Source organism: Sneathia sanguinegens, assembly GCF_001517935.1.
Taxonomy (GTDB): Bacteria; Fusobacteriota; Fusobacteriia; order Fusobacteriales; family Leptotrichiaceae; genus Sneathia; species Sneathia sanguinegens.
Genome location: NZ_LOQF01000002.1, coordinates 115,344 through 173,014 on the forward strand (window position 1 = coordinate 115,344; position 57,671 = coordinate 173,014).

General features: G+C 26.3%; 53 protein-coding genes (2 of these 53 cut by a window edge). 7 read left to right on the forward strand and 46 right to left on the reverse strand.

The window, feature by feature from the left end; translation table 11 throughout:
* The 6 genes from AWT65_RS01495 to AWT65_RS01520 form a co-directional block, all read right to left on the reverse strand.
* Positions 1–474, reverse strand: the 5' portion of a protein-coding gene (locus AWT65_RS01495) for a hypothetical protein (RefSeq protein WP_066728632.1). The gene continues 258 nt to the left of window position 1, outside the view; the window shows 474 of its 732 coding nt (coding positions 1–474); its start codon is at positions 472–474; its stop codon lies beyond the left edge, outside the window.
* Between the two features lie 7 nt (positions 475–481).
* On the reverse strand, positions 482–1,105 hold the full coding sequence (udk, locus tag AWT65_RS01500) for a uridine kinase (RefSeq protein WP_066728634.1): 624 nt from the start codon (positions 1,103–1,105) through the stop codon (positions 482–484).
* Positions 1,106–1,118: 13 nt separating this feature from the next.
* Positions 1,119–1,577 carry a PTS sugar transporter subunit IIA gene (locus AWT65_RS01505; RefSeq protein ID WP_066728636.1) on the reverse strand — a complete coding sequence of 153 codons (459 nt, stop codon included), beginning with the start codon at positions 1,575–1,577 and terminating at the stop codon, positions 1,119–1,121.
* The gene (gene miaA, locus AWT65_RS01510; protein WP_232292780.1) at positions 1,567–2,427 is read right to left on the reverse strand and encodes a tRNA (adenosine(37)-N6)-dimethylallyltransferase MiaA; all 861 of its coding nucleotides are present in this window, start codon (positions 2,425–2,427) and stop codon (positions 1,567–1,569) included. The genes AWT65_RS01505 and miaA overlap by 11 nt, the downstream gene beginning before the upstream one ends.
* Positions 2,414–3,673, reverse strand: coding sequence for a GTPase ObgE (gene obgE, locus AWT65_RS01515; RefSeq protein WP_066728639.1), 1,260 nt, complete (start codon positions 3,671–3,673; stop codon positions 2,414–2,416). Before obgE ends, miaA begins: the two co-directional genes overlap by 14 nt.
* Positions 3,674–3,788: 115 nt before the next feature.
* Positions 3,789–4,139 (reverse strand): cell division protein SepF, encoded by a 351-nt coding sequence (locus AWT65_RS01520; protein ID WP_083497782.1) that lies wholly within the window; start codon positions 4,137–4,139, stop codon positions 3,789–3,791.
* An 87-nt stretch (positions 4,140–4,226) separates the two neighbouring features.
* Here AWT65_RS01520 and AWT65_RS01525 point away from each other — a divergent pair, with 87 nt between their 5' ends.
* A complete protein-coding gene (locus tag AWT65_RS01525) occupies positions 4,227–5,000 on the forward strand; it encodes an SDR family NAD(P)-dependent oxidoreductase (RefSeq protein ID WP_066728645.1) in 774 nt (257 codons plus the stop codon).
* A 26-nt stretch (positions 5,001–5,026) separates the two neighbouring features.
* Here the strand turns inward: AWT65_RS01525 and AWT65_RS01530 are convergent, their stop codons facing one another.
* The 11 genes from AWT65_RS01530 to mreC all read right to left on the reverse strand — a co-directional run bounded on the left by AWT65_RS01530 (position 5,027) and on the right by mreC (position 11,291).
* Positions 5,027–5,455, reverse strand: a complete 429-nt coding sequence (locus AWT65_RS01530) for a Dps family protein (RefSeq protein ID WP_066728647.1) — start codon at positions 5,453–5,455, stop codon at positions 5,027–5,029.
* A 104-nt stretch (positions 5,456–5,559) separates the two neighbouring features.
* On the reverse strand, positions 5,560–5,865 hold the full coding sequence (gene hpf, locus AWT65_RS01535; protein ID WP_066728655.1) for a ribosome hibernation-promoting factor, HPF/YfiA family: 306 nt from the start codon (positions 5,863–5,865) through the stop codon (positions 5,560–5,562).
* 64 nt (positions 5,866–5,929) lie between these two features.
* The gene (locus AWT65_RS01540; RefSeq protein WP_066728657.1) at positions 5,930–6,601 is read right to left on the reverse strand and encodes an ABC transporter ATP-binding protein; all 672 of its coding nucleotides are present in this window, start codon (positions 6,599–6,601) and stop codon (positions 5,930–5,932) included.
* Positions 6,598–7,743 (reverse strand): ABC transporter permease, encoded by a 1,146-nt coding sequence (locus AWT65_RS01545; RefSeq protein WP_066728659.1) that lies wholly within the window; start codon positions 7,741–7,743, stop codon positions 6,598–6,600. Before AWT65_RS01545 ends, AWT65_RS01540 begins: the two co-directional genes overlap by 4 nt.
* Position 7,744: 1 nt before the next feature.
* Positions 7,745–8,218 (reverse strand): hypothetical protein, encoded by a 474-nt coding sequence (locus AWT65_RS01550; RefSeq protein ID WP_066728661.1) that lies wholly within the window; start codon positions 8,216–8,218, stop codon positions 7,745–7,747.
* On the reverse strand, positions 8,205–8,507 hold the full coding sequence (locus tag AWT65_RS01555) for an FtsB family cell division protein (protein WP_066728664.1): 303 nt from the start codon (positions 8,505–8,507) through the stop codon (positions 8,205–8,207). Before AWT65_RS01555 ends, AWT65_RS01550 begins: the two co-directional genes overlap by 14 nt.
* Position 8,508: 1 nt before the next feature.
* The gene (gene nrdR / locus AWT65_RS01560) at positions 8,509–8,967 is read right to left on the reverse strand and encodes a transcriptional regulator NrdR (RefSeq protein WP_066728666.1); all 459 of its coding nucleotides are present in this window, start codon (positions 8,965–8,967) and stop codon (positions 8,509–8,511) included.
* Positions 8,968–8,970: 3 nt separating this feature from the next.
* The gene (locus tag AWT65_RS01565) at positions 8,971–9,429 is read right to left on the reverse strand and encodes a PTS sugar transporter subunit IIA (protein ID WP_066728668.1); all 459 of its coding nucleotides are present in this window, start codon (positions 9,427–9,429) and stop codon (positions 8,971–8,973) included.
* Positions 9,416–10,015 carry a DNA repair protein RecO gene (gene recO, locus AWT65_RS01570; protein ID WP_066728669.1) on the reverse strand — a complete coding sequence of 200 codons (600 nt, stop codon included), beginning with the start codon at positions 10,013–10,015 and terminating at the stop codon, positions 9,416–9,418. The genes AWT65_RS01565 and recO overlap by 14 nt, the downstream gene beginning before the upstream one ends.
* Positions 10,003–10,473: a hypothetical protein gene (locus AWT65_RS01575; protein WP_066728670.1), complete on the reverse strand. Its 471-nt coding sequence runs from the start codon at positions 10,471–10,473 to the stop codon at positions 10,003–10,005. The genes recO and AWT65_RS01575 overlap by 13 nt, the downstream gene beginning before the upstream one ends.
* Complete coding sequence (gene mreC, locus AWT65_RS01580; RefSeq protein ID WP_066728671.1) at positions 10,473–11,291, reverse strand: rod shape-determining protein MreC; 819 nt, start codon at positions 11,289–11,291, stop codon at positions 10,473–10,475. Before mreC ends, AWT65_RS01575 begins: the two co-directional genes overlap by 1 nt.
* Positions 11,292–11,605: 314 nt before the next feature.
* Between mreC and AWT65_RS01585 the strand changes: the two genes are divergently transcribed.
* The gene (locus AWT65_RS01585; protein WP_066728673.1) at positions 11,606–12,916 is read left to right on the forward strand and encodes an NCS2 family permease; all 1,311 of its coding nucleotides are present in this window, start codon (positions 11,606–11,608) and stop codon (positions 12,914–12,916) included.
* Positions 12,917–12,957: 41 nt separating this feature from the next.
* On the opposite strand, the gene AWT65_RS01590 is transcribed toward AWT65_RS01585, so the two are convergent.
* From AWT65_RS01590 to pnp, 29 genes are all read right to left on the reverse strand, one after another.
* A complete protein-coding gene (locus AWT65_RS01590) occupies positions 12,958–13,866 on the reverse strand; it encodes a transglutaminase domain-containing protein (RefSeq protein ID WP_066728675.1) in 909 nt (302 codons plus the stop codon).
* The gene (locus AWT65_RS01595; protein WP_066728682.1) at positions 13,835–14,827 is read right to left on the reverse strand and encodes an O-antigen ligase family protein; all 993 of its coding nucleotides are present in this window, start codon (positions 14,825–14,827) and stop codon (positions 13,835–13,837) included. The genes AWT65_RS01590 and AWT65_RS01595 overlap by 32 nt, the downstream gene beginning before the upstream one ends.
* Positions 14,808–15,236: a dUTP diphosphatase gene (gene dut / locus AWT65_RS01600; protein ID WP_066728684.1), complete on the reverse strand. Its 429-nt coding sequence runs from the start codon at positions 15,234–15,236 to the stop codon at positions 14,808–14,810. The genes AWT65_RS01595 and dut overlap by 20 nt, the downstream gene beginning before the upstream one ends.
* Positions 15,236–16,273: a rod shape-determining protein gene (gene mreB / locus AWT65_RS01605; RefSeq protein ID WP_066728687.1), complete on the reverse strand. Its 1,038-nt coding sequence runs from the start codon at positions 16,271–16,273 to the stop codon at positions 15,236–15,238. The genes dut and mreB overlap by 1 nt, the downstream gene beginning before the upstream one ends.
* A gap of 10 nt (positions 16,274–16,283) precedes the next feature.
* A complete protein-coding gene (gene frr, locus AWT65_RS01610) occupies positions 16,284–16,841 on the reverse strand; it encodes a ribosome recycling factor (protein ID WP_066728689.1) in 558 nt (185 codons plus the stop codon).
* Between the two features lie 12 nt (positions 16,842–16,853).
* Positions 16,854–17,558 carry a UMP kinase gene (gene pyrH / locus AWT65_RS01615; RefSeq protein WP_066728694.1) on the reverse strand — a complete coding sequence of 235 codons (705 nt, stop codon included), beginning with the start codon at positions 17,556–17,558 and terminating at the stop codon, positions 16,854–16,856.
* Positions 17,559–17,609: 51 nt separating this feature from the next.
* Positions 17,610–18,518, reverse strand: a complete 909-nt coding sequence (gene tsf / locus AWT65_RS01620; protein ID WP_066728695.1) for a translation elongation factor Ts — start codon at positions 18,516–18,518, stop codon at positions 17,610–17,612.
* Entirely contained in the window at positions 18,518–19,291 is a 774-nt protein-coding gene (gene rpsB / locus AWT65_RS01625; protein WP_066728696.1) for a 30S ribosomal protein S2, read from the reverse strand. The genes tsf and rpsB overlap by 1 nt, the downstream gene beginning before the upstream one ends.
* Before the next feature lie 168 nt (positions 19,292–19,459).
* Positions 19,460–20,140 carry a hypothetical protein gene (locus AWT65_RS01630; protein WP_066728697.1) on the reverse strand — a complete coding sequence of 227 codons (681 nt, stop codon included), beginning with the start codon at positions 20,138–20,140 and terminating at the stop codon, positions 19,460–19,462.
* Entirely contained in the window at positions 20,127–21,857 is a 1,731-nt protein-coding gene (locus AWT65_RS01635; protein WP_066728699.1) for a phospho-sugar mutase, read from the reverse strand. The genes AWT65_RS01630 and AWT65_RS01635 overlap by 14 nt, the downstream gene beginning before the upstream one ends.
* 18 nt (positions 21,858–21,875) lie before the next feature.
* Positions 21,876–23,000 (reverse strand): L,D-transpeptidase, encoded by a 1,125-nt coding sequence (locus AWT65_RS01640; RefSeq protein WP_066728701.1) that lies wholly within the window; start codon positions 22,998–23,000, stop codon positions 21,876–21,878.
* A 1-nt stretch (position 23,001) separates the two neighbouring features.
* Positions 23,002–26,442 carry a chromosome segregation protein SMC gene (gene smc / locus AWT65_RS01645; RefSeq protein WP_066728703.1) on the reverse strand — a complete coding sequence of 1,147 codons (3,441 nt, stop codon included), beginning with the start codon at positions 26,440–26,442 and terminating at the stop codon, positions 23,002–23,004.
* A complete protein-coding gene (locus tag AWT65_RS01650) occupies positions 26,433–27,356 on the reverse strand; it encodes an NAD-dependent epimerase/dehydratase family protein (protein ID WP_066728705.1) in 924 nt (307 codons plus the stop codon). Before AWT65_RS01650 ends, smc begins: the two co-directional genes overlap by 10 nt.
* A gap of 100 nt (positions 27,357–27,456) precedes the next feature.
* Complete coding sequence (locus AWT65_RS01655; RefSeq protein WP_157055035.1) at positions 27,457–28,926, reverse strand: coiled-coil domain-containing protein; 1,470 nt, start codon at positions 28,924–28,926, stop codon at positions 27,457–27,459.
* A gap of 13 nt (positions 28,927–28,939) precedes the next feature.
* Entirely contained in the window at positions 28,940–34,369 is a 5,430-nt protein-coding gene (locus tag AWT65_RS01660; RefSeq protein WP_066728709.1) for an autotransporter domain-containing protein, read from the reverse strand.
* Positions 34,370–34,378: 9 nt separating this feature from the next.
* Positions 34,379–36,439 carry a hypothetical protein gene (locus AWT65_RS01665; RefSeq protein WP_066728711.1) on the reverse strand — a complete coding sequence of 687 codons (2,061 nt, stop codon included), beginning with the start codon at positions 36,437–36,439 and terminating at the stop codon, positions 34,379–34,381.
* Between the two features lie 207 nt (positions 36,440–36,646).
* Positions 36,647–37,597: a sugar kinase gene (locus tag AWT65_RS01670; RefSeq protein WP_066728713.1), complete on the reverse strand. Its 951-nt coding sequence runs from the start codon at positions 37,595–37,597 to the stop codon at positions 36,647–36,649.
* A gap of 123 nt (positions 37,598–37,720) precedes the next feature.
* Positions 37,721–38,641 carry an L-lactate dehydrogenase gene (locus tag AWT65_RS01675; protein ID WP_198142932.1) on the reverse strand — a complete coding sequence of 307 codons (921 nt, stop codon included), beginning with the start codon at positions 38,639–38,641 and terminating at the stop codon, positions 37,721–37,723.
* A gap of 53 nt (positions 38,642–38,694) precedes the next feature.
* Positions 38,695–39,999, reverse strand: a complete 1,305-nt coding sequence (locus AWT65_RS01680; RefSeq protein ID WP_066728718.1) for a C1 family peptidase — start codon at positions 39,997–39,999, stop codon at positions 38,695–38,697.
* Positions 39,996–41,156, reverse strand: a complete 1,161-nt coding sequence (gene tgt, locus AWT65_RS01685; RefSeq protein ID WP_066728719.1) for a tRNA guanosine(34) transglycosylase Tgt — start codon at positions 41,154–41,156, stop codon at positions 39,996–39,998. The genes AWT65_RS01680 and tgt overlap by 4 nt, the downstream gene beginning before the upstream one ends.
* 7 nt (positions 41,157–41,163) lie before the next feature.
* Positions 41,164–43,311: a RelA/SpoT family protein gene (locus AWT65_RS01690; RefSeq protein WP_066728720.1), complete on the reverse strand. Its 2,148-nt coding sequence runs from the start codon at positions 43,309–43,311 to the stop codon at positions 41,164–41,166.
* A gap of 4 nt (positions 43,312–43,315) precedes the next feature.
* Positions 43,316–44,062 carry an IclR family transcriptional regulator gene (locus AWT65_RS01695; RefSeq protein ID WP_066728723.1) on the reverse strand — a complete coding sequence of 249 codons (747 nt, stop codon included), beginning with the start codon at positions 44,060–44,062 and terminating at the stop codon, positions 43,316–43,318.
* Positions 44,063–44,164: 102 nt separating this feature from the next.
* Positions 44,165–45,178 carry an alcohol dehydrogenase AdhP gene (gene adhP / locus AWT65_RS01700; protein WP_066728725.1) on the reverse strand — a complete coding sequence of 338 codons (1,014 nt, stop codon included), beginning with the start codon at positions 45,176–45,178 and terminating at the stop codon, positions 44,165–44,167.
* Between the two features lie 114 nt (positions 45,179–45,292).
* Positions 45,293–46,159, reverse strand: a complete 867-nt coding sequence (gene lgt, locus AWT65_RS01705) for a prolipoprotein diacylglyceryl transferase (RefSeq protein WP_066728727.1) — start codon at positions 46,157–46,159, stop codon at positions 45,293–45,295.
* A 17-nt stretch (positions 46,160–46,176) separates the two neighbouring features.
* Entirely contained in the window at positions 46,177–47,121 is a 945-nt protein-coding gene (locus tag AWT65_RS01710) for a tetratricopeptide repeat protein (protein WP_066728729.1), read from the reverse strand.
* Positions 47,118–49,730 (reverse strand): calcium-translocating P-type ATPase, PMCA-type, encoded by a 2,613-nt coding sequence (locus AWT65_RS01715; RefSeq protein WP_198142933.1) that lies wholly within the window; start codon positions 49,728–49,730, stop codon positions 47,118–47,120. The genes AWT65_RS01710 and AWT65_RS01715 overlap by 4 nt, the downstream gene beginning before the upstream one ends.
* Positions 49,731–49,745: 15 nt before the next feature.
* Entirely contained in the window at positions 49,746–50,243 is a 498-nt protein-coding gene (locus AWT65_RS01720) for a hypothetical protein (RefSeq protein WP_066728731.1), read from the reverse strand.
* The gene (pgsA, locus tag AWT65_RS01725; RefSeq protein ID WP_083497785.1) at positions 50,236–50,817 is read right to left on the reverse strand and encodes a CDP-diacylglycerol--glycerol-3-phosphate 3-phosphatidyltransferase; all 582 of its coding nucleotides are present in this window, start codon (positions 50,815–50,817) and stop codon (positions 50,236–50,238) included. Before pgsA ends, AWT65_RS01720 begins: the two co-directional genes overlap by 8 nt.
* The gene (gene pnp / locus AWT65_RS01730; RefSeq protein ID WP_066728735.1) at positions 50,798–52,990 is read right to left on the reverse strand and encodes a polyribonucleotide nucleotidyltransferase; all 2,193 of its coding nucleotides are present in this window, start codon (positions 52,988–52,990) and stop codon (positions 50,798–50,800) included. The genes pgsA and pnp overlap by 20 nt, the downstream gene beginning before the upstream one ends.
* A 161-nt stretch (positions 52,991–53,151) precedes the next feature.
* On the opposite strand from pnp, the gene uppS reads away from it, so the two are divergent.
* The 5 genes in view from uppS to AWT65_RS01755 are tightly spaced (at most 17 nt apart) and all read left to right on the forward strand, a layout consistent with a single transcriptional unit that may run on beyond the window.
* Entirely contained in the window at positions 53,152–53,853 is a 702-nt protein-coding gene (uppS, locus tag AWT65_RS01735) for a polyprenyl diphosphate synthase (RefSeq protein ID WP_374041699.1), read from the forward strand.
* Entirely contained in the window at positions 53,840–54,616 is a 777-nt protein-coding gene (locus AWT65_RS01740; RefSeq protein WP_066728739.1) for a phosphatidate cytidylyltransferase, read from the forward strand. The genes uppS and AWT65_RS01740 overlap by 14 nt, the downstream gene beginning before the upstream one ends.
* Entirely contained in the window at positions 54,606–55,919 is a 1,314-nt protein-coding gene (locus AWT65_RS01745) for a hypothetical protein (RefSeq protein ID WP_066728741.1), read from the forward strand. The genes AWT65_RS01740 and AWT65_RS01745 overlap by 11 nt, the downstream gene beginning before the upstream one ends.
* Positions 55,912–56,979, forward strand: coding sequence for a hypothetical protein (locus AWT65_RS01750; protein WP_066728743.1), 1,068 nt, complete (start codon positions 55,912–55,914; stop codon positions 56,977–56,979). Before AWT65_RS01745 ends, AWT65_RS01750 begins: the two co-directional genes overlap by 8 nt.
* Before the next feature lie 17 nt (positions 56,980–56,996).
* Positions 56,997–57,671 carry the 5' portion of a glycogen/starch/alpha-glucan phosphorylase gene (locus AWT65_RS01755; RefSeq protein ID WP_066728746.1) on the forward strand. Its footprint extends 1,794 nt past the window's final position, so the window shows 675 of its 2,469 coding nt (coding positions 1–675); its start codon is at positions 56,997–56,999; its stop codon lies beyond the right edge, outside the window.

A 57,671-nucleotide genomic window follows, 5' to 3' on the forward strand; every position in this document is an offset into this window, starting at 1 on the left:
AATTAAATCTATAGAGCCACAACTTTGTAAATTTTGATCTAATTCCAAAATATCTTCTGCTATTTTATCAGTTATTTCCATAGTCCCTAATTCTTCAAAAGAATTAACACCTTTTTCGAATAAGACTAAATTGCATTCATCTTGAATTTTAAATTCAGAATTTCTAAGAACTAGATAATATTCTCCCTTGTATTCATATAAATTAGAATAATTAGATACTCCATCTATGTCGCTTAAAAAATCCTTATATCCTTCATCCCAAATATGTTTTAATTTTTCTATTAATTCTTTAGATTTTGTTTTTAAAACTGGCAAAGGATATGATAAAATTTGTACTTCATTTTCTTCTGATTCTATTGTCTTTAATTTTTTTGATAAAAATAAAGGATAAGCTTTATTCTTATCAAATTTTGCTTTTTCAACCATTTCAAATTTACCATAGTCTGTAGTAAATTCATATTTTATCTCATTCATTTTTGCCTCATTTTTTTATTAAATATTTAAGTCTACTTGTAACCATTTTTATACCAACTTTATTTGATTTACCTCTAGGTATTATTATATCTGCATATCTTTTAGCTGGTTCTACAAATTCTAAATGCATAGGTTTAACAGTTTTAATATATTGTTCTTTGATATTATCAAAGCTTCTTCCACGCTCATTCATATCTCTTTCAATTCTTCTTAATAATCTAATATCATCATCTGTATCAACAAAAATCTTAACATCAAATAAATCTCTTATTTTTGCCAAAGTCAATATTAGAATACCTTCAACTATTATTATTGGTTTTGATGTTATATGTTCTTTTTCTTCCATTCTCTTATGTTTTGTAAAATCATATTTTGGCTTATCGATATCTTCACCATTTTTAAGAGCTTTTATATGTTTTATTAAAAGTTCAAAATCTATTGCATCTGGATGGTCATAATTTAATTTTCTTCTTTGTTCATAAGTTAATTCTAAATGATCTTTGTAATACGAGTCTTGTTCAAGTAAAGCAACACTTGAACCAAATTTTTCTAAATCTTCAACTATTAAATTAGCAACACTTGTCTTACCTGAACCTGTACCTCCTGCTATTCCTATTATTATTCTATCCACTTTTTACAACTCCTTATAAACTTTCCAATATTTTAATAACTTCTTTCGCATCATTAGTGTTTATAATATTATTTAATTTTTCTTCTTCAAATGATAATTTTGATATAGTTGTTAATATATCCAAATGTTCTCTTTTTGTTGCTTCAGGTGCTACTACAAGAAAGAATACCTTAGATTTTTCATCATCTAAAGATGCAAAATCTTTTCCTTGCTTATCAATTGCTACTAACATAGCAACTTTTTTTACTACTGTTGATTTAGCATGTGGTATTGCAATTCCATCTTGCATGCCTGTTGATGATAAATTTTCTCTTTCATATAGAGCTTCTAATAAAGTATCAAAATCTTGTTTTTCTATAACAGTATTATCATTTAAAAAATAACTTGCTAATTCTTTTATAATGTCTTCCTTGCTTGTTGCCTTTATACCAAATATTACTCTTTCATCTGATAAATAATTTTTAATTTCCATAGTTCCTCCTAATATCTTCTATTATATCATCTATCTTTTTATTATCCATATTATATCTAATATAGCCTTTGTCTCTAAACCAAGTAAATTGTCTTTTTGCATATCTTCTACTTGCTATTTTTATTTTTTCTATTGCTTCTTCTAAGCTAATTTTTTCCTCGAAGTATTCAAATAATTCCTTGTATCCTATACTTTTTATATTTATATTCCCATATCTATTATATATCTTTTTGGCTTCATCTAAAAGACCCTCTTTAATCATACAATCAACTCTATAATTTATTCTATTGTATAAATTTTTTCTATCTCTTTCCAAAAAAATTTTAAGAAACTTTCTATCATTAGCTTTAACCTTATTTAAATTTAAGCCTCTTAATTCTATTTTCCTTATAACTCTAATTTTATTTTTTATATCAATGCTATTTTTTTCTTCTATCGTTAGCATTTCTTGTAATTCTTCAAGACTTTTTTCTTCTAATTCTTTTCTTTTTTTTCTATCTATTTCAGGAAGCTGTGCTAAGCCTTCTACCAATGCATCTATATATAGACCTGTTCCTCCAACTATCAAAAAAATCTTATCTTTATTTTTATTTAAAATTTCATTTGCTTGTTTATAGAATAGCCCTGCATTATATTCTTCATTTGGTTCAACAATATCAATTAAATGATGTATAACTCCTTGTTTTTCTACTTCCCTTATTTTAGCTGTTCCTATATCAAGTCCTTTATACACTTGTGATGCATCTGAAGATATTATTTGTGCATTTAAAAACTTTGCTAATTTAATTGATAATTCTGTTTTACCAACAGCAGTTGGTCCTGCTATAACTATTGCATTATACATATTCAAATTCATATCCTTCTATGATTATGGTATCTCCTCTTTTTACACCAGCCTCTTCAAGCTTTTCTTCCATACCTATATGTCGCATAATTTGTAAAAATTGTATAATACCATCATCACCTAAGAAAACATATTTATTTAATACATTATCTACAACTTGCCCAGATAATTCATAGGCATTTTCTTCAATTTTCTTTATTATCCAATCTTCTTTATTTGGAATTATTTCTTCTAAAGCCGTTACTTCTTCTATTTCCTCATCTTCTATATCTTTTAATAAGTCATAAGCTTTTCTCATTAATTCTGCTACACCTTCATTAGTTAGCACAGAAATTTTCTCTACCTTATGTCCTATAGCTTTCTCAAAGTCTTGTATCTTCGTTTTGTCATATAGTACATCTATTTTATTTAAAACTACTATCTGTTTTTTTGCAGCTAATTTTTCACTATAATTTTTTAATTCTTCATTTATTTTTTTATAATCATCTATAGCTTTTCTTCCTTCTAATTCTGAAATATCAACTATATGTATTATTAATTTACATCTTTCTATATGTTTTAAGAATTTATCACCTAAACCTATACCCTTATGTGCTCCTTCAATAAGACCTGGTATATCAGCAATAACAAAAGAACTATCTTCGTCAACTTTTACTATTCCCAATTTAGGTTTTAAAGTTGTAAAATGATAACCTGCTACTTTTGAATTAGCATTTGATACTTTATTAATAAGGGAAGATTTTCCTACACTTGGATAACCAACTAAAGCTACATCTGCTAATAATTTCAATTCTAGTTTTATTTTTAATTCTATACCAGACTTTCCACTTTCAGAAATTCTAGGTGCTTTTCTTATTGAATTTTTAAAGTGGACATTACCTCTTCCTCCATCTCCACCTTTAAGAAATACAACACTTTCATTCTTTTTCTTCATATCTAAAAGAAGCTTATTTGTTTCATAATCTCTTATCATAGTTCCAACTGGGACATGTATTATTACATCTTCACCATTTTTACCAGAGCATTTAGCTCCACTTCCTTTACCACCATTTTTTGCTTCTATTCTTTTTATTGTTTTGAAATTTAATAAAGTATTCATATTTGGATCTGCGAAAAAAATAATTGAACCACCTTTTCCACCATCTCCACCATCTGGTCCTCCGAATTGCACGAATTTTTCTCTTCTAAAAGTCGCTGCTCCATCTCCTCCATCACCAGATTTAACTGTTATTACACTTTCATCTATAAACATATATACCTCACTATTTATTTTTTCTAACCTTTTCATTATATCATTATTTTAAAAAAAAAGATACTCAAGTATATAGCAAAAAATGGAGCTTATGCTCCACTTCAATATAATTAATTTAGCTATTTCTTACAGTTACACCTTTTGGTACTGATGCAAATACTTTGTCTGTTATTTCAATAACTGTTCCACCTAAAACAAATGTTGCTCCACTTAAGTAGTCTATTAATCTTTGTCCGTCTTCTCTTGACATATTTTCTAAACTAAACGCAACTAAATTATTGTCCTTTATCATTTCAGCTATTTTTTTTGAATCTTCACTATATGATTTTGGTTTTAAAATACTAACTCCATTATATAAAATATCTTCATTATTGATTTCAGTTGTATTAGTTTGTTCTTCTTCATTATTATTTTTTAAAAAATCCAACATACCCATTTTCTTTTCCTCCAACGCCATTTTTTTCATTATATAATTTTTTCTTATATAATTCAATAGTTTTTTTTATTTTTTACTTTTTTTAAAAAAAATATTATAATTTATATGAGGTGTTTTATGAAAAAATTATGTATTATAACCGGTGCAACAAGTGGAATCGGTTTAGAACTTGCTAAATTATTTTCCTGTGAAAATATACAATTACTTTTAATTTCAAGTAATTTAGATAATTTAAAAAGAACAAAAATGCTACTTGAAAACAAATTAGCTACTATTGATATTTTAGAAATGGACTTAGCTAATAACTTTAATATTGAAAAAATAAAAGAAAAGATACAAGGCAAACAACTATATTGTTTAATTAATAATGCTGGCTTTGGCGATTTAAATTCATTCATACTTTCCGACATAGAAAAAGCAGAAAATATGATTAAACTTAACAATATCGCTCTTACAAAACTATGTCATTTTTTTCTTAATGAAACTAAAGAAAGTACTGACCCTATATACTTATTGAATGTAGCTTCTATAGCCGGCTTTATGCCAGGCCCTTTAATGGCTGTTTATTATGCAACAAAGGCTTATACTTTATCTTTCACAAGGGCATTAAGATATGAAATGAGAAAAAAGAAGAATATACGAATTTGTTGTCTTTGTCCGGGTCCAACAAAGACTAATTTTACAAAAGATTTTATTAAAAAGCCTAAAATATTTTCAAATATTTTTTCTATGCAGGCAAAAGATGTAGCTATTACAGCATATTATGGTTTATTGAAAAATAAAGAACTGATAATACCTGGTGTTCTTAATTATATTGCAATTAAAATTATTCCTTTTATTCCTAATAAATTAATTTCAGCTATTACAAATAAGATTATGAAAATAAAATAGGTCTCAAAATTTGAGACCTATTATTTTTAATATTCTATACTTCTTAACATCCATAATAATTTTTCATATCTTATTATGTATTCATCCATCATAGCTGAAGTTCCAAAGTCATCACTTTCATCTGCTTTTATTTTAACTTGTTTAGCTTCATCTACGATATATTGATAATCTTCTATTAACTTTTTCAAAGCTTCATCAATAGTTATATCCTTATTTTCACCTTCATTTATTTTTGAATTTTCAAGATAACTCTTCATTGTAGATAAAGGTCTACCATTTAATGCTAAAATTCTTTCTGCTACTTCATCTACTACTTCATTTAAATCACTATACATTTTATCTAATTGTTCATGAATTGAAAAAAAGCTTTTTCCTTTTATATTCCAATGAAAATTTTGAACTTTTTTAGCCAAAGTTGCAAGATCTGCAAGAAATAAATTTAATGTCTTTTCCATATAAAAATCTCCTTTTATTTATTTGTAATGATTACAATCTTGTAATCATTCTAACTTAGTATAAAGCTTTTTCTATATTATGTCAAGATGATTTTACATTTTAATTATTTTTTGTCCGCTTTCATATCTTTATATTTTTTTACTTGTCTTATCATTTTATCTAGCATTTCATCAATTGCTGAATAAAGACTCTTGTCTTCAGCTTCAATTCTTATTGTTTTACCTGCTAAATACATTGTTGCACACGCACTGTGAATTGGCCCTTCAGATTTTGTATCATCTACAGCCAAATTAAGTTTAATTTCATTAATACCATCAAAGTATTTTTCAACTTTTCTGCATTTCATAATTGCATATTCTCTTAAAGCATCTGTTAATTTAAGATGTTGTCCACTTACTATTATATTCATAGTAATAACACTCCTTTCATTCACATATAATATATTATAATGCTAATAATATAAAATTACAATACTACTCTGTTTTTAAAATTAAGTCTTTATTATGCAATACGTACTTTTTATCTGCAATATTGGCTAATTCTGTACTATGTGTAACCAATATTATAGTTTGTTTTTCTTCCTTATTTAGTTTTATAAATAAGTTATTTATTTTTTGACTATTTTCATCATCCAAATTACCCGTTGGTTCATCTGCTAATATTATTTTTGGTTGATTAATTAATGCTCTTGCAATAGCTACCCTTTGCTTTTGTCCACCAGATAATTCTGACGGATAAAAATTAAGTCTATCTTTTAAACCTACTACTTCTAATAGTTCTTTCGCTCTTTTTTCTATTTCAACTTTTTCTTTTTCTTTCAATGCCAAGGCAGGTAACATTACATTTTCAAGTGCTGTAAATTCTGGCAATAAATAATGAAATTGAAAAACAAATCCTACATTTTTCGCTCTAATCTTTTCTAAATTTTTTTCATTAATATGATTTATATAGTCTATCTTACCTTCATATTTTGTATCCAATAAACCTATCAAATTAAGTAAGGTTGTTTTACCACTCCCTGATTTTCCTTGTATTGAAACAAGATCTCCCTCAGAAATCTCTAAATTTATATTGCTCAATATTGTTAAATTCTCTACCTTAGTTTTATATCTCTTTGTTACATTTTCTAATTTTAATATCTTCATAAGTTAAATTTTATCGCCTCCGTAACATCTAATTTAGCAGCTTTTTTAGCTGGTATATATGATGCTAATAATATTATTATAAATGCTATAAAATAAACTAAAGTTAATTCTAAAAAGTCCATTTTAATAGGTAATTTTGTAATATAATAGGTCTTTACTAAATAATTTGAAGAAATATATTGAATAATCTTTAAACAAATAGGTGATAAAATTATTGAAATTACTATACCACTTAAACCTAGTATGAGACCTTCAGTAACAAAAATATGTAAAATTTGTTTCTTAGTATATCCACAGGCTTTTAATATTCCTATATCACTTGTTTTTTCCCTTATCAATATATTTAAAATTATTGATACTATGAAACTTGATATTAATACTAGCATACTTAATATTAAAATAAGTATAAATTCTTCAAAATGAACTGCAGCTAATAAATTTTGATTTTCATCAGCCCAAGTTATTGCTTTTATATCCCCATTAATTGAATTTATATTTTCTTTTAATTTATTAAGTTTTTTAATATCTCCTGGATTTTTAACCCTAACATCTAAGCTATTAATATTATCTCCAGTTTCTTCTAATATTTGCCCTGTTTCTAATGGTAATAAAACTAAATTGCTATCATATTCTAAATATCCCGTTCTAAAAAAACCTATTATCTTAACTCTAATTTCACGACCATTTAATGAAATTACATTTATTTCATCGCCCAAATTAAGTTTCATACCATTTGCCATTTCTTGACCTATGTATGCATAATCCTGACCACTATTTGATATTTTTTTTACAATATGCAAATTTAATTTATCTATTTGTGTTGCCCTAATAATAGGAGTATAATTATTCTCATTATATTTAACAAAACCTTGAATATATACATTAGATACGGTTGTTTCTGCTCCTTTTTCTTTTATTTCTTCAATTATCTTTTTATAGTCTCCTTCTTTTTTAGGTGTATATGTAACACTTATATGTGGACTTAAAGACAATAAAGAATTTAGCATATTTTCTTTTAAACCATTTGATATGGTCAATGAAACAACGAAAACTATTAATGCTAATGCTACTGCAATAATTGAAATTATTGTCTGAAATTTTCTTTCTTTTATATGTCTATATGCTATAAATAGTTCAACCATTTTATTTTTCTACTTTCTTTTTTGTAATTTTTGATATTTTTGCTATAAATAAATATTTATTTGAAATATTAAGCCTTATTATATATCTTTCATTTTTATTATCTACTAGTGCTAAGCAATTATCGTATTTTGTACCGCCAACATGAGTTCTCATAAGCTTTACACTTTTAATTTCTTTTAAATTAATTTTCGTTTTACCATAGCTTAAGATATTATTATCAATTACTAATTTGTATTTAAATAATTTATAAATATAAAAAGCTAAATATAATATTACTAATACAATTATTATAATTTGAAGCAAAGGCTTTCTAGAAAATTTATATATTTCTGTAAAAATAACAAAAACTAAAACGACTATTAAAATAAGCGACTTAATATAATAAGATTTTTCTAAACGAAATACACTTTTTTCTTGCTGTTCATCTAATTTTTGTTCTGAAACTTTTTCTAATATATCATCAATTTTCTCCATTTTTATCCTCTTTCTTATCTACAAATTTATAAATTCTTTCATTTTCTTCTGACATATTCAAATTATCTCTTGCTATTTTTTCTATATTTCCAGTATCTTCATTTTCTTTTATGGCTTTTTCCAAATTTAATTTTTTCTTCTTCTGTTCCTCTATTTGCTGTTTTAAAACTTTTGTCTTTTGATTTTCAACTCTTATTAAATATTGTTTCTTAAAAAAAGGAAATAATAAAAATATAGCAAAAAAACACACGAATATATAAAGATACATTTTCCATAATTTACTATTCATTTTATTCTTCCTTTTCCTTTTTTATTTTATTTATTATTTCAATAAAACTATCTAAATTATCAAATTTATTATATACTGATGCAAAACGCACATAGGCAACTTCATCTATTAGCAATAATTTTTTTAAAATTATTTCTCCAATTTTTTTACTATTTATCCCCTTAGAATAACCTTCCCTTATTTCATTTTCTATATCTAAAACTAAATCTTGTATACATTCAGGTTTAATATTTCTTTTTATTAAGGCTCTAGTTATACTATTATATATCTTATTTTTTGAAAATGGTTGTGTACTTCCGTCCTTTTTTATAACAAGTATAGGTTGTTGTTCAACTTCTTCATAAGTATTAAATCTTTTTTTACACTTTTTACATTCTCTTCTTCTTTTAATTTTATTATTATCTATCAACCTTGAATCTACTACACTTGTATCTTCATACTTACAAAAAATACATCTCATATTCTATTCATCCTTTGAATTTAATATTTGAACTATATCTTCTTGTGTTTTAGCATTAAGTAATTGTGTCTTAAAATTATTTTCTCTTATGTATCTTGAAATTTTAGCTAACAATATTAAATATTCTTGTGATAATTCATTTGGTGATAAAAACATGAAAAATATGTTAACTGGTTTTCCATCTACAGCTTCATATTCAATTGGTTCTTTTGAAATACCGACTGTCATAATCAATTCACTAACACCTGTTGATTTTGCATGTGGTATAGCAAAACCTTCACCTATACCTGTACTTCCAAGTTTTTCTCTTTCTAATAAATCTTCATAGCATTTTTCCTTGTTTGTAACTTCTTTACAATTTTCTAATTTTTCAAACAATTCTTTTAAAATAGCTTTTTTATCTTTTGACTTTAAATCTAAGTCTATACTTTGTACCTTTAAATATTCACTAATTTTTTTCATATATACTCCTTTTTATTATTTTATTATAGTCTATTTCTATATCAAAATATGCTGATAAATATCTTTCAAATATCTTAACTTTTTCTCTAGCTACACTAATATTTTTAATTATACTATCATCATATATTCCTAAATCTAAACAAAGTCTTTTTAAAAATCTATATAAGAATTTATCTTGATATTCTTGATTCAAAAAGAATTTATTATCTACTTCATTCAAAAATTTATATATTTTTTTTATATCATCATACAAATCTTTTTCACATTGTGTATATTCAAGAACTTTGTCGAGTACATAAACTATATATATAGATATTTGAACTTTTTCAATACTAGAATAAATTTTTGAAAAATTCTCAAGCAAATAAAAATCTTTTAAAATGCTATTTATCCCCTTCTTATTTATTTCAAAAGAAATATAATTTGTTGGATTAAGAGCATATAACTCTTTTTTTTTGCTTTTTCTTATCCCATAAGCTAAACAGGTTACTTTTCCATATTCTTTTGAAAATATACTAACAAATATATTATCTTCATTATAGAATTTTCTTTTTAAGACTATTGCTTCGTCTTTTAATATGTCCATAAAAATTCCACATGATCTTTTCCACTAACTATTGTTATTTTTCTAGGCTTTTCATTTACATATTCAAAATTTACAGTATAAGTTTTTGTACTTATTTTTTCAATTTTACCATTTTTAACATAATAAGTTTTATTATTCTTTGTGCAACTTTTATTTATTTTTTTCATTTCATTTAACATTTTAAATAAATCATTGTCTGAATTAGATATACTTTGTTCTACTGTTTGTTTTAACTTAGGAAAATATATATATTTTTTACCATTTTTGTATGTATATATTTCACCTTTATTCGTATTAGGAAATTCAACCTTTACTTCTATAAAATTAGGACTATATTTTAAAAGATAAACTTTTTCTCTATTTCCACTTATTTCATGTATTCTTGCATTAAATGATGTACTTAAAAAATTAGAAAAACTTATAATTGAAAAAAATAAAATTAATAAATATTTTTTCATTATTTTTTACCCCCTTTTACTATTAATACTATTTTTATTTTTGAATAATTATAATTTGGTCTAAATATTAACTCCCTTGTTTGTTTAAATAAATCCCTATTTTTAACATAATATGCTCCAATATTTATATCTTTCAAAATGGTATCACTTATTCCTGAAGTTTTAATAGAAAACATATTATTTTTATCTATATCTATTTCTTTATTATAGTTTTTCACAGAAAAAGTACCATTTCCATTTCCTCTTAAAATAACGGGATCTTCATCATTTATTATAGCACTTATCTTTAAATCTCTGTTTGTTAAAAGACTAACTTCAGAATATGTATTTTCCAATTTTGTAATCTTACCTATCATAGTTCCATCATATATTACAACTTGATTTAATGCAAGTCCATCATTTCTACCCTTAGAGATATATATAAGCCCTTCATCTTTATAATCCGCCAATATTACTTCAGCAATTTCAGTATCAAATGGCAAATTTTCTTTTAAATTCAGTGTGTTTCTTAATTGATTATTTTCTTCTTTTAACATTTCCATTTGATTCAAATTCAATTCAGCCCTTTGATAATTTTCTTGAAGTTTTTTATAATCTTCAATATATTTATCAGAATTTGAAACTATGTCAATTTTTTGCTTAAAATTTATAGCATCCTTATACATGCTTCTTTTATATTTTACAAAATTGAAATTAACTTTTTCTACTATAATAGTATATCCATTTACTATTTTTTTTCTTATAAAGAAGAAAATAATAATAACTATTACTAATATTATTATTTTTTTCCTATTTTTCTTTTTATATCTATTTCCCATTATTTCACTCTTTCGTTGTTTTATTAATTATTATACCATATTTTAACTAGATATTAAAGAAATTAAATATTTGACATTTTTCTTAATTTCTGCTATTATCTAAGCACAAAGACAAAAAAAATAACTTAAAAGAGAAAGTGTGTCTAGGGTTCATTAGACCGAGCGACACAGGTGCAAAATATTGCATTACACCTAAAGGATAAAAGCCTAGGAGGTAGGTTTCACTTGGAGCCTACCTTCTAGGCTTTGTATTTTTTGTGAACAAGTTTCCTTTTAAGTTATTTTTTTAAAAATGATCTTGAGGAGGATTATTTATGAGAACATTTTTAGAAAATTTCTTTAAACTTAAAGAAAATTCATCTTCTGTTAAAATTGAAATTTTAGCAGGTATTACAACTTTTATGACAATGGCTTACATTTTAATTGTAAATCCAACTATTTTATCTGAAACTGGTATGGATAAGGGAGCAGTATTTACTGCTACAGCTATTTCAGCATTTATTGCAACTGTAATTATGGCTTTAACTGCAAATTATCCTTTTGCACTTGCACCAGGTATGGGGCTTAATGCATACTTTGCATATACTATAGTTCTTGGTAAAGGTTTAAGTTGGCAATTTGCTTTAACTGCAGTTTTAATTGAAGGTATTATATTTATAATATTAACTTTTTCAAATATTCGTGAAAAAATTGTAAATGCCATTCCTTTATCACTAAAAAATGCTGTTAGTGCTGGTATTGGACTATTCATAGCCTTCATAGGTTTATTCCAATCTGGTTTAGTTACAGTTGGTAAAGGTATACCTTTAACTTTAGGAAATTTAACAAGTGCTGAAGCTTTACTTACTATCTTTGGAATCTTCATTACACTTTTCTTAATGATTAAAAAAATACCAGGTGGTATCTTACTTGGTATGCTTATTACTACACTAATTGCAATTCCTTTACATGTTGCAAAAGTTCCTAGTCACATAATCGGTCTACCTTCTAGTATAGAACCAGTATTTTTCAAATTTGATTTTAAAAATATTTTTACATTTAACATGTTAGTTGCTGTATTTGCATTTTTATTCGTTGATTTATTTGATACAGTTGGAACTTTAGTAGGAGTTGCTTCTAAAGCTGACATGCTAAATGAAAAAGGAGAACTTCCAAGAGCAAGACAAGCATTATTTTCAGACGCTATTGGTACTACTGTAGGTTCTATTCTTGGTACTTCAACAGTTACAACTTTTGTTGAAAGTGCTACAGGAGTTGCTGAAGGTGGTAGAACTGGATTAACTGCTCTTGTTACAGCTATTTTATTCTTAGTATCATTAATATTTGAACCAATTTTTTCTATAATACCTTCTTGTGCAACAGCATCAGCACTTATAGTAGTTGGTTTATTTATGATAAGTAATGTTGTTAAAATTGATTTTAATGACTTTACAGAAGGTTTACCTGCTTTCCTTGCAATTATTATGATGCCTTTATCATATTCTATTGCAAATGGTATTGTATTTGGTATAATCTCATATACTGTTATAAAATTCATAACTGGAAAAGGAAAACAAGTTTCACTTGTAATGTATATATTAGCAATAATATTTGTACTTAGATATATTGTAGAAGCATTTATATAATTAAAAAAGCGATTATGAATAAAAATCATAATCGCTTTTTTTTATTTGATATTTATATAAATCATCTTTCCAAATTTATCATCTACAATATTTACATTATATACTTTATTATCTCCAATAGTTTTTCTTATTACATCAAATATTGTTTCTCCATCTATGACACCATCATAAAATATTTTAAATTCTCTTTGTTTAGAAATTTTTTCTTTTAATGCTTTTTTTAAATCTTCAATATTTTCTATTAAACCTTCGCCATTTGTATATTTAATTTTTGACCTAGGATAATCTTTATATGCTTTTTCAAAATTTTCACTAGGTTTTTTTCTACTTTTAGCAATGAAACTATCACTTCTTAAAAAATATATATAATTAAATTCGGAATTTTCAATAGGATCATCCCAAGTTACATCAACATTATACCAAACTCCGTCTACTTTGACCTTATTCCAAGAATGATCTTTATTACTTAATATTCTCACTTCTAAATTTGCTTTTCTACACATTTCATAAAATAAATTAGAATATGCATCACATACTCCACCTTTACCTATTAGAATACTAAGCCATGTATAAACATTATACTCTTTTGAACTAGTTATGTATTCTGCTTTATTTGCAATATAATCATGTATAAGTTTTACTTTTTCATAATCTGTCATTCCGTCTTTTATATTTTCTTTTATCCAGTCGTTTAATTTTTTCATCCCTCTAATATATTGTTGTTTTGTAACTTCATATTTCATACTTAATTTTACTTCTGTTTTATTTTCATATGATGTAGTAAGCACACTAGATAAATATGCTAAATTTTCCATACAATTTTTAGATAAAATTTCATTAACTTCACTTCTTATTTTTTCATGTGAAAGAGAAGCTTCATCTTCATATTCAATATTTTCTTTAAAATTAAGTATATTTTCATTTAATTTTACTTGAGCAACTTGATACATCTTTTTTTCCCTCACTATTAAATAACATTAAAAATAATAAGGCTGTTTGAGGCCAAAAAATAGTATAATCTGCTAGACCATGTATAAGTACCAACACTAATAATAATAATCTTTTTTTATTTAATCTTATATGTCTTAATACATAAATTACATAAATCAAACCTAAAATACCAAAACTTAGTATAAACTCAATTAAAATATTATGTGTATGCGGATATACATGCTTTGAGTATTCGTAAAAATATGTTGGTCCATGTCCAAAATATATACCAGTCTTTATAGCTTTTATTCCTAATTGATATATCCACAATCGTAAGTCAAGATAGGTACTAATAGTATCAGATCTAACGAAGGGTAGTATTCCCTTATATACCAAATAAAAATATATTAAAGCTATTACAATAGAACTTATTCCTAATGTCCTATTTTTGAAAAATATACTAAGAGTATATGTAATAACCAAAGCAATTACTGCAAATCTAGAACCTGTTAATATTAGTGCTATTATAAATACCACTAAATATTTTCTATCATATTTTTTAAAACTATATGCTAATATTAATAAAGCTAAATAAGCTCCATAATAATTTGGATTAAAAAAACTATAAATTCCTGCTCTATGATTTAATAACAATGAAAAAATTATTTCAATTAAGCCCATTATAGCCGAGTATTTAACTATCACAGAAAAATTTAACAAATTACTAATATCACTTAGATAAAAAAATACTATCAGTGCTATATTAGTTGCAATTCCAAGATAATTTTTGTAACATACACATACTAGTATATTTAAAAGGAATAATATATATATAGATTTAAATTTTAAATTATATCTTTTATATAAAGAATAAGCCACTATTACTAACATTATGGCCATTGAAGCTATATATGAAACACCTAGTAATATTGATAGACAGAATAAAAGCCAAACTAATACTTTATCTTCCTGTACTTCCAAAGCCACCTTCACCTCTTAATGTTTCTGATAATTCCTCAACTTCAATAAATTCTTCTTGAATATATGGCATAAATATTATTTGTGCTATTCTTTCTCCATGTTTTATTTCTTTAATTTCATTTGTTTGATTATATAAAGGAACCATAATTTCTCCCCTATAATCACTATCTATAACTCCAACTTTATTAGCTGGTGCTAAACCTTTTTTTGTAGCTAAACCACTTCTTGCAAAAACCAAACCTACTAAAGTTTCTTTAATTTCCATACAAATTCCTGTATGAATTAATTTTGTTTCAAATGGTTTTATAATAATTGTTTCATCGCAACAAGCATATAAGTCTGCTCCTGCTGAAAACTTAGTACCATAAGTAGGTGTAATTGCCTTTTTATTTATTTTTTTTATTTTCATTAATTTTCCCTCATTAGTAAAGTTTTTAATAATACCTTATTATCAAATGCTAAACCTGCACCAACAACAACTGATTCCAATGGTTTATCTGCTATTTTTACAGGAACTTTTGTTCTTTCTTCTATATATTTATCCAAATTTTTTATTAATGCTCCTCCACCTGTTAATACTATACCATTATCTAATATATCTGCTGCTAATTCAGGTGGGCATTTACTTAGCACTTCTTTAACACTATCTACCATAGATTCAATTGTTCTACCTATAGCTTCTTGCACTTGATTAGCAGTTATTTCAAGCACATATGGTGTATTCGTAGTTAAAGATCTACCCCTTATTGGTAAAACAGCATTTTTATCTTCTGGAACTTTAATAGCTGTTGCCAATTCTTTTTTTATCTTTTCAGCAGTTCTATCACCAATAACCAAGTTTAAATTTGTCTTAACATATCTTATAATATCTTGATCTAAAGTATTACCTGCCATTTTTATTGATTTGCTCACAACTATTTCATTAAGTGATAATATCGCTATATCGGTAGAACCTCCACCTATATCTATAACCATACTTCCCATAGGTAGGGAAATATTGACGCCAGAACCTATTATAGCTGCTCTTCCTTCTTCTATAAGGTATATTCTTTTTGCACCACTTACAGATTCAAATAAAGCTCTTTTATCTACTGTATTAACTTCAATTGGAATACAAATCATTATATCTGGTTTGAATATAGAAACACCATAAACCTTTTTCATAAATTCAGTCAACATATCTCTTGCAGAATTATCATCAGAAATTACACCATCTTTCAATGGCTTAATAACTTTTATTACATCGGGATTTTTACCTAGCATTTCTCTTGCTTCTTTTCCAACTGCAATTATTTTATTAGTCTTTTTATCTCTAACAATTACAGATGGCTCATTTAAGACAATTTTTTTTCTTTGTCTATCATAAATTAAAACATTTGAAGTTCCCAAATCTATTGCTAATTTTTTACTAACTCTAAAAAAATTGAAAAATCTATCTAATATCATAATTTTTCCTCTATATGCTTAATAATTCTTTTTCTTTTTTAGCTAATATTTCATCAATTAAACCAACATATTTATCTGTTAATTTTTGAACTTTAGTTTCCGCATTTTTTAATTCATCTTCTGTTATTTCACTATTTTTTTCAAATTTTTTCAATTGAGTATTTGCATCTTTTCTAATATTTCTAATAGCTACTTTTCCATCTTCTGAATCTTTTTTTACTATTTTTACATATTCTTTTCTTCTATCTTCTGTTAATTCTGGTAAAACTAATCTAATAACTCTTCCATCATTTGAAGGTGTAAATCCTAAATTAGCTTTTAATATTTCTTTTTCTATAATTGGTATTAAAGATTTGTCCCAAGGATCTATCACAATAAGTCTGCTTTCAGGTGTTGAAATTGTTCCAACTTGATTTAAAGGTGTCATTTGTCCAAAATAATCAACTTTAACACCATCTATCATTGAAACATTTGCTCTTCCTGCTCTAACATGTGAAAATTTAACCTTAGTCGCTTCTACAGCTTTTAACATCTTATCTTCAGTTTCTAATAAAAGATTCTCTATCATATTTCCTCCTATTTATTTTACTATAGTACCTATTTTTTCACCCTTAACTAATTTCAACATATTTCCTTCTGATAAGGCATCGAAAACAATTATAGGCATATTATTTTCTTTACACAATGAAAGGGCTGTTGCATCCATAACCTTTAAATTTTTTACAATTGCTTCTTCATAACTAACTTCTTCGTATTTTTTAGCATCGCTATATTTTAAAGGATCTTTATCATATATTCCGTCAACCTTTGTTCCCTTTGCTAAAATATCTGCATGTATTTCAATTGCCCTTATTGCACCACCTGAATCTGTTGTGAAATATGGCATACCTGTACCGGCTGAAAAAATTACAATTCTTCCTTTTTCTAAATGTCTAATTGCTCTTCTTCTTATATATGGTTCTGCAATTTCTGGCATACTAATAGATGTCAATACTCTAGTTGGAACTCCTAAACTTTCTATAAAATTTTGAAGTGCCAAACCATTCATAATTGTTGCTAACATACCCATAGTATCTCCAGTTGCTCTATCAACTCCATATTTTTCTCCTGATAATCCTCTAAAAATATTTCCACCACCTATTACAATGGCAACTTGAACAGAATTATCATGCAATTCCTTAATTTGTTTTGCAAAACTTAGTAATACTTCTTCATCAAAGCCAAAATTTTTTTTACCTGCTAAAGCTTCTCCACTCAATTTTAGCAATATTCTTCTATATTTCATAATTACCTCTTTTAAAAAAAGGAGTTTAAGAAAACTCCTTTATATAACCTGTTATTTTCCTGCAATTTGTGCAGCTACTTCTGCAGCGAAATCTTCTTCTTTCTTTTCTATACCTTCACCAACTTTGTATCTTACATATGCAACAACATCAACTGGTTTTAAAAATTCAGAAACAGTTTTTTTATCATCTCTAACATATTTTTGTTGTTTTAGACAATTTTCTTCATAGTATTTTCCAATTTTTCCAGATATTATTCTTTCAAGCATTTCAGGCTTTACTACCTTACCTTTTGCTTTTGATTCTTCAGCAAATTGAATTCTTAATACTTCTTCTTCTCTTTTCAAGTCTTCTGAACTTACTTGTTCTTTAGATAAGAATTTAGGATCCATTGCAGCAACATGCATTGCAACTCCTCTTACCTTTTCAATATTTTCTTCAGTAGCTTCTCCCTTTGCCTTAACTAAAACACCGATTTTTCCACCCATATGTATATAGTCAACAACAAAAGTATCACAACAACCTTTTAATACTTCAAATCTTCTTAAATTTAAATTTTCACCTATTTTTGCAATTAATTCTGTTAATTGAGCTTCAACAGTCTTTCCACCAAATTCTAATTTTTTAAGTTCTTCTACTGTTGTAATTTCTGTATCTAATGCTCTTTCTGTTAAAATGTTACCAAATTCTTTGAAATCTACATTTTTTGCAACAAAATCAGTTTCTGAATTGAATTCTAATATAACTGCTTTTTTATGATCTTCAGTTACTCTAGCAAATACTAAACCTTCTGCTGCTACTCTTCCTGATTTCTTTGCAGCTTTTGAAATTCCCTTTTCTCTTAACCAATCTATTGCTTTTTCTATATTTCCTTCATTTTCAGTTAAAGCTTTTTTACAATCAAGCATTCCTGCTCCTGTTCTTTCTCTAAGTTCTTTAACTAAACTTGCCTTTATTTCCATTACATTTCCTCCATAACTTCATCTTCTGAAAGAGTTGTAGTTTCTTCTTTTACTTCTTCTGTTTCTTCAAGAGTTTCTGTACCTTCAGCTCCTCCTTGTCCTTCTATAACTGCATTTGCAATTACTGAAGCAAATAAGGCAACTGATCTTATAGCATCATCATTTGCTGGTATTTTGTAAGTTACTAAGTCTGGATCTACATTAGTATCTATTAATGCTATTACTGGTATTCCTAATTTTGCAGCTTCTTGTAATGCTAAGAATTCTTTTTTAATGTCAACTACAAATAAAGCAGCTGGTAATTTTGACATACCCTTTATTCCACCAACATTTTTTTCAAGTTTTGCTAATTCTTTTCTTAATAAGCTTGCTTCTTTCTTAGTATATGCTGTGTCAAGTTCTCCACTTGCATCCATTTCTTCTAATTCATTTAATCTTTTAACTCTTGATTTGATAGTTTGTAGATTAGTTAAAAGTCCACCTAACCATCTTTGATTTACATAGAAACCACCACATCTTAATGCTTCATCTTTTACAGCATCTTGTGCTTGTTTCTTAGTTCCAACAAATAAAACTTTACCACCTTCACTTGCGATTTCTCTTACAAAATCATAAGCCTTTTCTGTCATTGTTAAAGTTTGTTTTAAATCTAAAATGTGTATACCATTTCTTTCTGCGTAGATATATGGTTTCATTTTAGGATTCCATCTCTTTGCTTGATGCCCAAAGTGTGCACCTGCTTCTAATAATTGTGTCATGCTTATTACAGCCATTTTCTTCCTCCTATTTGGTTTTTTTAGTATCTAAACTCAGTGCAAAACTTATAGTCACCAAACACCAATCTATTTAGACACCTTTTTAGATATATTCTAGCATAAGCTTAAGGTTTTTGTCAATTAAAATAAAGCCTAGCTTTCATTAAAATGAAAGCTAAGCTATTATTATTTTAATATCTTTTTTATATATGTTTCATATATCATAGGTAACGAAGCCCCCAATAAGAACATTACTAAACAAATTAATTTTTTATTATATCTACTTTTTATTCTATAATTTGTTATTGTTATAATAGAACTTTGATCTTCTTTTATTTGCTTATAACTTACTAATTTTGAAATTGTTGAATCTGCTAAAGCATCTCTATATTCCATTATATTTGTTTTAGTATTAAGTTCATTATACTGTCTTGTTAAATTATTAACCATTTCTGTAAAATATTTAGTTTTCCAAGATAAAATATATTCATTTGCTAATTTTGCATATTCTTTTGAAAATGCTATAGCATCAATTTTATCCTTTGTTTGAAATGTTAATTTAACTGTTGAATCTTCTCCAGGTTTTTCAACTAAAAGAGCCTTTGTTAAACTATATTCATCTGTTTTATTAAATAGCTTATTTATTAATTTTGAGCTATCTTTTAAATAATCTAAATAATTCAAAGAACTCAATATATATTTTGCGTCCTCATTCATTTCTTTTAAATATTTATCATTAACATACATTGTAGTTTCAACTTTGTATCCACCAATAATTTTTAATACTCCAAAGCTTAGTATAGCAAATACAAACCCTATAAGAGCAGATAAAAATATCTTTTTTATATTCTTATTATTCAATTCCATTTACTACTTCCAATACTACTTTTTCAAAAGTTTCCAATTTATTTTGTGCTACACTTTCTGATTTATCATTTACATATAGATAATATTTAATCTTAGGTTCTGTTCCAGAAGGTCTTAATGTATACCAGCTTCCATCTTCATAAGTTACCTTAAATGCATTTGTTTTTTCACAATTTGTAGGTTCTTCTTTTGAATTTTGTAAGTTTGTAACAATTCCTTCTAAGTAATCAGTAGTTTCTACTGCTTTAACTCCACTTATTTCTTTTGGATATAATTTTCTAAATTCTTTCATCATTCTAGCTATTCTCTTTTGTCCTTCTTCTCCTTCAAGAACTATTGAAATACCTTTTTCTTTATAATATCCAAATTCTTTAAATAAATCTTCTAATACAGTGTATAAAGTTTTACCTTGTTTTTTATAATATGCAGCCATTTCAGCAAACATAACAGCTGATGTAACACCATCTTTATCTCTTACAAAAGTTCCAACATTATATCCAACACTTTCTTCATATCCTAAAACATAAGTCTTTTCTTTTGTAACAGCATATCTATTAGATAATTCACAGATATTCTTAAATCCAGTTAAAACATTTATTAATTCTACACCATATTTTTCACAAATAGGTCTTCCCATTTCTCCTGTTACTATTGATTTAACTATTACAGGATTTTTAGGCATAAGTCCTTTTTCACTCATAGTTGACAATAGATAATTAATCAATAAAACTCCTGCTTGGTTTCCATTTATTGGAATAATTTTACCTTCATGTACAACTTCTATAGCTAATCTATCTGAATCTGGATCTGTTGCTATTATAATATCTCCTTTTACTTTTTCGCATAATTTATTAGCATATTCAAAAACTTCAACAAATTCTGGATTTGGATAAGCTATAGTTGGGAAATGTCCATCAGGATTTTCTTGTTCTTTTACAACAAATACATTTTCATAACCTTTTTCAGCTAGAACTGTTCTAACAGCCTTATATCCTGCACCATTTAAAGGAGTATAAACTATTCTTAGTGATTTATCTATTTCAGAATCTGCCCTCAATGATTGTTCTTTTACTTTTTCATAATATGCTCTATCTACTTTCTCACCTATTATAGTTAATTTACCACTTTTAACTGCTTCATCAAAGCTTAATGTTTTATAATCTTTGAAAAGATCTATATGAGCCATTTTATCTAATACACGATTTGCTATTTTGTCTTTTATTTGAGAACCTTCTGTCCAATATACCTTATAACCATTATATATCTTTGGATTATGTGAAGCTGTAATATTAACTCCTGAAGTACATTTTAAATATCTAACAGCAAATGATAATTCAGGTGTAGGTCTTAAATTTTCAAATAGATATGTTTTAATTCCTGCACTTGCCATTATTAAAGCCGCTTCTCTTGCAAATTCTGGAGACATTATTCTACAGTCATGTGCAAAAACTATTCCTTTTTCCATAGCTTCTTTACCTTCTTCAATTATGACTTCTGCTAAGGCTTTTGTAGCTCTTGCTATAACTAATCTATTCATTCTATTAGTACCAGCTCCTAATTTTCCTCTCAAACCAGCTGTTCCAAATTTCAATTCTTGATAAAATCTATCTTTAATTTCATCTTTATCATTTTTAATTTCTTCTAATTGTTCTTTTAGATCCTTATCAAGATCTTTATAGTTAAGCCACTCCTCATATTTTTTCATAAATTCTTCCATTTTATTTTCCCTCCTATTTTATCTAACTATAACTATTACTGGTTCTTTTGGGGTTCTATGTCCATTTTTGTTTATATAACTTACTCCAACCCATTCATACAACTTTTTCATAACTTCATCATGATTTCTAACACATTTATGCGATAAAGGATAAGTCCCAAGTTTTGTTTGTGTATATGCTATTCTACTACTTCTATTTTCCTTTGGTTCATACAATGAAGGTATTCCATGTATATATGCTCCACCTGAGAAACGAATTGCTCTTTTAGCATCACCTATTATTTTTGTTGTGTCTATATCTGAAGTGTAAGTCATAACTGGTTTACTAATAGCTACCAAAAAGTTACCATAAGGTGTTTCAAAGCCATATTTACTATTTTTCCCAGTGGTTACAAAACCTGCTGATAAAATTATATATTTATTTGTTTTAGGATCTTTTTCAAAAACAAATTGATTTTGATTTTTTCTATCAACATAAATAAATTTTCTAACTTCTCCTAGGCTAATTTTTTTTAAATTAGCTGCATATTTTTTTGATAATAGTAATTTAGGGTACTTATCAACTATAATATTATAGTCTTTTTCATTACTAGAAACAAGTGCTAAAATTGTTCTATCTTGCAAATTAAAAATTTGTTTTTTATCGCTAGTATACGATATTATACTTTGATTTCCAGAATTTCCAAATTTATCTTTTTTAGTATTTTTTTGTAAATTAAGAGGTCTATAACAATCAACAACTCTTAAATTATCTTTAAATTTTTCTAAAAATTTTGTTATTTCTTCTGCCTCATTTATACCATTTTCAAAGCAAAACTTTCTTTGTATGGCACTTTTCTTTAAAATATATCCAATTTTATTTTTATATTTTATTTCATACCATAATTTACCATTATTTTCACACAAGGCTAATAATTCCACCTTAGAATTAACAGGGATTTTAAAAATATTTTTTGCTTTTTCAGAAGCTTTAACCTTGGCATAAACACTTTTTTGGACGACAACATAATTATCTGATTTTGAAGCATATTTAGCATATGCTTCAGAAAAAACTACATTTTCTATATCGCTATTTGCATATTTTTCAACATAATTTGAAAAAGATACAAAGGATATGAAAAATAAAATAAAAATTTTTTTCATTTTATATATCTACAGAAACTAATAGAGATTCTCCAACTTCTTTATTCATTGTTACTCCATATAGTTTATCTGCTCCTTTCATAGTTTCTTTATTATGAGTTATCATAATAAATTGCGAATATGTAAATTTTTTGAGTAATTCTACTAATTTCTTAGTATTGCTTTCATCAAGAGCCGCTTCTACTTCATCAAAAAAAGTAAAAGGTGCAGGTTTAAACATAAAAATTGAAATTATAAAGGCTACTGCCAACATTGATTTTTCCCCACCAGATAAAAGACTAAGTGTTTGTTCTGGTTTATTTTTATATTTAACACTTAACTCAAGTCCAGTTTCAATCAAATTTTCTTCATCTTGTATTTTTAACTTACCCCTTGCTCCATGCAATAATTCCTTACACATATATTCAAAATTTTTGCCTATTTCTTTAACACTTTCAGAAAATTTTTCTATTATATCTATATTTATATCTGATATTAATTTTTCAATTGTTTCTTTTGCTCTCAAAAGATCAAACTTTTCATTTTTCAAAGTTTCAAGTCTTTTATTTTCTTCTTCATATTCCTTTATTGCAGATAAATTAACATCCCCTAATTCTTGAAGACTTTTTTCATTAAGATTTACCTGTCTTTCAAAAAGCTTAACCTGTTGCAGATCTATATTTTCTTTGTAATTTTCTGCTTTCTTTATTTCGGCTTCATCTGCTAGCAATTCTTTTTTCTTAGTATCAATCTTTTCTAATTCTTGTTCCAGTCTTTCAACTTTTTCTTCAATATTAGTAGAAATATTGCTTAATTTATTTCTTTCTATTTCAGACTTAGTTTTTTCTTCAATTAATTCCTTATATTCTTTTGATAATTGCATATTATATTTAGTTAAATGACTAATTTCATCTTTTGAAATTATAGTTTCTTTTTGTATATTACCAATATTAAACTTAATATTTTCTATTTCTTCATTTATAGAATTATAATTCTCATCCTTTTTTTCTATAAAATTTTCTAAGCTTAAATATTCTTCTTCAAGTTGCTTAGAATTTTGCATATTATTCTTATATACCTTGTCTATATTACTATATTTTTCTTTTTGCACTGCTAATTCTATTCTAAGTCTTGAAATTTCTTCTTCATTTTCTTCTTCATTATTTAAATTATCTAAACTTTTTTTAGCTTCTTCTTCTTTTTCATTATTTTCAATAATATCTATATTTATTTGTTTGATAATTTCTTTGTTAGATAAAATATCTTCTTTTTTAGTTCTTACAAATTCTTCATTTTCATTTATTTCATAAGTATATGTTTGTAATTCTCTTTCTAGGTTCTTTTTCTTATGTAAATACTCATCTAATTCTACTTTATTTTGATTTAATTGGCGTTTTATATTTTCAATTTCTTTCAATAGTTCTTTATAGTTCTCAACTTTACTATTTAAATTTTTATTTGTAATTTCTAGGTCTTCCTTTATTTTTTTTAGTTGAGTCGTTCTTTTTAATGTTTCATCAATTTTCTTTGTTACATAACCTCCAGTAATTCTTCCTGTTGATGAAATAACATCTCCTGCTATACTAACTATTTTTTCACGCTTAATTTTTGATATTTTCAAACCTTCTTCAATATTATCTACTATTATTGAATTTGCAAAAATATAATCTATTACAGAAGAAATCTTTTCTATTCCACTTTTATTTCTTACTAATTTTCTTGCATAGTTATATCCATCATCAACTAAATTTCTTTTAATTAATGATTTAATTGGTAAAAATGAAGCTGTTCCAACTTTATTTGCTTTTAATAATTTAATATATTTATTTGCAACTTCACTATCTTCTACCACTATATCATTTAAACTATATCCAGCTATAGTTGTAATTGCTAAGTGATATTTTTCTTCAACATCTAGCATATTCACTAAAGGTCCATAAACTTTTTCATCATTTTTTGAATACTTTTGTATGAATTGCACAGAATTATTTAATAATTTGAAATTTTTAATATTACTATCTAAAACTTCATATTTAGTAAGTAAATTTTCATAATTAGCTTTTAATATATTCTTTTCCTTAACTAATTTTTCTTCCTCAGATTGTTTATTTTTCAACTCAATTTGAAGCTCATTATATTTTTTCTCTAAATCTATATCTTTATCTATTTCAACTTTTTTATGTAAAGCTTCTTCTTTTTCTTTTTTTACTTGTTTTAATTTATCTTCAGCCGATTTTATTCTTTTTATAGCATCATCTATAGACATCTCAAGTCTTAATTTATCAACTTCAAATTTTTTATTTCTTTCTTCGCATTTTTTTAATGTTTTTTCTAAATTTTCTTTTTTTATTTTTTTATCTTTTAAAAGCTTTTCATACTCTTTTAAGTCTTTTTCAGAAGAATTTATTAAAGTTGATATTTGTTTAAGTTCTGACTTATTTTCTTCAACTATAGCTCCAATTTCAGAAATCTTAATCTTAAGTTTTTCCTTATTTTCTTCTTTATTCTTAACTTCAGCTTCAAAGTTAGCCTTTTTATTTATATAAGCCCTATACTTTTCATTAAGTTCTTCTAATTGTTCAGAATTTTTATTATTTTTACTTAAATATTCTTCTAATTGCTTATCTACTTGCTCTTTATTCTCACTATTTTCTTTTATTTTTTCAGTATATACCTCTAATTTTTCACTTAATTCTTCTATATTATTTTTTAATTTTGTTTGTTCTCCATTTAAATTTTCTTTTTCAGAAGAATATGTGTTAATATAGTAAGAATATATCATATATTTCATAATATTTATTTGTTTAATATATGCTTTATACTTTCTGGCTTGTTTTGATTGACTTTCTAATTCTTCTACTCTTTTTTCTAGATCTTCTTCGACAAACTCAATTTTTTCGACTTCATTTTCAACAGAAATTAACTTCTTAAATGCTTCTTCCTTTTCTATCTTTGCTTTTTTTATACCGGCTGCTTCATCTATAATATTTCTAAGTTCTGTTGAAGAAGAAGATATTATTCTGTCTACTTTACCTTGACCAATTACTGAGTATGCCTGTTTACCTATACCAGTGTCCATCAACATATTATTAATATCTTTCAGTCTGGTTTTTTTTCCATTTAAAATATATTGATTTTCACCACTTCTATTTATACTTCTTGTAATTACAAGCTCATCATTGTCATAATCTATATATCTATCCTCATTATCTATATAAAGACTTACAGAAGCATTACTTCTTGCCTTTTTATTCTTACCACCAGAAAAAATTACATCTTGACTATCTTTTGCTCTAATAGACTTATAGCTTTGTTCACCTAACACCCATAAAACTGCATCCAAAATATTACTTTTACCACTTCCATTTGGTCCAACTATAGCTGTTAATCCCTTTGTAAAATCTATATTAACTTTTTCTGAAAAGGATTTAAAGCCATTAATTTCTATACCTTTTAGATACATCCTAAACTCCTAGCATATTCTTCTAAGCCTTCTTGTATTGAATATTTTGCTTCAAAACTTGTTTTACTTTTTAATAAAGCATTTGATAATCTACTATCTCTAATATCTCCCACTCTTTTTTCTCTATGTATTGCAGACTTTTTATAACCAAACGCTTTTTTCATTGCTAAAAATAAGTCATTTATACTAATTTTCCCATTATTTGATACATTAAAAATTTCATTTTCTACATTTTCTATTCCAACCAAATAATTTGCATTTGCAACATCTTTTACATAAATAAAATCTCTTGTTTGTTCTCCATCACCATCAATATATATATCACGATTAGCTTGCATTGCAGAACTAAATATTGCAACAACTCCAGCTTCTCCTTCGCTTGATTGTCTTGGACCAAAAACATTAGAATATCTTAAAATTACATATGGTAGTTTATATAAGTCATGATATAGCTTTACATATTTTTCACTTGTTAATTTTGTAAGTCCATAAAATGATAGTGCTTGCAAATCATCTGTTTCATAAGATACTGAGCTTTTAGGCACTCCATATACTGCTGCTGATGAAGCAGTTATAAATTTTTTTACTTTAACCTCAACACAACAATTCAATACATTTATTAAACCTAATAAGTTTATATCTGCATCTGTATATGGGTCTTTTATAGAATAACCAACACTAATTTGTGCAGCTTCATTGTACACTAAATCTGGTTTTTCATCTTTGAATATTTTTATTAAAGCTTTATCTCTTATATCAAATTTATAAAACTTTACATTTTTTAATCCCTTTATATTATCTAGTGTTCCAGAACTTAAGTTATCTACAACAACAACTTCATGTCCTTCTTTTGAAAATTTTTCTACTATATGTGAACCTATAAAACCGGCTCCCCCTGTTATTAGTATTTTCATTTTCATCCCTCTTTCTTTGATAATTATATATGCTATTATATCATTTTATTCAATTTTTATCTATAAATAAAAGAAGATGCAAAAGCATCTCCTTTTTTCTTTAAAATTGTACAGCAACTTTAAGAGTTGCAAGTCCTGTATTTAATCCTGTACCAAGTTCAATAACAGCATTCTTATATTTTGCTCCAATTCCAAAACCGATAACTGGTTTTACAATATAAGGTTTAAATTTATATGGTGAAATATATACATCATCATAATTAATAAGTACTTTTTCTTTTTCCAACTTCTTAACTACATCTGCTAATTGATTATTAGTAATTGATAAACCTAATTTTGTATTAAATAAAACTGATACATCCTTTGTAATTCCATACTCAATTTCAGCTATACCATAAGTTTTTACACCATAGATACTACTTGAGTTCAATAATTCAAACACTCTTCTTTTTGCATTGAAATTATTATAAATAATTGTAAATTGCTTATAAAATTTCTTATCCTTTTCGCTAAGTTTTTCAAGTTGTTCATTTTGTTCCTTAGTTAATTTCTTATATTCTTCATTATATGCCTCATATTCTTTACCAGCTTTATTGGCATCAATTCTTAATTTATCTTGTATATCTTGCAATTTACTCAATTCCGCCTTGTATTTCTTTATTTCTTCATCAGGATTTTTAGCAATAGCAAGATCTTGTTTAATTTTTTCTAATGTTCTTTCATAATCTTTAAGGTCATATTCCTCGTCGGAAATACGATCTAATTTTTCTTTAACAGTATCATATACTTTAATAATTTCTTCAAATTTTTCCCCTTTAAAAGCTGGAATATCGTACCTATTAAGCATCAATAAAATTAAGAGTTGTTTGCTAGTTTTTTTAATAACTTTTATAACTTCTTCTTTTTTATTAACAAAAAATAAAGTTTCATTAATTTCTTTGTTTATTTTCGAAATATTATCTCTTTTTTTTGTAATACTTTCTTCGAATTCTTTTATTCCTTCATTAATTTCATTTATAGTGCCTTCTTTATCTTTTTCAACTTTAGCTTTTATTTTTTCTGCATTGTTGACATTAGCATTTGCTGTATTAATGGATGCTTGCATATTATTTGCAAGAGCTGTCTTACTAACTTTTTCATTACTAGCATCAATAACAGAAATTGCCTTATCGGCTTTTTTATCAAAGATTTCATCAAAACCTTTTTCCATTTCTTCATATTTTTCTTTTTCTTGTTTGCTATTATTGAAAGATTTACTTTCATTTTTTCCTAATGAAATATTATCTTGTATCGGCTTTGTTACTACACCTGTTACACCCATACCAACATTTAATTTTATTTTTTTGAAATTTAATGGATATGTTACATCAAAATTAATTCCTGTTGTTATCGCATTACTTTTATAATCACCTTTTATAATATTACCCAAACCTACTTTTGTAAAATCTTCATGCTTTATAGTTATACTATCATATCCTGTAGATATTCCAACTTGTATATTTACTGGTAATTTTTTTGCCATAGTTGTTACACTCATAAGTGCAGCTAGGCTTATTAATATTTTTTTCATATTTTTCCCCCTATTAAAATTCAAATTTAACTCCAGCACTTACTCCATGTGTTTTAAGATTCTTTCCTTGATATGACACATTTATTTCAATATTATCTTTTGCCTTAGCTCTTAAATCAACACCGTATTTTACATAATTATCTTCTAATTTCAATCCTTCAATTTCATTTTGGAAATTATATTCCTTTAAATCTGCCTTTAATTTCAATGTTGGATTTGTTAAATATTTAGTATATGACATAAATCCACCTAAATTAAATGTTTCAGACAATTGTGCTCTAACTCTAGCTCCTAATGTCATATTAGCTTTAAAATTAACTTCAGGATCACTTTCATAACCTAATTCTGTATTTTCATCAAAACCACCACGTAAATAAGTTATAAAGTTAGTTCCTACAAAAGGTTCTATTGATACATTTTTAGGTAAATTGAACTTATATCCACCTTCAAGATTAATATTAGCTACTAAATCACTTGAATTTATTTCTTTTGTTTCTTTTTCTTCTTTTGTTCCTTTGTCTATGATAACTTTGATAACCTGTTTATCAAGATAATCTATTCCTAATATTCCTGATACATATCCATTATTATAGTCAAATTTATCATAAAAACTTAAACCAAAATTATTTGCACTTGCCTTACCTTGTATATATTCTTGTTTTACACCATATTCAAGCTTAAGAGGTATTTTATAATCTTGTAAAATATTATTTGTATAATTAAAGCCTAAACCTATTGTATTATGTTTTGTTGTATAATCAAAGCCTAAATTAAATCCATTTGTAAAGATTCTCTTATCTCCTGATTCTTTACTTAATTTAAATTTAGTTTGATTTATAACATTAAAGTATACATCAAATTTATTTGCCTTACCTTTAGTAACCAATCTTTCATTTATTTTACTATTTTTTAGATCTACTAATTCATAACCTAGTAATTCTGAATTTACCATTGCCTTATTATCGATTTTTTCTTCATCTTCAATTGTAAACCATGAAGTATCATTTAATTTTACTAAATCTTTATCTTTTTTAAGTTTAGCCATTATTTTATTAACTGTTTTCATACTTTCAGGATTTACTACTTTTCTTACTAATTTAGCTTCTAACATAACATGATCTTTATCTTTATCAATATCATGTTTTTCAATTACTAAATCAACATAAGGTGTTATACTTGTTGTTCCTAATTTAACTTTATATAATTGTTTTTTGTCAAGTTTCTTTACTTCTAATATTGATTTTTCACTCTTTTGTTCTTCACCTTCTTTAAATGTTTCACCAGGTTTTAATTGTATTAAATTATTAAATATTGCAACACCTTTTTTTCTAAATATGTCAAAATCAAATAAATCTGTTTTTGATAAATCTAATTCATCAATACTTAATTTTGCAAAAGTTGCTATCTTAGTTTTAGAAGTTGAATAAGGTACATATTTTGCATTAATTCTATCTGATTCTGAATATGAGTACAATTCTCCCTTATTAGTAATATCAGCTGTTATACTAGAAGTATATGGAACATTACCATTATATATTGAGAAATATATATATTCTAAAGTTCGCATATCTAATTTTAATTTTGCATTTTCACTTACTGTTATTGGTGATGCATAACCTCCACTTAAAACTAAAGTTCCTTCTTTTACAGTTGTTGGTGCTTTAAATTCTCCAGCACCTCTTATTATTAAAGTACCATTACCTTTCTTTTCCAAACCTGAATCTACGAATAAATCTTTTTCTTTTTCATCTAAAGTATTCCAATATTTTTCAAATTTAGGTAAGAATTCATTATAGATTTGTTCTTTCTTATATCCTAATTTCATTAAAGTATCCATCAAATTCTTATTTTCTGGTGCTTTATCAAATTTATCAGATAAAACATAATCTTTATCTAAACCTGATACTAGATTCAATATTCTTGCTTCATTTAATTTTAAATTACTTTCTTTTTCTCTAGTACCTGCATAGATATATTTATTAAATCCACCATCTATTTTTAAATTTTGGAATTCATAAGTTCCATATGGTATGTCTGCAACGAAGTCCTTATCTCCTGTTTCCATAGTCAAGGCTTTAACAAATCTTCCAGGTCCTAATAGAGCCATTTCTTTATTAACAATACCCCAACCAATTACATCATCAACACCATATTTACCTACCCATTCACCGTCACTATTTTTTCTAAAGTCATCAGTAGCTGAAGTGAATATAGTTTGTTTTATTTGATGAGCTGTCATCCAAGGGAATTTAGTACCAACTTCTCCAGCTATAGCTGTAACTCTTGGTGCTGCAAAACTTGACCCTGCTATTATTGGATTTGATCCATAATAGTGATTATTTGTTATATAGTCATCATCCCGTCTTCCATTAAAATCAAAATCTTTATTATATTTCTTATCTTCTTCAGTAAATTTCTTAGTATATGCATAATTTCCTATTGCTGCTACTGACCATAATTTTGCTCTACCTGCTCTTGAGAATGAAAATACATTTCGTCTTCCATCAGGATCTTTTACTACATTTGAAATAGGTCTACCTAGTGGATCTTTTTCATAATTTTTTGGATCTCCCAAAGCTACCACATTATCTATACTTCTTATTTCAGCATTTATTTCATCTACAAAGCCTCTTGGATATTTAGAAGGATTCTTTTCTACATTCTTCTTTAATTCTTTTAAAGTTTGATAATAGTCTAACATTCCTGCTGCGAACATTTTTAATCTCATCATAAATACACCATTAGATGCATTTAATCTATATAATGGTGATATATCATCTTCTGAGAAAGTACTTGTAAGTTCTGCAGGTCCTAATCCAACTACACTTATGATATTTTTTCTATATCCTGGATCATATTTATATTCTCTACCTTCTTCTTTAGCCTTTTCTTTTTCCATTTCTTCTAAATACAATGGTCTATCAGCAAAGGTATTAGAATATTTTTTATTTGGGTCTTGATATAGAGTTTTCTTTCCATTTTCATTAAAGTGTACTAAATCAACATCTGTACTATCACTATTATTTCTACTATTAGATGCAGCAACAACGAATAGTACATCATTATTAGCATTAGTTAATTCTTGTGAAATTGAATTAAATGCATTTTTAATACTTAACATTCTCAAATCAAGTAATTTTTGGTAATCATCTAAATCTATCTTATCTCTTGAATTAAAATAATCTACCATATTAGGTATACCTAATTCTCCTGCTTCATCGTCACTATAATTTTTAAGATACATTTTATCTAATTTATGTAACCAAATTTTAACAGCTGTTCTAAAGTCTGGATTTGTATTATATGCTTCTACTGCTTTTTTCTTATCTTCAAGGCTCATATTTTTAATATCTAAATAGTCATCTATAGTTTTATCACTACCATATGACATATTAATAGCCTTAATATTTTTATTTTCTTCAAGCATTCTAGCTATATATTTACCAGAATTTCTAGTTAAGGATCCAGTATCTTTGTCACCTATTGCAACAGTTGCAAAATGTAAATCTGTATATCCTAATTTTTCAGTTTCAGGAATATTTATCATTTCTTCATATAGAGGATACATCTCATTATATTTTTCTAATAACTCTTTATTATTTTTTACCCTCATTTTTTCTATTCTTATCAATCTTCTTTTAGTACTTTCTTTTTGCTTTTCTTCTTGATCCTTTTTTTGCTCTGGTGTAAAAGAGGGTCCCCAAGGGTTTTCTTCAGGAACTTTAATTGGCTTTTCATCTTCTTTTAAAGTTTCCTCAAATTTACTATACTCTGCTACCATTTTCTTTTTAAATGCTTCATATTCTTTTGGATAGTCTTTACAGAATTTACGTGAACTTTTCTTATCAAATTTCTTTTCTTTTGCATAACTTTCAAATTGTTGTTCATATATACCTTCTTTTAAATCCTCATCTTCCAAGTTAGCTAAACGATATTGAGTATAAAGTTCTATTGATCTTACTGCTGCTTCCCTTATTTTTCCTTCTAATTTAGCTATTTTAGGTGCTGCAACCTTATTATCTTTACCTACTAACATAACTAAAATTTTCTTTAATTCTAGGAATTTTTCTTTTAATGGATTTAATTGATCGTCATAGTCTATAACACTTAATTTATGGGTAGGTGTTTCTTTAAATAAAATAGGTGTTAATAATTGTTTTTTAACAGTATCATGGCTATATAGAACTGCTCTTAATGTATATGAATTTCCTAATGAAAGTTCATCTATCATTGATCCTATAACTGTAACTCCATGTTCTCTTCTCAAACCTTTGTCCTTAGGATCAGGAGCTGGAGAACTGTCTGTTTCTTTTGGCAAGTATCTTACCATTCTTGCTTCAACTTCTGGAGAAGCATCAAAGAAAGTTCCATCAACTACACCTACTGTTGTTCCAGGAAAAGCAACATAAGCTTTTTCTTTCTTTTCAAAAATTACAACTCCATCCTTAACTATTTTTCTTACAACATCATGTTTACCAACTACATTTTTATTATTATCTAAAATTTCAGTTACAAATTGTAATTTAGTATTAGGGTCTTTTTCTTTTTCATATTTTGTAATTTTTTCTACTAATTCTGGATTAAATCCTCCAGTAACACTTTTACCATCTTCAGAAAATTTCAAAGTTTGCTTGTCTAAATTACTTAATAATTCCCCATAGTTATCTCTAAAGTCACTTAATTTTGTTCCAAAATCTACATATACTTCTTTTATACTTGATTCATCACCATTTGTATATGTTTTAACCTTAACTTTTTTTCTACCTATAACATCATCTTCATCGTGATATTTATCTGCTCCAAAGTACATAGAGTAATTAAATGGTACAATTTTACCGTCTTTATCTTTCTTGAATTCATCAGTAAATCCACCATTGTATGTTAATACTGTATGTCTAACTCTTCCATTATCAGATCCTTTTTTCAAATCTTTATATCTTACACCATCTTCTGGTTCTGGCAATTCTTTTATTTTTGCAACTTGATTTAATTGAAGATCTCGAGTTTTTCCATCATTATCTTCTAATCTAACAAATACTGCTAATTGATCTAAGAATGTTACAATTTTTTTACCATCTTTTTCTTCAACTTTGTATTTTCCTTCAACATTTTTATATTTTGTATCATCTTTATCTACAATCTTTGTTGGATTAGCTGTATACATACATAATATTTTAACTTGATCATTTATATATGCATTATCTCCAGTTATATTTATCTTTTCACCTTTGTAAAAATAGTTTCCATTATATGTGAAATCTTTTGCCTTTATCTTAGACATATCATCATAATCAGAACTTACTCTTGCTGCTATAAAATCGGTAGGCCCGTTATAAATTAAGCTGTTTGCTTCCTTTGGTTTTAACAATTCTTTATCAAGAGTTCCACAAGAAACTAATGACATTAAACCTAGCGATATTAATATACTTTTTTTAATCTTCATGTTTTCCTCCTACCATCTATATTCCAAGTTTAGTTTTACAGTTGGACTTAAACTTCTAAATCCAAAACTTTTTTCTATATAATCAAATGAATTTTTATCTGGTCTTCCTTCTTTTTGTATTGGATTTATTACTTTTCTTTCAAATTTTAACTTTGTTCCAAAACTTGTACTCAATATTAATTTTTCTATAAATTTATATTTTAATTCAATGCTAGGATTAAGTTCAATACTTCCTCCAACATTATATTTAATATTTCTATAGTCAGATATTTCTGGTTTTACAAGATTAGAAGCTTTTTTATTCAAACCATATGTAGTTAATACATTATTTCTTAAAGCAAATAATTCTAATTTTGTATTAAGATCTACACTAGGTTTTATTGTTAATTTATCATTTAATTTCTTTTCATAACTTAATGTGGTATTAGCTGTAAATCTATTAATTATATATTGAAAATCTGATTTTCCATTAAATATAAATGGAGTATGTTTTCTATGAATAGTTATAATTGACTTTCCTACTTCTTTTCTATCTTGATTTAAATTAACATTAAATTTCATCTTATTTTCAAAACCTAAAGTTGTTTTCAAATTTAAATTTTTTATAGGATCATAATTTAATGTAGCATTCAATTTTAAATTTTCAGTATAATTATCTGCACCAATTACAGTTTTTTCTGATGTTAAATCTAGCTTATTTTTTGCAACAAATTCAAGATTTAACTTGTCATTAATTTTATGATTTACCTTAATATCTGCATCTAATTTGGTATTTGTAACACCTAAATATTTATGTATAATTGGTATTTCAAATTTATTTTCAATTTTACCTTCTAACTTAGTATTTTTATTAAATTCTTTTTTTACACTCAATTTTGTTTCACTTTTTAAATTATGCTTTGCATTCTTTAAATTAGTCAAAAATGGTTGAGTTGTTAGGTCAAATCTATAACCATATCTTCCTTCATATTTTATACCATCTTTATCATAATCTAATTTTAAATTTAAACCTTGTTTTAAATTAGCCCACATTCCTTTATTTGGCATTAGTTTTGAATCTCTTGTATAAAATTTAGCTTCTCTAATTTGAGATTCTACTTCAAGTTCAGGTCCTAATTTAAGTCCATTGTTCAATTCTTTTTCATAAGCAAATTTTACATTTGGTGTTATTAAACTATATATATTTCTTACTTTTGTTTTTTCCTTGCTGCCTTTTTGGAAATAGTGCAACATGTTATTATCAAAACTGAATTTTAAATTTGTCTTTTTATCAACCTTATAAGTTGTTTCAAAATTAAGATTATGTTCTATTCTTTTTACATAATTTTTATCCCAAAAATCTGGATATTCTGGTAATTCAGTTTTAAATGTGTCAAAAGGCTTTGAACCAAAATTCAAATCACAAGTAAAATCATATTTACCAGATAGATTAAACTTATCATTTACATCTCCATCAGCCTTAACATCATATTTAAAGTAAGCTTCATCCTTATCAAAAGTATCTAATTGATTAGCTTTATACTTTATATTTGCGTCAAAATTAACTTTCTTATTAATCTTTCCACTCAAATTTGTATCAAATAGGATATTTCCAGCTATTTGCTTTTGTTCATCTTCAACATATTCTGATACTGTTTTATTATCTTTTTTGAACATATCTTTATCTGGATAATATTCTATCTTTGACTTTGATTTCAAGCCAAAAAATTCTGGTGAAGTATATGATAAATAAAACTTAGACATCAAATCGTGATTTTTATCATGATTTTTATCATCTTTAGAATGTTTTTTATCATTATCCCAATCATTTAGTCTAGCATTACTTCTTTTTGATTTAATTGATCCTCCAAAATCAAGACCATATTCCTTAAATTTCATATTGAAATCTAATAAATTTGCTTCATATAATGTTTTACTATATAAGAAATTAATTTCATCAATATTTTTTTCTTCGTCTTTAACAACAGGAGCAAATTCAGGTTCTATTTTTATACCTGTTTTTACATAGCCTTCATGTGCAAAACCTGCACAAGTAATAAGCGATGCAAGAAATAAAAATGTTTTTTTCATATATGTCCTCCTATACATACTTAATGTTATGTATAATGATATACTTCAAGTCCTTATTTGTCAACAATTTCAACTATATATTTTTTTTATGCTATTATTAATTTTATTTATGTTTCAAATATTTTAAGCTAAATTCGATTATTGTTTAAATAAAGAAAAAGAAAATAAACAAATTAAGTCTATTTTCTTTTTATAATTGTTTGCTTTTTATTTATGCTTTACAATAAAATTTTCAAGTTGTTTTCTATTAGGATAGCCTTCATTATCACCATGAACTTGTACAGCCATAGCACCTATTGCACAAGCTCTTTTAACACAAGAGTGTATATCTAAATTTTCAATAACACCTGAAATTATTCCAACTGCAAAGCCATCTCCTGCACCTACGGTATCTATTACATTTTTCACTTTATATGTTTCAAATTTTTCAATAGCTTTACCTCTTTCTTTAACATAAACAGTTTTAGATCCGTCTTTTATAATAACAATTTTCAATGTATCGCTATTTTTAAAATAGTATTCAAATATTTCTTCCACCTTATTAAGACCTGTCAATTTTCTTGCTTCTTTTAAGCCCGGAAGTAATATACTTGCCTTTAAAGATAAACTATTTATTGTTTTTAACATATATTCTTCACTTTCCCAAAGACTTTCTCTTAAATTAGGGTCAAAACTAAGTAAAATATTTTTTTCTTTTGCTATATCAGTAAGCTTATTTGCTATTTTTTCAGCTTCTTTAGATATACCTGCAAAAATTCCTGTCAAATGTATTAAATCTATTTTTGAAAAATCTATTTTGTCCAATAATGAAATATCATATTTGCTAGCTGCTGAATTTTTTCTATAATATTCTATCCCTGGATCATTATTGCTAACATATTCTTTAAAATAAAATCCAGTTCTATATCTTTTATCAACATTGATATATTTATTATCTATTCCAAATTCTTTAACTTCATTTATAATATATTCTCCAATAAAGTCTTTTCCAACTTGACTTATATAACTAACTTCATGCCCTAATCTTGACAAACCTATTGCAACATTCAATTCTGCTCCAGCTATATATTTTGTAAAATGTTGTGCTTGCGATAAACTCTTATCTAAATCCATGGAAGCAAAAACTACCAAGGGTTCACCTATTGTTAAAACTTTCATTTTTCCTCCTAAAATCATCATATATTTTATTATATTAAATTTTAAAAAGTATTTCAATATTTTTATAACCCGGTTTAGTAAAAGAGTTATAAAAAGCTGACTCTTTTATTGAGTCAGCCTATTTTAGAATTTTTCTCTATTTTCTTTCAAAACCTTTTCAGAATTTTTTAATTTATTCATTTCTTCATCATTTAATTTTAATTCAAGAATTTTTTCAACTCCATTTTTTCCAATTATACATGGTGTTGACAAATAAATATCCTTTAAACCATATTCTTTGTTCAACAAAGTTGAAACCAAGATAATATCTTTTTTATCTTGAGTAATCGCTGTTATTAAATCACATACTGTTGATCCTATACCACATTGTGTATGTTGTTTTCCATCAATAACTCTCCATGCTCTTTCACGAACCTTATTTTCTACAAAATCTCTTGAAAATTCTTTTGGATTTTGTTTTAAATATTCTTCCAAAGTCATATTTTCAACAAATATATTAGACCAAGCTACAAATTGACTTTCACCATGTTCTCCTAATACAACTCCTCTAACTTTCTTAGGATCTATATTAAGAATATTTGCCAAAGTAGTATTAAGTCTTGCTGTATCTAATGCTGTTCCTGCACCTATAACTTTTTCTTGTGGGAATCCACTTGTCTTATACACAAGATATGCCATAAGATCACAAGGATTTGAAACTACTATAAAGAATCCTTTAAATCCACTAGAAACTATTTTTTTAACATAATCTCTTGTTGCATCTTTAAATTTTACCCATTCTAATAGTCTATCTCTTATTCCAGACAAATCTCCAGTAGCTAGAACTACTATATCTCTATCAGCCATATCTTCATAAGTTCCAGCACTCATTTTAACACTATGCGGATAATACTTATTAGCATCTTCTATATCCATCGCTTGAGCATTTGCTTTTGTTTCATTGATATCACAATATTTAATATCATCAACTATACCTAATCTAGCTGCGGTATATCCGACTGCAAAACCTACAGCACCTGCACCTATTATCCCTAATTTAACCAAGACGATCATCTCCTATTTGTATATTTTCGTACCAATAGTATTATACCATATTTTTATGCTAAAGGATCAAAATAGTCTAAAACAATCACATCTTTATCAAAACCAGATTTAAATTCTTCTGATATGTATTTTTTATCAACAACAACGGAATAATTATGGTCATCAAACCACTTATCAGACATTGAGAAAATACCTTTTTTACCTACTTCATCTCCCCAGCTATTTTCTACTTCCCACATTAAAGGTTTAGAATTTTCATCAAGATCAACACCAACAAAGGTCATAGCATGAGTCATATATGCTGAATAATTTACTAATCTATCTTTCTTTGAAAATTCTCCTAATTCTGTCAATGTATTATTATAGTCATATAAATCGCTATCTAATATACCTTTTTTTCTATCGCTGAATCTTCCAACATCACAACCAAACCAAACAGGTGCTCCATCTTTGATTGAAGCTATAGTTGCCTTCTTTAATTCATCCAAAGTTACATTCAAGAAAGTATATGGTCCATGTTCTAATACTGAACATGTATATGGTATTTGATATAGTCTACCTTTTTCATTTTCTTCTCTAGGATCTTGTACCAATTCTACCTTTGCTAAAAGATCATCTTGTGCATATTTTTCCATAAATTCCTTTGGTGTTATATCAGAAATTCTAACAAATTTCTTATCCTTATCTCTATATTCATAAGTGAATTTTTTAGGTGGTAAACCTAGTGCTTTTACACAAATATTGTATACTTGATATAGAGCATCTTCCTTTATTTTTTCAGCTTCTTCTATAGTTTTACTCTTTCTAATTAAACAAGCTGCTTTTTTTAATCTTAAATCTAATACTTCATTTAAAATTGCTGTATCTGATGAGTGATATGTTTCTGGCATAACTTCTTTCGGTACAACTCCATATTTTGTTGCAAGTCCTACAAAGAAATTCCAATATCCTCCATCTTCAGCACCACCATACATAATATGTGCAACTAATCTATCTGTTATAGGCAAATCTTTTGTTTCAATTATGTAATGTAAAAATGTATTAGCCTTTTCTAATTTATCATAAAATTGTAAATATGCTTGTGAAAATTCAAATGTTTCAACATTTAATTTTTCCATTGTTCCAACTCTTAATACATTTAATGCTGAAAACATCCAACATCTTCCTGATCTTTTTTGATTTGTTATTTCACCTTTTTTAGTTTCTGTAGAAAATTCAAATGTATGCTTATTTAATACTTCTTTAACTATACTTGTATCATTAATTCCTACATTAGCTATTGCATTTTTAATGATATTGTTAATTGAATTTTCATTGAATTTTTGTTCAAATTTTTGCAATAAATTATTGTCTATCATTTTACACTTCCTTTCTTAATTGGTTTTATCCATTCACTGTTTAAACCCATTGTATAATTTGAAATAAATTCTTCTTTGAATTCCTTATATCTATTTTCTTTTATTGCTTCTCTAGCTTCTTTAACTAGATTCAATAAAAACCATAAATTATGGTAAGTTGCTAATCTTTGTCCTAAAATTTCATTTGTTTTAAATAAATGTCTTATATATGCCCTTGTATAATTTCTACATACATAATTGTCCGCAACATCAAGTGGTCTTGGATCACGAGAATATTTTTCATTCTTTATTACCAATCTTCCATATTTTGTAAATACTGTACCATGTCTTCCAATTCTTGATGGATGTACACAATCCATCATATCTACTCCATGTTCTATAGCTTCCAACATATCTAGGGGTTCTCCAACTCCCATTAAATATCTTGGTTTATCACTTGGTAATTTTGGTGTAATATGTTTTAAAATTCTATACATATCTTTTGTTGGTTCACCAACTGCAAGTCCACCAATAGCATAACCTGAAAAATCTTCATTATTTTTATATAATTCATCAAGACAATAATCTCTTAAATCTTCATAAATTCCACCTTGAACTATTGCGAATAAGCCTTGCTTATCTTTATTCTTATTTGCTACTATACATCTTCTAGCCCATCTAATTGTTCTATCTATAGAAGGTTGTAAATATTCCCTAGTAGCTAAACCAGGAGGACATTCATCTAAAACCATCATTATATCAGATCCTAAATTATTTTGTATTTCTATAGATTTTTCTGGACTGATAAAATGCTTCGAACCATCTAAATGTGAGCTAAAATATGCTCCTTCTTCTGTTAATTTTCTTCTAAGTGCTAAACTAAATATTTGAAACCCTCCACTATCAGTAAGTATTGGTTTATTCCAATTCATAAATTTATGTAAGCCTCCAAAATCATTTATCAATTCATCTGTAGGTCTTAAATGTAAGTGATAAGTATTTCCTAGTATAATTTGTGCACCTATTTCTTCTAATTCTTCTGGTGTCATAGTCTTTACTGTTGCTTGTGTTCCCACCGGCATAAATATAGGGGTTTCTATATCACCATGTGGTGTATGTATAATCCCAGCTCTAGCATTTCCATTCTTATATTGTATTTCATATTTTATTGGTAACATATTCCTCCTATATTATATCTATTACATCTTTCATTGAAAGTAAATTCTTTTTTAATTTTTCAAAATTTTCTTTGTTTTTTATCAGTATTCTAATATCCATAATTGCATAGCTTTGACCATTTTTCTCTTTTATCTTTGTATTCATATTTATTATATCTAACTTATGTTCATTAATTATTCGCATAATATCATATAACAAACCTTCTCTATTAAGAGATTTTATTAAAAAAGAATATTCATATCTGCAATTTGAATTTTCTAATAATTTTTCATCCCAATAAACTTCTATTTCTCTATTTGGATCTTTTTTTATTAATCTTTTAAGATTTGGGCAAGTCTTATTATGTATAATAATACCCTTTACATTTGTTACATAACCACCAATTTCAACTCCTGGCAAAGGATTACAACATTTTGCAAAAACAAACATTGTATTATCTGAACCTGAAATTTTAACGCCCATCATATTTTCATTTTTATCTGCATATTTATTAGCATTATCTTTTGCTTCTTCAAGAATATTTTCATAGTCTATTTCTTCAGTTTTAGGTTTAAATTTTTGAATAAAATTATTTAAATTCAAACTATTTGTTGCAAATTTATAGTATAAATTTTCTATATTTGGAATATTATATTTTTTCATGTATAGATAAACAATTTTATCTTCTTCTAATTCTTTAAATTTAAGTCCTATTTTTGCGAATTCATTTTCTAATAATTCTTGTCCCTCTTTAACCTTATTTTCAAATTCTAAATCTTTAAACCACTTCTTTATTTTCACCTTAGAACTGTTATTATTGACCATATTAATCCAATCTTTTCCGGGTCCATTAGTAGCTTTAGAAGTTAATATTTCAACCTTATCACCATTTTCTAATTTTTGATCTAAGGGAACTATTTTATCATTTATCTTAGCACCTATAGTCCTATATCCTATTTGTGTATGAACTTGAAATGCAAAATCTAGAGCTGTCGAATTATTAACTAATTCCATAACATCCCCTTTAGGTGTAAATACAAATATGGTTTCATTTAAAACTTCATCTGTAACTTTTTGTGCAAAATTACCATATATTATTTTTTTAACTGCTTGATAATATTTTTCATTCTTATCTTTAGTTTTCTTTTCCTTATATTTCCAATGTGCAGCTACACCTTCTTCTGCTATTTCATGCATAACCTTGGTTCTAATTTGTATTTCTACATTTTGATTTTCAGAATATATTATTGTGGTATGTATTGACTGATATCCATTACTTTTAGGTACAGCAATATAGTCCTTGAATCTACCTGATACAGGAACAAATTTACCATGAACTATACCTAAAACCATATAACATTCTTCAACTTTTTCAACTATAACTCTTATAGCTATTAAATCCATTAATTCAGCAAATTTTTTATTCTTTTCTGTCATTTTTTTATAGATACTATATAAATGTTTCGGTCTTCCTGTTACTTCAGATTTAATATTATTCTTATCTAATTCTAGCTTTATTTTTTCTATAATATCATTAGTTATTCTTATTCTTTCAGCCTTTTTAGTATTAACTAATTCTTTCATTTCATAATATGCTTCAGGATTTAAATATCTAAAACTTATATCCTCTAATTCAGACTTTATCTTAGACATTCCTATTCTATGTGCAATAGGTGCATATACATCTATACATTCTTTTGATTTTTCTATTTGTTTTTCTGGACTTTGATATTTTATAGTTCTCATATTATGAAGTCTATCAGCTAATTTAATAATTACAACCCTGATATCTTGTGACATTGCAACAACCATTTTTCTGATATTTTCTATTTGTTTTCCTTGTTTTTTAGGTAAATTTCTTAATTTTGTAACTCCATCAACTAATAAAGAAACTTCTTTTCCAAAGCTATACTCTATATCTGATAAAGTGATAAGAGTATCTTCTACTACATCATGCAATAAGCCAGCAACTATGGTATCTGTATCCATTTTCAAATCGACCAAAATTTGAGAAACCTCTATAGGGTGTATTATATATTCTTCTCCACTTTTTCTATATTGACCCTTATGTGCTTCCCTAGCTAAAATATATGCTTTCTCTATCTTATTCATATTCAATTCTTTGTTACTTAAACACTTTTCTTTTAAAATTTCATAAGCTTCTTTTTGATCCATAGCATCATTCCTTTATTATAGTTGATATTTCTTCCTTACATTTTTTCATTTTTTCTATATAATATTGTTTACCATTTGGATCATTCAAGGGTATTGAAATACTTATTGCTCCTACAATTTCTCCACTTGAAGTGTGTATTGGCATTCCTATACAGTAAACTTCTAGTTGATATTCTTCATATTCTGTTGAATAACCATTTTTTCTAATTCTTTTTAAATCTTGTAAAAGTGTATCATAATTCACTATTGTTCTTGCTGTATATTTTATAATCTCTGTATCATTCCATATTTTTCTAATTTCATCTTCAGGTAAATTAGCCAAAATTGCCTTTCCCGATGCCGTACAATACATTGGTGCTCTTTTACCTATCTTGGTTACATTCATTAATTTTCCTGAATTTAGTGGTGTATATTTATCAATGTATAAAATTTGTGAACCATCTTGTATAACTAAGTGAATAACACGATCTACTTCATTTGCTAATTTCGTAATAATTCTTTTAGCTTCATTCATAAAATCGAATCTTTGTACTACTCTATTTCCCAATCTAAACATTTTAAATGTTAATGAATATTTTTTATTCTTTAGTTGCTTAACATAGCCATTATCTTTTAATGCCTTTGCAATTCTAAAAGCCGTAGCCTTATTTAAACCAACTTTAGAACTTAAATCTGTCAAGCTTATATTATCTTCTTGTGAAATTACTTCAAGAATATTAAGAGCCCTATCCAAACTTTGTAATGTTGACATAAATATTCACCTCCTTAGTAATATATTATTACAATAACACAAAAATAGTAAAATTGCAATTAAAAAAAGACTGATTACTTTGTAATCAGTCCACTATATTTACTATCTTTTCATATCTATAACCATACGACCTTGTATAGTTCCTGCAGCCATTTCATCAAAAATCTTAGGTGCTTCTTCTATGCTTCTCTTTTGAACTACTGGTACTACCTTTCCTTCAGCTCCAAATTGGAATGCTTCTTCTAGGTCTTTTCTTGTACCAACTAATGAACCTATAATTTGAATTCCGTCTAATACAGTCTTTACTATAGAAACATCCATTGTTTCTGATGGTAAACCAACTGCAACTACTTTACCTCCAGCTCTTACTGAATCTATTGCTTGATTAAATGCAACCTTTGATACAGCTGTAATAACTGATGAATGAGCTCCTCCAACTTTTTCTTGTATATATTTAGCTGGATCAACTTTTTTACCATTTAAAACTATATCTGCTCCACATTCTTTAGCTAATTTTAATTTATCATCATTAATATCTATAGCTATTACATGAGCATTAAATACTTTTTTAGCATATTGAACTGCTAAGTTTCCAAGTCCACCTGCACCATATAAAGCTATCCATTGTCCTGGTTTCAAATCTGCCGCTTTAATTGCTGCATAAGTAGTAACTCCTGCACAAGTTATACTACTTGCTTGAGCTGGATCCAAACCATCAGGAACCTTAATTGCATAATCTGCTGTAACTATACATTCTTGTGCCATACCACCATCTACAGTATATCCTGCATTTTTAACTTTTCTACATAAAGTTTCTCTTCCAGTTGTACAATATTCACAACTTCCACATCCTTCAAAGAACCATGCAATACTTACTCTATCTCCAACCTTAAGTGAAGTAACACCTTCACCTAATTTTTTTACTATTCCTATACCTTCGTGTCCTAATACTGTACCTGCAACATTTCCAAAATCACTATGTGCAACATGTAAGTCAGTATGACAAACACCACAATATTCAACTTCAACTAAAGCTTCACCATACTTCAATTCTCTTAATTGTTTTTCAACAACTTCTACACCATTTCCTTCTTTGTTAACAACTACTGCCTTCATAATAACCTCCTTGTTATTTTTTTAACATACCTTACGACTTAAGTATACCTCGTTCAGTTATTTTGTCAATAGTATAAAATAATAAATAAAAATCAAGGTTTTTTCAACCTTGATTTATTCAGTTCTTTTATTAATAATAACTATTCCTACTATTCCACATATAATCATAATAGCACTTACTATGTATGGCATTTTAAAACCATATATCAATAAATCTTCTGCTCGAAAAGCACTAACAAAAATTCTTATAATTCCATATAAAATCAAATATATCATTGATAATATTCCTCTTTTATACTCTTTTTTTCTAAATACAAACCATATTAATAAAAAGGCTATAAAATTTAATACCAATTCATATAACATTGCAGGATGTAATGGATATGTTGGAAATTCCATTCCGGCTGAAGTATTTTCAGGAAATACTACTCCCCAAGGTACTAATGGTCTATATTTTGCTTGTTCACTTAGGGGCAAACTATTATATAAATTCCACCAAGTAGAAAATTTTCCAGATATTATTACACTCCAAGGTGTAAAAGTCGGAACACCATGTATTTCTCCATTTGCAAAATTTCCAATTCTGCCCAAAGCTTGTCCCAATATTAAAGGACCAACGGACATATCTGTCAATACAAAGAATTTTTTATTATGCATTTTTGAAAAAATTAGAATTGCTATTATTCCACCTATTATTCCACCATGTATAGCAAGTCCACCCTTCCATACCATAGGTATTTCATAAAGCATTTTAGAATAATAGTCCCATTTTAAAATTACATAATATATTCTTGCTCCTATAAGACCAGAAAATAGAGTTATAAAAGCAAAATCTTCTATTTGTTTGTTATCTGTTATGCCACGTTTTTTTGCAAGCTTATCATGTTTAGCCAAAAATATTGCTATAAAAAGAGCTAAAATATACATTAAGCTATACACTCTTAATTCAAAATTTCCAACTTTAAATAAATATGGTCTCATTTTCACCACCTAACTTCTTAATAAACATTATAGCTTTCTTTTCTAAAGCCATTAATTTTTTCGATAATTTTTTTTGCATCAATATCGCCATTTGAACTTGCTTTTTCAAGCCATACAATTGCTTCTTCATATTTGTATAAATTAACATAGCACACACCTATACTTGTAGCTAATTCTTTTTTACCTTTTTTATATTCTTCTATTAAATAAGGAATAGCTTTTGCATATTTTTTATTATTAAAATATATTACGCTTAATTCATAATTAGCATCTTTGTTCCCCTCATATTTTGAAATTTCTAACCAATTTACAGCTTCATTAATGTTTTTTTGTTTTAAATAAAGAGAAGCTATATTATGTCCTAATTCTTTCACACCTTTTTTATATGCTTTTTTAAAATAGTTTATTGCTTGATTTGAATTAGAATTTTCATAAGCTTCTAAGCCCTTTTTATATAAATATATACCTTCAAACTTATCTCTTTCTTTTTTCGATTTTAATTTAGGTATAAGTTTTTCTAATTCATCAGTCTTATTTTCATTTATATATTGCGTTATTTTATTTAATACAACTTCTTGAACATTATTTTTTATAGCTAAATCTATATATTTTTCTTTTTCATCATTCATATTTAATTTTTCATAAACTTTAAGCACATATCTTATATCTTTATTACTACCTTTTTTTGCCTTTTTTTGGGCAATATAAAAACTAATAGGATCTATATTAGCTTTTTCAAGTATAAGCGTCATCTTATCTTTTGGTTTTTCAAAAGGCTTATCTTCTTTTATATTTTCTTCTTCAGAAAATATATTATTACCTAAAGTTTTATCATTATCATTATTTCTTATTATTTCAACTGGAACTACCTCTGTAGTATCACTTGGTAAGTCCTTTTTTTCATCATATTTTTCACAAGAAATAAATAAAGAAAAGAAAATTAATATAAATATATTTTTCATTTTTGAACCTTTTTTATTATTTCATTTATAATAACCGGAATTAAAACAAATATAACTACTATATCAAAATCAAAAATTGTTAATTTTGTAACACAGAATGCCTTTGCTAATAATGGAGTTGCTGTTAGCATTAATTGCAATGCTACCCCAACTATCAATGATAAATTTAAATATTTATTTTTAAATATTCCTACTTTTATCAGATTTTCTTTTTCACTTCTCATTGTAAATGCATAGCATAATTGAGAAATTGTTAATACTATAAAGGCCATTGTTCTAGCATATGCTAAGTGAGCTTCTGGTATGCTATTAATATCAATAATTGTAAATAAATTAATACCTTTTTCTTTTAAGCCTATGTAAAATGCAAGTAGAGTTAAAAATCCTATAGTAAAGCCTCCTATTATAGCTCTTATACCTGAACCATGAGAAAAGAAATTTTCATCTTGTGGTCTTGGTTTTTCTTGCATAACATCAGTAGATGCTGGATCAACACCTAAAGCTAAGGCTGGCAAAGTATCTGTAACCAAGTTAATCCATAATAATTGTGTAGCAATTAAAGGTAGAGGCCATCTAAATATTGTTGCAACTAAAATGGTCATAACTTCTCCCAAATTACAAGTTAATAGAAAAATAATAGCTTTCTTTATATTATTATATATATTTCTACCTTCTTTTATAGCAGTTACTATTGTTGTAAAATTATCATCTGTTAATATCATATCACTAGCACCTTTTGAAACATCTGTACCTGTTATTCCCATTGCAACTCCTATGTCTGCAACCTTTAAAGAGGGAGCATCATTAACTCCGTCCCCTGTCATAGATACAATATTTCCACCCTTTTTCAATGCTCTTACTATCTTAACCTTATGCTCAGGTGAAACTCTTGAATATACTCTATATTTTTTTACTATATCCACTAATTCATCATCTGTATATTTATCTAACTCTTGTCCCAAACAACATTCTTCAATTTTTGTAGCAATTCCTAATTGCTTTGCAATCGCAAAAGCTGTATTTTTGTGATCTCCTGTTATCATTATAACAGTTATACCTGCTTTTTTAGCTTCATTAATTGAAGCCTTTACTTCTTCTCTTGGTGGGTCTATCATTCCAACTATACCCACTAAAACTAAATCTTTTTCAAAATCTTCACTATTTATTTGCTTATCAACAATTTTATAAGCACAGGCAAGAACTCTAAGTGCTTTATTAGACATTTCATTTGCTTTGTCTAATATTTCTTTTTTATATTCTTCAGTTAATTCTTCTTCTTTTCCATTTTTTATAATATACTTACACTTTGTTAATAAATTATCTAATGCTCCTTTTACATTTACCTTATAAGCCACATCATTTTTTGTAAGGGTTGAAGCCATTTTTCTTTCTGAATCAAAAGCAAATTCATCTATTCTTTTTTCAACATTTTCTAATTCATCCTTAAAAATTCCATGCTTCATACCATAAGCTATAAGTGCTACTTCAGTAGGATCACCAAATTCTTTCCCATTATTTTCTATTCTTGCATCAGATGAAAGTATCATTGTTTTTATAAGCAACTCTTTTTTTCCATCAAAAGTATAATCTTTTAACACTGTCATTTTATTTTGAGTCAAAGTTCCAGTTTTATCTGAACAAATATAATTAACAGAACCTAAAGTTTCTACTGCAGGCATTTTCTTTATTATTGCATTTTTCTTAGACATTCTAGTTACACCCAAGGCTAATACAATAGAAATTATTGCAACTAAACCTTCCGGTATCGCCGCTACTGCTAAACTAATTGATGTAATTAGCATAGTTACGATATCTCTTTTTTGAAAAATACCTATAATAAAAATAAAAACACAAATGCTTATTGCAATATATCCCAAGTATTTCCCTAACTTATTCATCTTTTTTTGCAAAGGTGTTTGTTCTTCTTCAACTTGCAATAATTTTGCAATTTTACCTATTTCTGTATCACAACCAGTAGCACAAACAACTCCTTTTGCTCTTCCATAACTAACTAAAGTTGACATAAATGCCATATTAGTTCTATCAGCTATTTGAGTATTTTCATCTAAAATTCCCTCTGCATTTTTTTCTGCAGGAACTGATTCTCCAGTAAAACTACTTTCTTCAATTTTTAGATTCATTGTTTCTATTAATCTTAAATCTGCTGGAACAATTCTACCTGCTTCTAATAAAACTATATCCCCAATAACTAAATATCTTGATTCTATTTCTTCCATTACACCATTTCTTAAAACTATAGCCTTTGGATTAGTCATTTCTTTTAATGCTTGCAAGGCTTTTTCAGCCTTTAATTCTTGCATAAGTCCTACTACAGCATTAATCATTACAACAATAAGGATAATAATCGCATCAGTAAATTCTTTATTTACAATAATAGTTACTAAAGCCGATACCAATAAGACATAAATCATTACATCATTTATTTGTTCAAATAAAAGTTTTAATATTGATTTTTTCTTTTCATCTTCTAATTTATTTTCCCCATTTTTTTCTAAACGAGCTTTTGCTTCTTTTTGTGTTAAACCATTAATATCATCAGTTTTCAATAATTCTAAGCACTTTCTTATATCTAAATTAAAGTATTTCAAATATTCCCTTCTTTCTTAGACTAAATTTAAAATTTCTAAAGCTACAGCTGGAATTAATAAAAGTGTAGTTATTCCTAAAAAATTAGGTAAAATTAAAATCAAAACCAAGCCTGTAAATTTTGAATAAACAAGTAACTTTCCTAATTTATTTTCTACTATTTCTCCCTTGCTTAATTTTATAGCTTCTCTACCACTTCTAATAAATTCAAAGGCTATTAATATTAAAAATATAAATAACCATACCTTTCCTATTGATACTAAAGCTAATAAAAGACCATATATAACAAGAGTATCATTAAGGTCATATAAAATTTTATCATAGATATTAGTAATATCTCTTCTTAAAAATTTAATATCTTCTAATATACAAATTGCAAAAACATATAAAGCATATATGCAGGTAAAAAATGAAGTTACATATCCAACTACAAATATAGACCCAAAAGTAGATAAAACTATCATAAATAAAGGCAACAATATTATACTTATTATTTTAAATATTCTACTACTCATCGTATCCCTCCTTCAATTCTTCAACTGCTTTCAAGTGATATTCTACTCCCGAATAAACTGTCAATATTAAACCTGGGATTATTAAAATATCATTTAATATTTTCATAAATGTAAAGTCTGGGATTATTAAAATAATAGCTATTGTTATCATTATAACTACAGTCTTTATTTTACCTATTTTTGCCGCTGGTAAAACTCCACAACCTTTTTTTACTAATTGTATTCTTTCATAAGTCACTAATATTTCTCTAAGTAACATAATGAATACTAATAATACTGACATCTTATCATATTTAACTAATACAAATAAAAAGGTAAATGTAATTAATTTATCAGCTATTGGATCCATCATTTTTCCAAAATCTGTAATAGTATTAGTTTCTCTAGCTATTTTTCCATCGTAATAATCAGAAGCACAGGCTATAGCAAAAACTATCAAAGCTAATATTGAACTAAAAATATTCCACCCTGTTTGAATTCCATATAATGTATAAAATTTCAAGGAACTAAGAATTAAAAAGGGTACAATTAAAATCATTCTTAAACAAGTTAATTTATTTGACAGATTCATCATTTTGCTCCTTTCCAACCTTTTTCATACTTAAACTAAATTTATCATTATCTATACTTATAACCTTAACAGTAATAATTTGACCTTCTTTTAATACATCTTCCACATTTTTCACACGCTTATCTGATATTTCAGATATATGTAAAAGTCCTTCTTTACCTGGTGCAATTTCAACAAAAGCTCCAAATTTCGCTAATTTAGTAATCTTTCCTTCATATTCCTTATTAAGTTCTATTTGCATTGTTTGTTTTTTTACTAAATTCAAGGCCTTATTCATCATTTCCATATCTTTACCAAAAATTGTAACTCTTCCATCATCTTCTATATTAATTTCAACCTTTGTTTCTTCTATAATTGCTTTTATAGTTTTACCTGCAGGTCCTATTAATACTGCTATAGTACTTGGGTCTATTCTTAAATTAATAATTTTTGGTGCATTTTTAGATAATGCTTTTCTTGGTTCAGGAATTTCAGCTTCCATAATATCAATAATTTGAAATCTTGCTTTATGAGCTTGTTTTAAAGCTATATCCATAATTTCTTTTGTAATACCTTTTATCTTTATATCCATTTGTATAGCTGTTATACCTTTTTTTGTACCTGCTACTTTAAAGTCCATATCTCCTAAGTGATCTTCTAAACCTTGTATATCTGTTAAAATTGTATACTCATTTTCTTCTTTAATAAGTCCCATTGCTATACCTGCAACTGTTCCTTTAATTGGAACTCCTGCTGCCATAAGAGCAAGACAACCTCCACAAATTGAAGCTTGTGAAGATGAACCATTAGATTCTGTTATATCTGATACAACCCTAACAGTATATGGAAATTCTTCTTCACTAGGCATAACAACTTTTAAAGCTCTTTCTGCTAAATTTCCATGTCCTATTTCTCTTCTTCCAGGAGCTCTCATAAAGCCTGCTTCTCCAACTGAAAATGGTGGGAAATTATAATGTAAAATAAATTTCTTTCTTTTTTCTTCATCCAATCCATCTACTATTTGTTCATCATCCTTTGAACCCAAAGTGACAGTAGCTAATGATTGAGTTTCACCTCTAGTAAATAATGCTGACCCATGAGGTATAGGTAAAATATCTACTTGTGCATTTATAGGTCTAATTTCATCTACTTTTCTTCCATCTGGTCTATACTTATCATAAATAATTAGATTTCTAACTATAGTTTTTTCCATTTCATGATAGTATTTATGAAATTCTGTTTCATAATAATTAATATCTTTTTTATCTTCAACAGCTAACATTTCTTCTATTAATTCTGAAATTTCTTTTTGCTTTGTACTTTCAATAATTAATTCTCTTGCAATTTTTTCTTTAAAAATTTCTAATAATTTTTCTTCTAATTCATCTACTGCTGCTTGTTTTTCTAACTTACCTGGAACTAAAATTGCTGCTTTTAAATCTTTATTATATTCATTTAAAAATTCAACTACTTTTTCATCATAAGTAACTTCTTTAATTTCCATTTTTTCATTACCTATTTCTGAAATAATTTGTTGTTCTTGTTTACAAATTTCTTTTATTTTTTCATGACCAAACATAATTGCATTTAACATTTGTTCTTCTGTAACTTCATTTGAACAAGCTTCTACCATAGTTATTGCATCTTCTGTCCCTGCAACTGATAAATAAATATCACTTTTATCTTGTTCTTCTTTTGTAGGATTTAATACATATTCTCCATTTATATATGCAACTGTTACCCCAGCAACAGGTCCATAAAATGGTATGTCAGAAATACCTAATGCTAATGATGCTCCTATAGTTGCAAGATTTTCTGGCATATTAATTCCGTCATATGATACTGTGTTTATAACAACATGTACTGCATTCAAGAAACCTTCAGGGAATAAAGGTCTTATTGGTCTATCTACTAATCTTGATATTAATATTTCTTCTGTTGATGGTTTTGATTCTCTTTTTACAAAGCCCCCTGGGAATTTACCTGAAGCATAGAATTTTTCAATATAATCTACTGTTAATGGGAAAAAATCTTGTCCTTTTTTCACATCTTTTGATCTTGTTGCAGTAACTAAAACTGTAGTTTCTCCACAAGTTAATAAAACTGCTCCAGAAGCTTGTCTAGCTATCTTACCAGTGTTTACATATAGTGTTTTTTCTCCTAATTTAATTTCAAATGTTTTTTCTTTTTCAAACATAATTACCTCCTAAATATAGAGCGTAGTAAATAATATTGCAAGCCTTTATTTAAAAGGATTCCAAAATTACTTACTACTTAACGCTCTTATTTTTTATTCTACCACATTTTAATTAGTAAATTCAATATTTTTATGCTATACTAATTTATGGAGTGATGATGATGAATAATTTGAAAATACCTAAGTCTCTTGCAATAATAATGGATGGTAATGGTCGTTGGGGAAAATTACATAAGGGAAATAGAACACAGGGGCATATTCAAGGAATAGTTGCCTTAGAAAATATAATAAAGGCTTGCATAAAATATGGTATAAAAACGCTTAGTGTTTATGCCTTTTCAACAGAAAATTGGAAAAGACCTAGCCTTGAAGTAAATACTTTGATGTTTTTATTCAAAAAATATTTAATAAATAAAAGAGAAAGTCTTTTGAAAGAAGGCATACGCTTAGTTATAAGTGGTAGTAAAACTAATATTTCAAAAGACCTACAAAGTACAATAGACGAAACTTGTGATTTTTTAAAATCAAATGATAAACTAATTTTGAATATTTGTTTTAATTATGGAGGACAACAAGAAATAATTGATGCAGTTAATAGCCTTATTCAAAAAGGAAAGAAAACTATAGATTTTGCTGATTTAGAAGCAAATTTGTATAACAATATCGATTTTCCTGATCTTGTTATTAGAACAGGTGGTGAACTTAGAATAAGTAATTTCCTTATTTGGCAACTTGCATATTCAGAACTATATTTTACAGATTGTTTATGGCCAGATTTTAACGAAGATGAATTATTAAAAGCTCTAAAAGATTTTTCAAATCGAGATAGACGATATGGAGGTTTAACTAATGAAAAAAAATAGAATTTTCCTTTTTTTATTTATACCTTTAATACTTTATATATTACTTTCAAGCAAATTTCTTTTTCTAGTTTTTTCGGAAATTGTTGTTTGTTTTTCTTTATACGAATTTTACAAAATGTTTAAAGAAAAAAATGTATATATGTATTTTGGACTTTTCATAGGTGCTTTTTTCCCACCTATTGTTTATTTTAAGTTACTTCCTTCGGTATTTCTTATAGCATCTTTTTTTATAACAGCCATTATACAAATGCTTACTGATTATGATGAAAATTTCACTCAAAAATTAGCCTTAACTTTTTTTGGAATTATGTATATTCCTTTATTATTCACCTATGGTATAAAAATACAAAACTTCCAATTTGGTGGTTTAATACTTACATATTCATTTGCTAGCATTTGGGCTTGTGATACCTTTGCCTATTTAATAGGTTCAAAATTTGGAAAACATAAATTATCAAAAATTTCTCCTAATAAGTCTATAGAAGGCGTTTTCGGTGGTCTTATTGGTGTTTTAATTATTAGCTACATTTTCAAATACTTTGTAGGTAAGATTTTTTATGATACCAATGTAGCCTTATTATCTATATTTTTAACAATAGTAGCCGTATTCGGTGACTTATTCGAATCAAAAATCAAAAGAGATGTAAATATTAAAGATTCAGGAAATATTCTTGCAGGTCATGGAGGTTTCATGGATAGATTTGATAGTGCTTTATTTGTTATACCTTTCATATATTTTTATTGGAGGCTATATGTTCTATAAATTAAGTGTATTTTTCGACAAAAAATATAATTTTAAAACTTTTGATATACAAAACTTCTTTGAGCATTTAAAGGAGTTTTTTACTATATTAAGTGAAGACTATATATTTTTTAACAATAATATAAATTTCAAAGAATTTAATCCTAATATTATAAATTGTTTCATTGAATATACAATTGAATATAACGAAAAAAATATCGATTTAGCTTTAGCCAATTTCTTTAAAGCTTATACTTTTGTTGAAAAATATAACTTACAAAAATTTAAATATTCTCTTAGATCTGATAAGAAATTTTATATCAATCCCAAACAAATTGATAATTTAGTTTCAAATATAGATAAACTTTTCTATATTCGTTCAGACTTAGCTGATATGTCAAAATATATTAAAGAAAATCAAAGAAAAAAATATTTAACTCTAATTAAAAATTTATCTATTACAAAATATAATTTAAAAAATGAAAGTTTTTTATTACGAATGCTTGATCTTAATAGTGAAATACCTGAAATAGAAAATAATCTATTAGAATATGCTAAAAATTTAGGTATAGCTTTTCAATGTTCTTTTATAACTAATAATTTAAAAATAGATAAATTAGTTTTTGCAAAAATAAAAGAACCCTTGCTTGCCTTACTTCGTTCATTTATCAACGAAGAAAGAAAATGGCAGCATAAAAACATTCAAAAACAGATATTTAAAATTTCAATAGAATTTATACAAGATTTTTCAAAATTAAAGATTATTATAACTTGTCCAACTATTAAAAGGAATAAAGATTTAATTTATCTTAATCAAGATAAATATATAGATCCTAATCTATCTGACAATGCTTTTTCCTTTGTGAACTATATTCAAGCAACACAAGCACAAAATGGTAGAGTATTTATTGATGAAGACTATAATTTAGTTACGAAATTAAGACTAAAATTCTTTAGTCTTTTATGCTATATTATTCAAACTGACTTAGGCTACTTTGCAATAGATCTTTCAAAAGTAATAAAGATTTCAGAGTTTAATATTGCTAATCTAATTAAAACAGACAATATTTCTTACTACAAAATTAATAATTTAGAATTACCAATATTAAATAAATTAGACCAAGCACAATTTGTTTTACAAATTTGTGTAAAAAAACAAAATTTCATCTTATTAGCTAAACGAATACTATATAAAGAAAAGATATTTGTAAGACATATAAATGATATGTCTGGTGATTTCATAGGTGACTGTCTTCTAAAAGACACAAAAAAAGCCTATATATTAAATCTCGCTAAATACCTAGAAAGTAGGACAAATGAATAATAAATTACTATTGAACAAAGATTTAGAAATAATTAAGAGTCTTAATGATTCCCTACTTAAAATTACAAAACCTGAAAAAGAAGATTTTCAATTTTATGTAAAAAATATAAATAAATTAGAAAATGATAGTTTTTTTATTAAAAATATTTCTGATATTGATAGTTTGAGTCTTCTTAAAAAAGTTTTTTCTACCATAGATAGAAATAAGGAAACTTTCTATGAATACAAAATAAATATTTTTAATTGCTTTCATTCATTAGAAAATCTTTATCTTCTCTACCTTGATTTAGGAATAGATAATGAAAATAAAGACTTTTTTTTAGTAAAAGAACAACTTGATTCTTCATTAATTAATTTACAAAAAATATTAAATAAAAAGAACGAAAATAAGCTTTATTATTATATTAAAATAAGTCTTGATAAAAAAGTTCCTTATTTCTTTTTATCAAGAAGAATAATCTTATTAAATTTACTTGAATATGGTAATCCATATAACTATACACCTACAATTTTAGATGATGAAGATTTTGAATATTTTATACTAGATTATAAAGCAATTAAAAGCTTTGATATTTATACTTTTTTTGAAAAAGCAAAAAAAGAAGATGCTGCTATTAAAAATGTTGAAATTTATAAAATAGACATGAATAATAATATATACAATCTTAAATTCTATATCAAAGAAGAAAAAAATGAAAATTCTTGCTTACTTATGCCAGGTTTTAATTTTTTAGATATAGTTCATTACAAAAATTATTACGATACCTACATAGAAAGTAAAAATCAAAGATATATTTTAGAAAAGCTTTTAAACATTTCTGATAAAAATATACAATTGGTCAGTCTTAAAAAAATCAGTGATAGAGAGGTGCGTATTTTTCTTCCATCAGAAATTAAAGTTGATAATATAAGCAAAATTAAAGATATACTAGAAGAAATTATGGTCGATAAAAATATTGCTGAGGTCTTATATTCTTCTAATCTTGACTTTTTTGCTATACAAATGTTAGAATATTTGAGGAAGAAATATAACATTGAATTTGGAAATATATTCCAATAGTTCGGAGGTAAAATATAATGCAAACAATTACAAAGGAGCAATTGAAAGACAAAATAAAATTAGCTTTAAGAAGGCAATATGGAAAAACTTTTGAAGAAGCTAAACAATACGAAATATATTATGCTGTTTCAAGTGCTGTAATGGACGATGTCGTTGAAAAGTGGTATAACACTAAAAAAACTTATGCAAAAAAACAAGTTAAGCAAATGTACTATTTTTCAGCCGAATTCTTAATGGGTCGTTATCTTGGAAATAATTTGATTAATTTACAATATGATAAACTTATTAAAGAAGTATTATCTGATTTAAATATTGATATTAGTTTAATTGAAGATAAAGAAATGGATACTGGACTTGGTAATGGTGGTTTAGGTCGTTTAGCTGCTTGTTTCCTTGACTCTTTAGCTACACTAGGTTTACCTGGTCATGGTTATGGTTTAAGATATAAATATGGTCTTTTTGAACAAAAAATTGAAAATGGTTTTCAAGTTGAATATCCTGACGATTGGACAAAATATGGAACACCTTGGGATATAAAAAGATTAGACAGAACTTTTGAAGTAAAATTTGGGGGTAATGTTGAAATACATAAAGATGAAGTTGGTAAAGAATATTACAAACGTGTTAATACTGAAAATGTAAAAGCTATTGCTTATGATGTTCCTGTAATAGGTTATGGTAATGGTGTTGTT

What these genes read in the sequence shown, in the direction of transcription:
- AWT65_RS01635 (WP_066728699.1), bottom strand. Translation starts at nt 21,857, where the DNA reads ATGGAAGAATTTATGAAAAAATATGAGGAGTGGCTTAACTATAAAGAT.
- AWT65_RS01585 (WP_066728673.1), top strand. Translation starts at nt 11,606, where the DNA reads ATGAGAACATTTTTAGAAAATTTCTTTAAACTTAAAGAAAATTCATCT.
- uppS (WP_374041699.1), top strand. Translation starts at nt 53,152, where the DNA reads ATGAATAATTTGAAAATACCTAAGTCTCTTGCAATAATAATGGATGGT.
- AWT65_RS01650 (WP_066728705.1), bottom strand. Translation starts at nt 27,356, where the DNA reads ATGAAAATACTAATAACAGGGGGAGCCGGTTTTATAGGTTCACATATA.
- AWT65_RS01690 (WP_066728720.1), bottom strand. Translation starts at nt 43,311, where the DNA reads ATGGATCAAAAAGAAGCTTATGAAATTTTAAAAGAAAAGTGTTTAAGT.
- AWT65_RS01565 (WP_066728668.1), bottom strand. Translation starts at nt 9,429, where the DNA reads ATGAAAAAAATTAGTGAATATTTAAAGGTACAAAGTATAGACTTAGAT.
- pnp (WP_066728735.1), bottom strand. Translation starts at nt 52,990, where the DNA reads ATGTTTGAAAAAGAAAAAACATTTGAAATTAAATTAGGAGAAAAAACA.
- AWT65_RS01505 (WP_066728636.1), bottom strand. Translation starts at nt 1,577, where the DNA reads ATGGAAATTAAAAATTATTTATCAGATGAAAGAGTAATATTTGGTATA.
- AWT65_RS01670 (WP_066728713.1), bottom strand. Translation starts at nt 37,597, where the DNA reads ATGAAAGTTTTAACAATAGGTGAACCCTTGGTAGTTTTTGCTTCCATG.
- AWT65_RS01545 (WP_066728659.1), bottom strand. Translation starts at nt 7,743, where the DNA reads ATGGTTGAACTATTTATAGCATATAGACATATAAAAGAAAGAAAATTT.
- recO (WP_066728669.1), bottom strand. Translation starts at nt 10,015, where the DNA reads ATGGACATATTAAAAGACGAAGCAATAGTCTTAAAAAGAAAATTCTAT.
- AWT65_RS01525 (WP_066728645.1), top strand. Translation starts at nt 4,227, where the DNA reads ATGAAAAAATTATGTATTATAACCGGTGCAACAAGTGGAATCGGTTTA.
- AWT65_RS01710 (WP_066728729.1), bottom strand. Translation starts at nt 47,121, where the DNA reads ATGAAAAATATATTTATATTAATTTTCTTTTCTTTATTTATTTCTTGT.
- AWT65_RS01575 (WP_066728670.1), bottom strand. Translation starts at nt 10,473, where the DNA reads ATGAAAAAATATTTATTAATTTTATTTTTTTCAATTATAAGTTTTTCT.
- AWT65_RS01745 (WP_066728741.1), top strand. Translation starts at nt 54,606, where the DNA reads ATGTTCTATAAATTAAGTGTATTTTTCGACAAAAAATATAATTTTAAA.
- AWT65_RS01750 (WP_066728743.1), top strand. Translation starts at nt 55,912, where the DNA reads ATGAATAATAAATTACTATTGAACAAAGATTTAGAAATAATTAAGAGT.
- lgt (WP_066728727.1), bottom strand. Translation starts at nt 46,159, where the DNA reads ATGAGACCATATTTATTTAAAGTTGGAAATTTTGAATTAAGAGTGTAT.
- AWT65_RS01655 (WP_157055035.1), bottom strand. Translation starts at nt 28,926, where the DNA reads ATGAAAAAAATATTAATAAGCCTAGCTGCACTTATGAGTGTAACAACT.
- AWT65_RS01665 (WP_066728711.1), bottom strand. Translation starts at nt 36,439, where the DNA reads ATGAAAAAAACATTTTTATTTCTTGCATCGCTTATTACTTGTGCAGGT.
- pyrH (WP_066728694.1), bottom strand. Translation starts at nt 17,558, where the DNA reads ATGAAATATAGAAGAATATTGCTAAAATTGAGTGGAGAAGCTTTAGCA.
- AWT65_RS01530 (WP_066728647.1), bottom strand. Translation starts at nt 5,455, where the DNA reads ATGGAAAAGACATTAAATTTATTTCTTGCAGATCTTGCAACTTTGGCT.
- AWT65_RS01555 (WP_066728664.1), bottom strand. Translation starts at nt 8,507, where the DNA reads ATGAATAGTAAATTATGGAAAATGTATCTTTATATATTCGTGTGTTTT.
- AWT65_RS01630 (WP_066728697.1), bottom strand. Translation starts at nt 20,140, where the DNA reads ATGGAATTGAATAATAAGAATATAAAAAAGATATTTTTATCTGCTCTT.
- mreC (WP_066728671.1), bottom strand. Translation starts at nt 11,291, where the DNA reads ATGGGAAATAGATATAAAAAGAAAAATAGGAAAAAAATAATAATATTA.
- AWT65_RS01640 (WP_066728701.1), bottom strand. Translation starts at nt 23,000, where the DNA reads ATGAAAAAAATTTTTATTTTATTTTTCATATCCTTTGTATCTTTTTCA.
- AWT65_RS01740 (WP_066728739.1), top strand. Translation starts at nt 53,840, where the DNA reads ATGAAAAAAAATAGAATTTTCCTTTTTTTATTTATACCTTTAATACTT.
- AWT65_RS01695 (WP_066728723.1), bottom strand. Translation starts at nt 44,062, where the DNA reads ATGTCAACATTACAAAGTTTGGATAGGGCTCTTAATATTCTTGAAGTA.
- AWT65_RS01540 (WP_066728657.1), bottom strand. Translation starts at nt 6,601, where the DNA reads ATGAAGATATTAAAATTAGAAAATGTAACAAAGAGATATAAAACTAAG.
- AWT65_RS01680 (WP_066728718.1), bottom strand. Translation starts at nt 39,999, where the DNA reads ATGATAGACAATAATTTATTGCAAAAATTTGAACAAAAATTCAATGAA.
- AWT65_RS01550 (WP_066728661.1), bottom strand. Translation starts at nt 8,218, where the DNA reads ATGGAGAAAATTGATGATATATTAGAAAAAGTTTCAGAACAAAAATTA.
- adhP (WP_066728725.1), bottom strand. Translation starts at nt 45,178, where the DNA reads ATGAAGGCAGTAGTTGTTAACAAAGAAGGAAATGGTGTAGAAGTTGTT.
- smc (WP_066728703.1), bottom strand. Translation starts at nt 26,442, where the DNA reads ATGTATCTAAAAGGTATAGAAATTAATGGCTTTAAATCCTTTTCAGAA.
- rpsB (WP_066728696.1), bottom strand. Translation starts at nt 19,291, where the DNA reads ATGGCTGTAATAAGCATGACACAATTATTAGAAGCAGGTGCACACTTT.
- AWT65_RS01720 (WP_066728731.1), bottom strand. Translation starts at nt 50,243, where the DNA reads ATGAGTAGTAGAATATTTAAAATAATAAGTATAATATTGTTGCCTTTA.
- mreB (WP_066728687.1), bottom strand. Translation starts at nt 16,273, where the DNA reads ATGATATTAGATAGATTTTTCAATTTTTTTAGAGTTAGTAAAAAATTA.
- tsf (WP_066728695.1), bottom strand. Translation starts at nt 18,518, where the DNA reads ATGGAAATAAAGGCAAGTTTAGTTAAAGAACTTAGAGAAAGAACAGGA.
- AWT65_RS01590 (WP_066728675.1), bottom strand. Translation starts at nt 13,866, where the DNA reads ATGTATCAAGTTGCTCAAGTAAAATTAAATGAAAATATACTTAATTTT.
- pgsA (WP_083497785.1), bottom strand. Translation starts at nt 50,817, where the DNA reads ATGATGAATCTGTCAAATAAATTAACTTGTTTAAGAATGATTTTAATT.
- nrdR (WP_066728666.1), bottom strand. Translation starts at nt 8,967, where the DNA reads ATGAGATGTATTTTTTGTAAGTATGAAGATACAAGTGTAGTAGATTCA.
- dut (WP_066728684.1), bottom strand. Translation starts at nt 15,236, where the DNA reads ATGAAAATAAAAAAAATAAATAAAAAGGCAATTACACCTACTTATGGT.
- hpf (WP_066728655.1), bottom strand. Translation starts at nt 5,865, where the DNA reads ATGAATATAATAGTAAGTGGACAACATCTTAAATTAACAGATGCTTTA.
- AWT65_RS01660 (WP_066728709.1), bottom strand. Translation starts at nt 34,369, where the DNA reads ATGAAGATTAAAAAAAGTATATTAATATCGCTAGGTTTAATGTCATTA.
- AWT65_RS01520 (WP_083497782.1), bottom strand. Translation starts at nt 4,139, where the DNA reads ATGAAAAAAATGGCGTTGGAGGAAAAGAAAATGGGTATGTTGGATTTT.
- tgt (WP_066728719.1), bottom strand. Translation starts at nt 41,156, where the DNA reads ATGTTACCAATAAAATATGAAATACAATATAAGAATGGAAATGCTAGA.
- frr (WP_066728689.1), bottom strand. Translation starts at nt 16,841, where the DNA reads ATGATAGAGAATCTTTTATTAGAAACTGAAGATAAGATGTTAAAAGCT.
- obgE (WP_066728639.1), bottom strand. Translation starts at nt 3,673, where the DNA reads ATGTTTATAGATGAAAGTGTAATAACAGTTAAATCTGGTGATGGAGGA.